Origin of the sequence: Streptomyces sp. NPDC059142 (assembly GCF_042755665.1) — a bacterium.
In the GTDB taxonomy this organism is placed as follows: domain Bacteria; phylum Actinomycetota; class Actinomycetes; order Streptomycetales; family Streptomycetaceae; genus Streptomyces.
This window is the reverse complement of the sequence record NZ_JBHZDA010000024.1, coordinates 1-51,991: the sequence shown is the minus strand read 5'-3', so window position 1 is coordinate 51,991 and position 51,991 is coordinate 1. Positions and strand designations below refer to the sequence as shown.

Annotated in this window: 49 protein-coding genes; 19 read left to right on the top strand and 30 right to left on the bottom strand. The window is 72.0% G+C overall.

Going from position 1 to position 51,991, the window contains the following annotated elements; genetic code table 11:
• Window positions 1-211: 211 nt before the first annotated feature.
• From ACFXPK_RS12270 to ACFXPK_RS12260, 3 genes are all read right to left on the bottom strand, one after another.
• Window positions 212-1,426 carry a hypothetical protein gene (locus tag ACFXPK_RS12270; protein ID WP_385074416.1) on the bottom strand — a complete coding sequence of 405 codons (1,215 nt, stop codon included), beginning with the start codon at window positions 1,424-1,426 and terminating at the stop codon, window positions 212-214.
• On the bottom strand, window positions 1,426-2,139 hold the full coding sequence (locus ACFXPK_RS12265) for an RNA polymerase sigma factor (RefSeq protein WP_385004213.1): 714 nt from the start codon (window positions 2,137-2,139) through the stop codon (window positions 1,426-1,428). Before ACFXPK_RS12265 ends, ACFXPK_RS12270 begins: the two co-directional genes overlap by 1 nt.
• 295 nt (window positions 2,140-2,434) lie before the next feature.
• Window positions 2,435-3,292 carry an alpha/beta fold hydrolase gene (locus tag ACFXPK_RS12260; RefSeq protein WP_385074413.1) on the bottom strand — a complete coding sequence of 286 codons (858 nt, stop codon included), beginning with the start codon at window positions 3,290-3,292 and terminating at the stop codon, window positions 2,435-2,437.
• Window positions 3,293-3,423: 131 nt separating this feature from the next.
• On the opposite strand from ACFXPK_RS12260, the gene ACFXPK_RS12255 reads away from it, so the two are divergent.
• The gene (locus ACFXPK_RS12255) at window positions 3,424-4,056 is read left to right on the top strand and encodes a TetR family transcriptional regulator (protein ID WP_385074411.1); all 633 of its coding nucleotides are present in this window, start codon (window positions 3,424-3,426) and stop codon (window positions 4,054-4,056) included.
• A gap of 91 nt (window positions 4,057-4,147) precedes the next feature.
• Here the strand turns inward: ACFXPK_RS12255 and ACFXPK_RS12250 are convergent, their stop codons facing one another.
• Both ACFXPK_RS12250 and ACFXPK_RS12245 read right to left on the bottom strand, forming a co-directional pair.
• The gene (locus ACFXPK_RS12250; RefSeq protein ID WP_385074409.1) at window positions 4,148-4,810 is read right to left on the bottom strand and encodes a hypothetical protein; all 663 of its coding nucleotides are present in this window, start codon (window positions 4,808-4,810) and stop codon (window positions 4,148-4,150) included.
• A gap of 208 nt (window positions 4,811-5,018) precedes the next feature.
• Window positions 5,019-6,617 carry a glycoside hydrolase family 20 protein gene (locus tag ACFXPK_RS12245; RefSeq protein WP_385074406.1) on the bottom strand — a complete coding sequence of 533 codons (1,599 nt, stop codon included), beginning with the start codon at window positions 6,615-6,617 and terminating at the stop codon, window positions 5,019-5,021.
• A gap of 445 nt (window positions 6,618-7,062) precedes the next feature.
• On the opposite strand from ACFXPK_RS12245, the gene ACFXPK_RS12240 reads away from it, so the two are divergent.
• From ACFXPK_RS12240 to ACFXPK_RS12200, 9 genes are all read left to right on the top strand, one after another.
• A complete protein-coding gene (locus ACFXPK_RS12240) occupies window positions 7,063-7,758 on the top strand; it encodes a 2-oxo-4-hydroxy-4-carboxy-5-ureidoimidazoline decarboxylase (protein ID WP_385005509.1) in 696 nt (231 codons plus the stop codon).
• Between the two features lie 169 nt (window positions 7,759-7,927).
• Complete coding sequence (gene sdhC / locus ACFXPK_RS12235) at window positions 7,928-8,308, top strand: succinate dehydrogenase, cytochrome b556 subunit (protein WP_385005507.1); 381 nt, start codon at window positions 7,928-7,930, stop codon at window positions 8,306-8,308.
• Window positions 8,309-8,316: 8 nt separating this feature from the next.
• On the top strand, window positions 8,317-8,805 hold the full coding sequence (locus ACFXPK_RS12230; RefSeq protein ID WP_385005505.1) for a succinate dehydrogenase hydrophobic membrane anchor subunit: 489 nt from the start codon (window positions 8,317-8,319) through the stop codon (window positions 8,803-8,805).
• A gap of 20 nt (window positions 8,806-8,825) precedes the next feature.
• Window positions 8,826-10,580, top strand: coding sequence for a succinate dehydrogenase flavoprotein subunit (gene sdhA / locus ACFXPK_RS12225; protein ID WP_385005503.1), 1,755 nt, complete (start codon window positions 8,826-8,828; stop codon window positions 10,578-10,580).
• Window positions 10,580-11,368, top strand: a complete 789-nt coding sequence (locus ACFXPK_RS12220) for a succinate dehydrogenase iron-sulfur subunit (protein ID WP_385005501.1) — start codon at window positions 10,580-10,582, stop codon at window positions 11,366-11,368. Before sdhA ends, ACFXPK_RS12220 begins: the two co-directional genes overlap by 1 nt.
• Window positions 11,369-11,500: 132 nt before the next feature.
• Window positions 11,501-12,082 (top strand): hypothetical protein, encoded by a 582-nt coding sequence (locus tag ACFXPK_RS12215; RefSeq protein WP_385005499.1) that lies wholly within the window; start codon window positions 11,501-11,503, stop codon window positions 12,080-12,082.
• 536 nt (window positions 12,083-12,618) lie between these two features.
• Window positions 12,619-13,449 carry a Scr1 family TA system antitoxin-like transcriptional regulator gene (locus ACFXPK_RS12210; RefSeq protein ID WP_385074402.1) on the top strand — a complete coding sequence of 277 codons (831 nt, stop codon included), beginning with the start codon at window positions 12,619-12,621 and terminating at the stop codon, window positions 13,447-13,449.
• Entirely contained in the window at window positions 13,446-13,661 is a 216-nt protein-coding gene (locus tag ACFXPK_RS12205) for a DUF397 domain-containing protein (protein WP_385074400.1), read from the top strand. Before ACFXPK_RS12210 ends, ACFXPK_RS12205 begins: the two co-directional genes overlap by 4 nt.
• A gap of 44 nt (window positions 13,662-13,705) precedes the next feature.
• Window positions 13,706-13,921: a DUF397 domain-containing protein gene (locus tag ACFXPK_RS12200; RefSeq protein WP_385074397.1), complete on the top strand. Its 216-nt coding sequence runs from the start codon at window positions 13,706-13,708 to the stop codon at window positions 13,919-13,921.
• A gap of 6 nt (window positions 13,922-13,927) precedes the next feature.
• Here the strand turns inward: ACFXPK_RS12200 and ACFXPK_RS12195 are convergent, their stop codons facing one another.
• Window positions 13,928-14,749, bottom strand: a complete 822-nt coding sequence (locus tag ACFXPK_RS12195) for an SDR family NAD(P)-dependent oxidoreductase (protein ID WP_385074394.1) — start codon at window positions 14,747-14,749, stop codon at window positions 13,928-13,930.
• A gap of 101 nt (window positions 14,750-14,850) precedes the next feature.
• Between ACFXPK_RS12195 and ACFXPK_RS12190 the strand changes: the two genes are divergently transcribed.
• The gene (locus ACFXPK_RS12190) at window positions 14,851-15,462 is read left to right on the top strand and encodes a TetR/AcrR family transcriptional regulator (protein ID WP_384994712.1); all 612 of its coding nucleotides are present in this window, start codon (window positions 14,851-14,853) and stop codon (window positions 15,460-15,462) included.
• A gap of 9 nt (window positions 15,463-15,471) precedes the next feature.
• Here the strand turns inward: ACFXPK_RS12190 and ACFXPK_RS12185 are convergent, their stop codons facing one another.
• The 4 genes from ACFXPK_RS12185 to ACFXPK_RS12170 are packed head-to-tail and all read right to left on the bottom strand — an operon-like array spanning window position 15,472 to window position 20,309.
• Window positions 15,472-16,614: an XdhC family protein gene (locus ACFXPK_RS12185; protein ID WP_385074391.1), complete on the bottom strand. Its 1,143-nt coding sequence runs from the start codon at window positions 16,612-16,614 to the stop codon at window positions 15,472-15,474.
• Complete coding sequence (locus ACFXPK_RS12180; protein ID WP_385074388.1) at window positions 16,607-18,745, bottom strand: xanthine dehydrogenase family protein molybdopterin-binding subunit; 2,139 nt, start codon at window positions 18,743-18,745, stop codon at window positions 16,607-16,609. The genes ACFXPK_RS12185 and ACFXPK_RS12180 overlap by 8 nt, the downstream gene beginning before the upstream one ends.
• Window positions 18,742-19,734, bottom strand: coding sequence for an FAD binding domain-containing protein (locus tag ACFXPK_RS12175; RefSeq protein ID WP_385074385.1), 993 nt, complete (start codon window positions 19,732-19,734; stop codon window positions 18,742-18,744). Before ACFXPK_RS12175 ends, ACFXPK_RS12180 begins: the two co-directional genes overlap by 4 nt.
• A complete protein-coding gene (locus ACFXPK_RS12170) occupies window positions 19,731-20,309 on the bottom strand; it encodes a (2Fe-2S)-binding protein (RefSeq protein ID WP_385074382.1) in 579 nt (192 codons plus the stop codon). The genes ACFXPK_RS12175 and ACFXPK_RS12170 overlap by 4 nt, the downstream gene beginning before the upstream one ends.
• 265 nt (window positions 20,310-20,574) lie before the next feature.
• Here ACFXPK_RS12170 and ACFXPK_RS12165 point away from each other — a divergent pair, with 265 nt between their 5' ends.
• The gene (locus ACFXPK_RS12165; RefSeq protein WP_385074380.1) at window positions 20,575-21,165 is read left to right on the top strand and encodes a TetR/AcrR family transcriptional regulator; all 591 of its coding nucleotides are present in this window, start codon (window positions 20,575-20,577) and stop codon (window positions 21,163-21,165) included.
• Window positions 21,166-21,334: 169 nt separating this feature from the next.
• Window positions 21,335-22,126: a TetR/AcrR family transcriptional regulator gene (locus ACFXPK_RS12160; RefSeq protein ID WP_385074377.1), complete on the top strand. Its 792-nt coding sequence runs from the start codon at window positions 21,335-21,337 to the stop codon at window positions 22,124-22,126.
• Window positions 22,127-22,142: 16 nt separating this feature from the next.
• On the opposite strand, the gene ACFXPK_RS12155 is transcribed toward ACFXPK_RS12160, so the two are convergent.
• From ACFXPK_RS12155 to ACFXPK_RS12145, 3 genes are all read right to left on the bottom strand, one after another.
• Window positions 22,143-23,699: an ABC transporter substrate-binding protein gene (locus ACFXPK_RS12155; protein WP_384994696.1), complete on the bottom strand. Its 1,557-nt coding sequence runs from the start codon at window positions 23,697-23,699 to the stop codon at window positions 22,143-22,145.
• A gap of 181 nt (window positions 23,700-23,880) precedes the next feature.
• Window positions 23,881-25,377, bottom strand: coding sequence for a metallophosphoesterase (locus tag ACFXPK_RS12150; protein WP_385074374.1), 1,497 nt, complete (start codon window positions 25,375-25,377; stop codon window positions 23,881-23,883).
• Between the two features lie 14 nt (window positions 25,378-25,391).
• Entirely contained in the window at window positions 25,392-25,649 is a 258-nt protein-coding gene (locus tag ACFXPK_RS12145; protein WP_384920104.1) for an SCO4848 family membrane protein, read from the bottom strand.
• Window positions 25,650-25,746: 97 nt separating this feature from the next.
• Between ACFXPK_RS12145 and ACFXPK_RS12140 the strand changes: the two genes are divergently transcribed.
• On the top strand, window positions 25,747-27,063 hold the full coding sequence (locus ACFXPK_RS12140; RefSeq protein WP_385074372.1) for a D-alanyl-D-alanine carboxypeptidase family protein: 1,317 nt from the start codon (window positions 25,747-25,749) through the stop codon (window positions 27,061-27,063).
• Here the strand turns inward: ACFXPK_RS12140 and ACFXPK_RS12135 are convergent.
• The gene (locus ACFXPK_RS12135; RefSeq protein WP_385074369.1) at window positions 27,011-27,982 is read right to left on the bottom strand and encodes a YihY/virulence factor BrkB family protein; all 972 of its coding nucleotides are present in this window, start codon (window positions 27,980-27,982) and stop codon (window positions 27,011-27,013) included. The genes ACFXPK_RS12140 and ACFXPK_RS12135 overlap by 53 nt on opposite strands.
• A 114-nt stretch (window positions 27,983-28,096) precedes the next feature.
• On the opposite strand from ACFXPK_RS12135, the gene ACFXPK_RS12130 reads away from it, so the two are divergent.
• Window positions 28,097-28,906, top strand: coding sequence for an SDR family NAD(P)-dependent oxidoreductase (locus tag ACFXPK_RS12130; RefSeq protein WP_385074435.1), 810 nt, complete (start codon window positions 28,097-28,099; stop codon window positions 28,904-28,906).
• An 18-nt stretch (window positions 28,907-28,924) separates the two neighbouring features.
• On the opposite strand, the gene ACFXPK_RS12125 is transcribed toward ACFXPK_RS12130, so the two are convergent.
• Window positions 28,925-29,515: a 2'-5' RNA ligase family protein gene (locus ACFXPK_RS12125; RefSeq protein WP_384994688.1), complete on the bottom strand. Its 591-nt coding sequence runs from the start codon at window positions 29,513-29,515 to the stop codon at window positions 28,925-28,927.
• A 253-nt stretch (window positions 29,516-29,768) separates the two neighbouring features.
• A complete protein-coding gene (gene trpS, locus ACFXPK_RS12120) occupies window positions 29,769-30,836 on the bottom strand; it encodes a tryptophan--tRNA ligase (protein WP_384994686.1) in 1,068 nt (355 codons plus the stop codon).
• A 232-nt stretch (window positions 30,837-31,068) separates the two neighbouring features.
• Here trpS and rocD point away from each other — a divergent pair, with 232 nt between their 5' ends.
• Window positions 31,069-32,274, top strand: coding sequence for an ornithine--oxo-acid transaminase (gene rocD / locus ACFXPK_RS12115; protein ID WP_384994684.1), 1,206 nt, complete (start codon window positions 31,069-31,071; stop codon window positions 32,272-32,274).
• Between the two features lie 34 nt (window positions 32,275-32,308).
• Here the strand turns inward: rocD and ACFXPK_RS12110 are convergent, their stop codons facing one another.
• From ACFXPK_RS12110 to ACFXPK_RS12100, 3 genes are all read right to left on the bottom strand, one after another.
• Complete coding sequence (locus ACFXPK_RS12110; RefSeq protein WP_385074366.1) at window positions 32,309-33,862, bottom strand: hypothetical protein; 1,554 nt, start codon at window positions 33,860-33,862, stop codon at window positions 32,309-32,311.
• A gap of 117 nt (window positions 33,863-33,979) precedes the next feature.
• Entirely contained in the window at window positions 33,980-35,167 is a 1,188-nt protein-coding gene (locus ACFXPK_RS12105) for a glutathionylspermidine synthase family protein (RefSeq protein ID WP_384994678.1), read from the bottom strand.
• The gene (locus ACFXPK_RS12100) at window positions 35,167-35,451 is read right to left on the bottom strand and encodes a hypothetical protein (RefSeq protein WP_384994676.1); all 285 of its coding nucleotides are present in this window, start codon (window positions 35,449-35,451) and stop codon (window positions 35,167-35,169) included. The genes ACFXPK_RS12105 and ACFXPK_RS12100 overlap by 1 nt, the downstream gene beginning before the upstream one ends.
• Before the next feature lie 149 nt (window positions 35,452-35,600).
• Here ACFXPK_RS12100 and ACFXPK_RS12095 point away from each other — a divergent pair, with 149 nt between their 5' ends.
• Window positions 35,601-36,470 (top strand): hypothetical protein, encoded by an 870-nt coding sequence (locus tag ACFXPK_RS12095; protein ID WP_385074432.1) that lies wholly within the window; start codon window positions 35,601-35,603, stop codon window positions 36,468-36,470.
• 194 nt (window positions 36,471-36,664) lie between these two features.
• Window positions 36,665-37,855 carry a methyltransferase domain-containing protein gene (locus tag ACFXPK_RS12090; RefSeq protein ID WP_385074361.1) on the top strand — a complete coding sequence of 397 codons (1,191 nt, stop codon included), beginning with the start codon at window positions 36,665-36,667 and terminating at the stop codon, window positions 37,853-37,855.
• Window positions 37,856-37,890: 35 nt separating this feature from the next.
• Here the strand turns inward: ACFXPK_RS12090 and ACFXPK_RS12085 are convergent, their stop codons facing one another.
• The 11 genes from ACFXPK_RS12085 to ACFXPK_RS12035 all read right to left on the bottom strand — a co-directional run bounded on the left by ACFXPK_RS12085 (window position 37,891) and on the right by ACFXPK_RS12035 (window position 51,013).
• Window positions 37,891-38,868, bottom strand: a complete 978-nt coding sequence (locus ACFXPK_RS12085) for an ABC transporter substrate-binding protein (protein WP_384994672.1) — start codon at window positions 38,866-38,868, stop codon at window positions 37,891-37,893.
• Window position 38,869: 1 nt separating this feature from the next.
• Window positions 38,870-40,957, bottom strand: a complete 2,088-nt coding sequence (locus tag ACFXPK_RS12080; RefSeq protein ID WP_385074357.1) for an ABC transporter permease — start codon at window positions 40,955-40,957, stop codon at window positions 38,870-38,872.
• Window positions 40,954-42,225, bottom strand: coding sequence for a glycine betaine/L-proline ABC transporter ATP-binding protein (locus ACFXPK_RS12075; protein WP_385074355.1), 1,272 nt, complete (start codon window positions 42,223-42,225; stop codon window positions 40,954-40,956). The genes ACFXPK_RS12080 and ACFXPK_RS12075 overlap by 4 nt, the downstream gene beginning before the upstream one ends.
• Window positions 42,222-43,895, bottom strand: coding sequence for a GMC family oxidoreductase (locus tag ACFXPK_RS12070; protein WP_385074352.1), 1,674 nt, complete (start codon window positions 43,893-43,895; stop codon window positions 42,222-42,224). Before ACFXPK_RS12070 ends, ACFXPK_RS12075 begins: the two co-directional genes overlap by 4 nt.
• A gap of 58 nt (window positions 43,896-43,953) precedes the next feature.
• Window positions 43,954-45,486, bottom strand: coding sequence for an aldehyde dehydrogenase family protein (locus ACFXPK_RS12065; protein WP_384994663.1), 1,533 nt, complete (start codon window positions 45,484-45,486; stop codon window positions 43,954-43,956).
• A 141-nt stretch (window positions 45,487-45,627) separates the two neighbouring features.
• Window positions 45,628-46,146, bottom strand: coding sequence for a hypothetical protein (locus ACFXPK_RS12060; protein WP_384994661.1), 519 nt, complete (start codon window positions 46,144-46,146; stop codon window positions 45,628-45,630).
• Window positions 46,146-46,391: a helix-turn-helix transcriptional regulator gene (locus tag ACFXPK_RS12055; RefSeq protein ID WP_384994659.1), complete on the bottom strand. Its 246-nt coding sequence runs from the start codon at window positions 46,389-46,391 to the stop codon at window positions 46,146-46,148. The genes ACFXPK_RS12060 and ACFXPK_RS12055 overlap by 1 nt, the downstream gene beginning before the upstream one ends.
• A gap of 190 nt (window positions 46,392-46,581) precedes the next feature.
• On the bottom strand, window positions 46,582-47,571 hold the full coding sequence (locus ACFXPK_RS12050; protein WP_385074348.1) for a malate dehydrogenase: 990 nt from the start codon (window positions 47,569-47,571) through the stop codon (window positions 46,582-46,584).
• Between the two features lie 309 nt (window positions 47,572-47,880).
• Window positions 47,881-49,044: a helix-turn-helix domain-containing protein gene (locus tag ACFXPK_RS12045; protein ID WP_385074345.1), complete on the bottom strand. Its 1,164-nt coding sequence runs from the start codon at window positions 49,042-49,044 to the stop codon at window positions 47,881-47,883.
• A 416-nt stretch (window positions 49,045-49,460) separates the two neighbouring features.
• The gene (locus tag ACFXPK_RS12040) at window positions 49,461-50,150 is read right to left on the bottom strand and encodes a DUF3017 domain-containing protein (protein WP_385074343.1); all 690 of its coding nucleotides are present in this window, start codon (window positions 50,148-50,150) and stop codon (window positions 49,461-49,463) included.
• The gene (locus ACFXPK_RS12035) at window positions 50,150-51,013 is read right to left on the bottom strand and encodes a bifunctional methylenetetrahydrofolate dehydrogenase/methenyltetrahydrofolate cyclohydrolase (RefSeq protein ID WP_384994648.1); all 864 of its coding nucleotides are present in this window, start codon (window positions 51,011-51,013) and stop codon (window positions 50,150-50,152) included. The genes ACFXPK_RS12040 and ACFXPK_RS12035 overlap by 1 nt, the downstream gene beginning before the upstream one ends.
• 263 nt (window positions 51,014-51,276) lie before the next feature.
• On the opposite strand from ACFXPK_RS12035, the gene ACFXPK_RS12030 reads away from it, so the two are divergent.
• Complete coding sequence (locus tag ACFXPK_RS12030; protein WP_384994646.1) at window positions 51,277-51,879, top strand: hypothetical protein; 603 nt, start codon at window positions 51,277-51,279, stop codon at window positions 51,877-51,879.
• The last annotated feature ends 112 nt before the right edge of the window (window positions 51,880-51,991 follow it).

Sequence of the window (51,991 nt, the reverse complement as noted above, 5' to 3'; positions counted from 1 at the left end):
CCGCACCCACCCGGACACGCGCCCCCCCCGACCCGCCCCCGCCCCCCCCGCCCCCCCCACCCCCCCCCCCCGCCCCGCCCGATGCGCCGAGCCGAAGGTACGGGGGGAACCCCGGCTCACTGCGCCGCCGATGACCAGTCGGCTCACTCTGTACTGCGCCAGGGCCCCCAAAAGTGTCACACCGGACGTCCCGGGACCGGAGAACAGCAGGTCAGGAGAGGTCTGCCGAGGACTCCCCCGGCGGCGTCGGCGCGACCGGTGAGACCGGCTCCGACGCGGTCGCCGAAGGCTGGGGCGTCCCGGGGTCCTCCGGGGTCCGGGTGGCCCCGGGGGCACCCGGCGCCTCCGGGGCCGGCGCCCCGTACGTGGGGGGCGCCATGGTCGGCCGGTTCGGCGGCGCGGGGGTGAGCTGCGGCTGCTCGTTCCCGCTCTGCCCGCCTTCGTCCTCCCCGCCGCCGTCCTCTCCGTGGCCGTCCTGGCCGCCGTCCTCTCCGTGGCCGTCGCGGTCCTTGCCGCCGCCGTCACGGTCCTTGCCGTAGCCGTTACGGTCCTTGCCACCGCCGTCACGGTCCTTGCCGCCGCTCCGCGATTCCCCGTCGAGCAACCGGTCGCAGTAGCGCTCCGTACCCCCCGGCTCGTCGGCCGCCGCGTCCAGCGCCTTTCTGCGGCCGGGGTCGATCGCACCGCTGCGGAAGTCGCGGCAGGCGTCGACGGTCGCCTGGTACCAGGCGCCGGACGCCGGGTCCGTGTGGGGAACGAACGGCGCGCGGGGGCCGTCCGCCGACCGGCCGGTGGCGTCCTCGTCCCCCTCGGCCTCGCCCCGTGCGTCGTCGCCCGTACCTCCGTCGCCGCCCCGCGCGGCATCCCCCGTCGGGCCGGGCGAGGAGGGGCCGACCGGCGCGCGACCGCCCGCGCCGTCCGCGCTCGGACGGTCCGAGGACGGCGCGGACCGGTCCTGGCCCCGGTCGGTGGAGCCGGACGACAGCGGCCGCGGGGAGGCGCCCGCCGAGACGGAGCTGGCCGGCCCGGGAACGGCCGCGCCGAAGAGCGAGGGCAGGACGGTGGCGCCCGCCACGACCGTGAACCCGCCCAGCGCGCAGCCGGCCACGGCGACCACCAGCCCCCGGCTCAGCGGACGGCCGCGCCACCGGGTCCCGGCGGCCTCGGGCGCCAGGGCGAGCCGTACCGTACCGAGCAGGTCCGTGGCGGCGTCCGGCGCGCCCGCCTGCCGGAAGGCGGCCAGGGCGGCGGCCTCACCGGGCAGTTCCTCATCGTTTGCGTACGTGACGGCGGACATGTCCCGCAGTGCCCCGGTGAGCCGTTCCTGCCGGGCCAGCGCCCGCGCGTCCGGCGCCTCGACAGGCTCACCGCGCAGCAGTCTCTCCGCCGCGTCCTTGTCGAGCCACGCGTCCCGCTCGTCGGCCATCACATGTCCTTCTGCGTCCGCAGGCGCGAATACGTCACACCTGGGGAAGCGGCGGCTCCCGGTCGTGGGCTGCGCTGCGGGGGTACGGCGGCCAGCTCCGCGCGGGGGCCGGAGCCGCCCGGAGCGCCGTCGGGGGTGCCGTCGGGGCCGGTGTCCGCCCCGCTGTCCGCGTCGAGGAGTTCGGCCAGCCGCTTGAGTCCGCGGTGGGCGGCCGTCCGTACCGCGCCCGGGCGCTTGCCCAGGGTCTTGGCGGCGGTCTTCGCGTCGAGCCCGACCACCACCCGCAACACCACGGCCTCGGCCTGGTCCTGCGGAAGCCGGGCGATCAGCTCCATCGTCCGGCCGGTCGCGAGGGCCTCCATGGCCTCGTCCGCCGTGTCCGAGTCGGCCGCCCTGCCGGTCAGCTCGGTCTCGTCGGCGCCGACGGCCGGGCGCCTGCCGCGCATCCGGAGATGGTCGAGGGCGCGGTTACGGGCGATCCGGGCCGCCCAGCCGCGGAACCGGTCGGCGTCGCCGGTGAACCGGCCGAGGTCGCGGGCGATCTGGAGCCATGCCTCGGAGGCCACGTCCTCGGCGTCCGGCTCGCCGACGAGTGTCCGTAGATAGCCCAACAGCCGCGGGTGCACCGCGCGGTACACAGTACGGAAGGCGTTCTCGTCCCCGTCCTGTGCCGCGAGCACCGCGGCGGTCAGCTCCGCGTCGTCCCCCAGCACTCCCACACCTGTCCTGAAATCGCGGCCGGTCACTGCCGCGCCGCCCCACGCGTTCCTGCACGCTACGGCCTTACCCGGTCCGCGTCCACGCCTAGTACAACCCGCAACAACTTGCTGGCGTTATGAGGTGTGACACAGAACGCCTCCGCGGCGCTGATAGGAGTACGGGGTCGTACCGCGGCTCCGGCGGACGGCGACCGGGGCCTCTCCTGTGGGGGGTGGCGGCCCCGGTCGTCCTCACGCTCCTCCGTTCCGGCCCCGGACGACGCCGTCGCCGGGAGCCCGACGACCGTCTTCAACGCGGCCCGCTCCGCCGGTACGTTCCGACGTGGTCCAGGATGAGACGGGTGACCTCGTCCGGCCGGTCGAGCTGGAGGAAGTGTCCGGCTCCCTGGAGGCGTTCGAAGCGCCACGGGCCGTCGACCCATTCGCCCGAGCGCGCCATCTGCTCCAGGCCGCTGTAGATGTCACCCGTCGGCCAGATACCGAGAACGGGTACCCGCACACGCGGGACGGGGGCCATCCGGCCGTGCACCGGGTGGACGTTCGCCTGGTAGAAGTTCAGCATGGCCTGGACGGCGCCGGGGCGTTCCAGGTCGCGGATCCAGGCGGCGCTCTCCGGATGGTTGCCCACCCACCAGCGGAAGGTGGACCATTCCCCGCCCTCGCCCTCGGCCTCACCGCGGAGCCACTCCTCGGCGTCGGGGAAGAGCAGCCGGAGCATGTACCAGGAGAGCTGCTTCTGCTCGTAGCCCGCCGCCTTCCGGGCGCCGGGATGGCCGATGGACAGAGCCACGTAGGAGGTCACCCGGTCCGGCCGACGGGCGGCCATCGCCCAGGTCGAGGCCGCTCCACGGTCGTGCCCGACGAGATGGAAGGTGTCGGCCCCCAGCGCGTCGGCGACGGCCCAGAGCCGCTCCTCGTCCTTCGCCACCGTGTAGTGCTCCACCCCGTCGGGCAGGTCCGAGTCGCCCTGGCCGAGCAGATCCGGTGCGATCACCCGCAGCCCCGCCCGGAGGAGTCCGGGTATCTGGCCGCGGTACACGGCGGACGAGTCCGGAATGCCGGGTACCAGCATGATGGTCTCCGGACCCGTGCCCGCTTCGAAGACGTTGAGGTGATGTCCGTCGACGGTGACGCCTCGGCGCGTCATTCCCGTCAGGCGCTGCGCTTCCGCAACCTGTGACCGACTCATGAGCCCGCCCTCTCTCCCGCTAAGTAACCAGTTGGTCATTAGCGACGCTAACACCGCTCCTCACTAATGACCAGACGTACACTGAGCCGGTGGACGAAGAACCCCGACCCAGCGATGGGCGCACCGGCAAGCGCCGCCGACGTGACCCGCAGGCCAGCCAGGAGGCGATCCTCGACGCGACGCGCGCGGAGTTGAACGAACGCGGGTACGGCCGCATGACCATCAGGGGCGTCGCGGCCCGGGCCGGGGTGACACACGGCCTGGTGATGCGTCATTTCGGCACGAAGGAAAAGCTGTTCCTGGCCGCCATTCCGGGGCCGCAGCGACTCGACGCGGCGCTCACCGGCGACCCCGCCACGCTGGCGGAACGGATCGCCCACGCGTACGTGGAGCGCATGGAGGCCGCGGACTCCGCCGACCCCTTCGTGGCCCTGATCCGGAGCGCCGCGGCCAACGACCCGACCGCCAACCGGCTGTACTCGGCGATGCAGGAGTACAGCACCGCGGCCTACCGCACCGTGCTGGAGGGCCCCGACGTCGACGCGCGCGTCGACCTGCTCGCGGCGGTACTCCTCGGCGTGACGTTCAGCCGGTACGTCGTCCGCGAAGGCGCCCTCGCCTCGATGGAGCCCTCGGTGCTGAGCGCCCACCTCGCCGGCCTGCTCCGGCCCCTCGTACAGCCCCGGCACGCCGGCCCGGCCGACGGCGATCCGCAGCCGTAGAGGACCCGGGGGCCGGAGCGCCGTGACGGACGCCCGCCCCGGGCGGCCCGGGGGTGGCGGCGTACGGCCGGGCAGGGCCGCCGTCGCCGGGTCAGTTCCGCGCCCTCGCCCGGCGCGAGACCACCGCGCGCAGCACCCGCTGGCCCTCGGTCGACAGGTCCATCGCCCGGCGCATCGCGCCCGCGTCGCCCGCCGGGTCGCCCAGGATCTCCAGGACCCGGATCTGGCGTCGCAGCTCACCGGCGACCAGCGGGCCGACGCCGTCGCCGCCCTCCGTGCCGTCCACCGCGTCGGCCACGGCCGCCTGGTCCTCCCTGCACCGCACCAGCCACGTGGCCGCGGCGGCGCTGCCGCTCTCGCCGACCGCGTCGAGCTTCTGGTGGATCTCCAGCGCGACGACGGAGCAGGTGTCGGCCCAGACCCGCAGCGGCTCGGCCTCCCACCGGGGCGGCGCGGAGCCGAGCATCGTCCGTACGAGCGCGAGGGTGACCCCCGCGCCGGAACCTCCCCCGGCCTCGGCGGCGGCCGACTCCGGCTCGGGCCCCGGCTCGGCGGCCATCGCCGCGTCCAGCGCGGCCCTGGCCTCCGCCAGCCGGTCCGGCCACTCCGCCGCGCCCGCGGCGACGCCCGCCCACAGCGGGCGCAGCACGTCGGGCTCCTCGGCCAGGGGTGGCAGGCACCGGTCGAGGCAGGCCAGACCGCTCGCGGCCAGGCCCCGCTCGTCCGCTTGCGCGATCAGTTTCACCAGACTCATGGACGTCTCCCGTCGCGGACGCAGTACTGACCAGTACTGCGCCAAAGATCCGGAAAACGTCACTCCGAGATCGCGCGTAGACCACCCATAGGCCGTGGAACGCCCATGCGTGCATCAACCATCTTTCAACGGCCCCGCCCGGCGGACCGGATGAACCTGTCATACGGATGGCCCGCACCGGTCCGGTGCGGGCCATCCGTATGACGTCTCAGACGCCGAGCTTGCCGGCGAGCGCCGTGAACCCGCTCCAGCTCAGGGTCGGCTTCTCCGGGTTCCACACCTTCTGCGCCACCGCCGCCAGCGGCAGCTTGATGCCCTGGGCGACCTGGGCCTCGGTCTGCGCGTTGGGGAAGTCGCCCCAGACCGCGAACATCCCGCCCTGGATCTGCTTCGAGTACCGCTCCGGCACGGGCTTCGTGCCGCGCAGGACCAGCGGGGTCCAGTCCTCGTAGATCCGCTTCCCGGTCGGGTAGACGAAGTCGTTCGGCTCGCCGAGCACGTAGTAGAGGTACTCGTCGTTGAAGTTGACGACCTTGCGTCCCTCACTCAGGTACGCGACGGGCTCGCGCGCCCCGATCTCCTTGCCCGTCCAGTACTGGACCTCCATGTCCGGGTCCGCCTTCACGATCCCGCCCTTGAAGAGGCCGTCGTTCCAGACCTTGAGCTTCTTGTCGTACGGGCCGAGCGCCTTGCCCCGGTCGTTCGTCCACGCCGTGGTCAGGTCCTGGATCCGCCCGTTCGGGCCGTACTTCCGGACGGCGAGCCGGGCCAGCTCCGGGTACGAGGCCTCCGGGTTCGCGACCACCAGCGCCTGGTACTCGTCCGCGCCGAGGTTCCACCACTGACCGGGGAAGAGCTGGGCGAACTCGCTCTGGAGGTCGTCCACGATCTTCGCGGCGGCCGGCTGGGAGATGTCGATCGCGCCCTGCGTCGGCTTCCCGTTGACGTTGCGGAGCTGGAGGGAGGGGTGCGGGCGCATCACGGCGCCGAGGTGTCCGGGCGAGTCGATCTCGGGGACGACGGTGATGTGCAGCCGGTCTGCGAGCGCCAGGATCCGGCGGACCTGGGCCTTGGTGAGGTGCTGCCGGGAGACGATCTCGGGGTGGGTCGTGGACTCGATCCGGAACCCCTGGTCGTCGGAGAAGTGCAGGCCGAGCTGGTTGAGCTTGAGATCGGCCATCTCGCGCAGCCGGTCCTCGATCCAGCCCGGCGTGTAGTACTTGCGGGCGATGTCGAGGTTGAGCCCGCGCTGCGGGCGGGCGGGGGCGTCCCGTACGACCCCCTCGGGCATCGTGCCGTCGGCGCGTATCGCCTGCTTGAGCGTGCGGGTGCCGTAGAAGACCCCGGCCTGGTCGGGCCCGGTGATCCGGACCTTGTTGTCACGGGCGGTGAGGGTGTACGACTCGGCGGCGCCGCTGCCGCTCGCGAGAGCCAGCTCGACATCGCCGGCCCGGGCGGCCACCGCGCCCCGGTAGGAGATCTTCAGCTCCTGGGAGAGCAGCTTCCCCTCGTCGGCCAGCCCCTCACTGCCCTTGGCTATGACGACGCCGCTGTCCGGGGCGGGTTTCCAGCCGGGGCCTCTGGCGGCCTCGTGCTTCCGTACCGAGGGTATGGACTGCGGCGCCTTCGAGAGCGGATAGGACCGTGTGGGTGAGGGCGTGGCCGCGGCGCTCGTGGTGGAGCGGCCCGTCGCGTTGTCCGGGGAGCCGGCGTCGCCGCTCCCGGAGTCGCAGCCCGCGACGGTGACGGCGGTGGCCAGGGCCACGGCCGCCGCTCCGGCGGCCCGGATACCCGGGGATGACCACATCACTCAAACCTCCTGTGTACGGATGTACGACATACGTGCGACACGATTACGGCGAAGGTCCCACGGCGACGTCCATTCCGCGCGCCGAAACTCTCCCATCCGGGTGAATTGCGCGCAGCCGCCGGACGTCTCGCTCAGGGCATCGATAACGTTTACGACGCATCCGCCCCTGCCGGCTCAACCATTTCGTGTGCGATGTACGTCTGTCTTTGTGCGGGTCACCTGTGCAGACCGTATGGACGGGTCGTGCAGGGCCGTTCCGGCGGTACGCACGCGTCGTCCGCACACGTCGTTCACGTGTGCCGTTCGCACCGACCGTCGGCACGGACCGTTCACACAGACCGTTCGTACCGACTGTCCGCCGTGATCGCTCGCACAGGTCGCCCGCGCCTGTCGTATCACCTGTCCGACCATCCGCTCGTCACATCACGCCATTTCCCCGGGCATGTGCCCCGGGACCTGGCCCGACCGTCGTCGTCCCGCCGCGTCCGAGGAGCCACCGCTGTCCCGCGCATCCGACGCCGGCCACTCGGACGGCCTGCCCCGTCCGGCAGGCCCGCCCCGTCCGACCGGCCTCACCCGCTTCAACGCCGCCCCTCCGGCCGCCGCCGAGGCCGCGCTGCTCACCTGCTGCGGCAGCCACCGCTGGGCCGAGCGGGTCGCCGCCCACCGCCCGTACCCCGATCTGGACTCGCTGCTCGCCGCCTCCGACGAGGCCGGTTACGACCTGCCGCTGCCCGATCTCACCGAGGCGCTGGCCGCCGAGTCCTCCGCCGTACCGCCGCAACCGGCCCCGCCCGCCGCGCGGACCGCGCTGCGCGCCGCGCACGCCGCGTACGAGAGCAGCTTCGGGCACGCCTTCGTGATCAGCCTCGACGACCGGCGGCCCGAGGAGCACCTGGACCACATACTGGCCGGTATCCACACCCGGCTCTCCCACGACCCCGACCTGGAGCGCTCCGTCTCCGCCGACGAGCTGCGGCGACTCGCCCGGGGCCGGATCGTCCGGCTGCTCTCCGGAGGGACCGGCCCGGCCGGGCGCGATACCGGGCCGCCGGATCCCCGTACCCCGGAATCCGGCGGAGTCCCGGGCCGTTCCGGCGGTAACGGGCGGAGCGATAGCCCGTCCGTGGCTGTTTGATTGCCTGTTTGATCACATCTATGGGACCCCACGCGAAGGAACCGACAAGTCGTCGCTACCATTGCCGGGGCCGGTGGACCGTACCCGGCCGGGCGCGACCGACACCACTGTGCTTGATTGAGTAGAAGATGGCGGCCGGCCCCGATCCCCGCTCCCGGAGGGCTTTTCCGTGCCGGCTGGAACGCTGTACCGCGGCCGGGAAGGAATGTGGTCGTGGGTGGCTCATCGAGTCACCGGCGTGCTCATCTTCTTCTTCCTGTTCGTACACGTGCTGGACACCGCTCTCGTCCGCGTCTCACCAGAGGCGTACGACGATGTCGTGGCGACCTACAAGACGCCGCTCGTGGCGCTGCTCGAATACGGCCTGGTGGCCGCGATCCTCTTCCACGCGCTCAACGGCCTGCGTGTCATCGCCGTGGACTTCTGGTCCAAGGGCCCCCGCTACCAGAAGCAGATGCTCTGGTCCGCCGTGGGCATCTGGGTCGTTCTGATGGTCGGCGCCCTCTACCCCGTGCTCGGCCACGCCGTACGCGAAGTCTTCGGGAGCTGAGAGTTCTGATGTCCACCGACACCACGCCCGCTTCCGCTTCCGCGATCAGTCCCGTCGAGGGCGAAAGCCTGTACGACGTGGATCACCCGGCTCCGCTCATCGAGCCGCCGCGCAAACGCACCGGCAAGACCCCCAAGTCGACCCGCGGCAACTTCGAGATGGCCGCGTGGCTCTTCATGCGCCTCTCCGGAGTCGTCCTCGTCGTCCTGGTCATCGGCCACCTGCTCATCCAGCTCGTACTGGACGGCGGCGTGTCCAAGATCGGCTTCGCCTTCGTGGCCGGCCGCTGGGCCTCCCCGTTCTGGCAGGTCTGGGATCTGCTGATGCTCTGGCTCGCCATGCTGCACGGCGCCAACGGCCTCCGCACGATCATCAACGACTACGCGGAGCGCACCAACACGCGCCTGTGGCTCAAGGGCCTGCTGTACACCGCCACGGTGTTCACCATCCTTCTGGGCTCGCTGGTGATCTTCACCTTCGACCCGAACATCCGCTAGAGCCGGGGCAGACGAGACCAATGAAGATCCACAAGTACGACACCGTCATCGTCGGCGCCGGCGGCGCCGGTATGCGCGCGGCCATCGAGTCGACCAAGCGCAGTCGCACGGCGGTGCTGACGAAGCTCTACCCGACCCGCTCCCACACGGGCGCGGCGCAGGGCGGCATGGCCGCCGCGCTCGCCAACGTGGAGGAGGACAACTGGGAGTGGCACACCTTCGACACGATCAAGGGCGGCGACTACCTGGTCGACCAGGACGCCGCCGAGATCCTGGCGAAGGAGGCCATCGACGCGGTCCTCGACCTGGAGAAGATGGGCCTGCCGTTCAACCGCACCCCGGACGGCACCATCGACCAGCGCCGCTTCGGCGGCCACTCCCGTAACCACGGCGAGGCGCCGGTCCGCCGGTCCTGCTACGCCGCGGACCGTACGGGCCACATGATCCTCCAGACGCTGTACCAGAACTGCGTCAAGGAGGGCGTGGAGTTCTTCAACGAGTTCTACGTCCTCGACCAGCTCCTCACCGAGGTCGACGGGGTCAAGAAGTCGGCGGGCGTCGTCGCGTACGAGCTGGCCACCGGCGAGATCCACGTCTTCCAGGCGAAGTCGGTCATCTACGCGTCCGGCGGCACCGGCAAGTTCTTCAAGGTGACCTCGAACGCGCACACCCTGACCGGTGACGGCCAGGCCGCGTGCTACCGCCGCGGGCTGCCGCTGGAGGACATGGAGTTCTTCCAGTTCCACCCGACGGGCATCTGGCGCATGGGCATCCTGCTGACGGAGGGCGCCCGCGGTGAGGGCGGCATCCTCCGCAACAAGGACGGCGAGCGCTTCATGGAGAAGTACGCGCCCGTCATGAAGGACCTCGCCTCGCGTGACGTCGTCTCGCGCTCCATCTACACGGAGATCCGCGAGGGCCGCGGCTGCGGTCCCGAGGGCGACCACGTCTACCTGGACCTCACGCACCTGCCGCCGGAGCAGCTCGACGCCAAGCTGCCCGACATCACGGAGTTCGCGCGGACCTACCTGGGCATCGAGCCGTACACGGACCCGATCCCGATCCAGCCGACCGCGCACTACGCCATGGGCGGCATCCCGACCAACGTCCAGGGCGAGGTCCTGCGCGACAACACCACGGTCGTCCCCGGGCTGTACGCGGCCGGCGAGGTGGCCTGTGTGTCGGTGCACGGCGCCAACCGCCTCGGCACCAACTCGCTGCTCGACATCAACGTCTTCGGCCGCAGGTCGGGCATCGCCGCGGCCGAGTACGCCGCGAAGAACGACTTCGTCGAGCTGCCCGAGGACCCGGCGTCGCTGGTCGAGGCCCAGGTCGAGCGGTTGCGCGCGTCCACGGGCAAGGAGCGGGTCGCCGCGCTGCGCCTGGAGCTCCAGGAGTGCATGGACGCCAACGTGATGGTGTTCCGCACCGAGCAGACGATCAAGACGGCCGTCGAGAAGATCGGCGAGCTGCGCGAGCGCTACCTGAACGTCTCCGTCCAGGACAAGGGCAAGCGGTTCAACACGGACCTGCTGGAGGCCATCGAGCTGGGCAACCTGCTCGACCTGGCCGAGGTGATGGCCGTCTCCGCGCTCGCCCGCAAGGAGTCCCGCGGCGGTCACTACCGCGAGGACTTCCCCAACCGTGACGACGTGAACTTCATGCGCCACACCATGGCGTACCGCGAGGTCGGCGACGACGGCAACGAGTCCATCCGTCTCGACTACAAGCCGGTCGTCCAGACCCGCTACCAGCCGATGGAGCGTAAGTACTGATGGCTACCCCGACCCTGGACAAGCTCAGCGCGCTGGAGGCGGACTCCACCTCCTCGCACCTCCTCGCGGTCACGTTCCGGATCCGCCGGTTCAACCCCGAGGTCTCCGCGGAGGCCGAGTGGCAGGACTTCCAGATCGACATCGATCCGAAGGAGCGTGTCCTCGACGCCCTCCACAAGATCAAGTGGGATGTCGACGGCACCCTGACGTTCCGGCGCTCGTGCGCGCACGGCATCTGCGGCTCCGACGCGATGCGGATCAACGGCCGTAACCGGCTGGCGTGCAAGACGCTGATCAAGGACATCATCTCGACGGACAAGTCCGGCGCGGTCACCAAGCCGGTCACCGTCGAGGCCATCAAGGGGCTGACGGTCCTCAAGGACCTCATCGTCGACATGGACCCGTTCTTCCAGGCGTACCGCGACGTGATGCCCTTCCTGGTCACCAGCGGCAACGAGCCGACGCGGGAGCGCCTCCAGTCCGCCGAGGACCGCGAGCGCTTCGACGACACCACCAAGTGCATCCTGTGCGCCGCGTGCACGTCGTCCTGCCCGGTGTTCTGGAACGACGGGCAGTACTTCGGCCCGGCCGCGATCGTCAACGCGCACCGTTTCATCTTCGACTCGCGTGACGAGGCGGGCGAGCAGCGCCTGGAGATCCTGAACGACAAGGACGGCGTGTGGCGTTGCCGCACCACGTTCAACTGCACGGACGCCTGCCCGCGCGGTATCGAGGTCACGAAGGCGATCCAGGAAGTCAAGCGCGCGCTGATCACGCGCCGCTTCTGACGCCGTCGCGATGTCACCCGGCCCGAAGCCCGTTCCCGTGCGCATGCCGTACGGGAACGGGCTTCCGGTGTGTCAGGATCGGTGCGAGGAAGCCGAGGAGGCCCCATCGGGCCTGGGGAAGCGGGGAATGAGATGAGCGAGCCGAATCCGTACACGGACGGTGAGTACACCTGGGGTCCGGCCCAGCAGTCCGGCTCCGGCGCCCCGGCGGACAAGCCAGGACCGTACACACCGGGGGCGCCGCAGTACGACTTCCCGCCGCCGACGCTCGCCGACGGCCAGTCGTTCACGCCCCCGGGATACGGCTTCCCCCCGCCGGCCCAGGGCTACCCCCCGGTCCCCATGAACGGTCCGGGCCCCGGCGGCGGCGCGCCGCTGCTGGCGATCGGGGACATCACGGTCACGGGCGACTCGATCATCACCCCTTCGGGCACATTGCCGCTGAAGGGCGCGGTCTGGAGCGCGACGGACCTGACCCGCACGGAGGAGAAGATCCCCACGCACGCCATCGTGCTGGCGATCGTCTTCGGCCTGCTCTGCCTGGTCGGCCTCCTCTTCCTCCTGATGAAGGAGAAGCGGACGACGGGCTTCGTCCAGGTCATGGTCGCCGGTGGCGGCAAGCACCACACGACGATGGTCCCGGCGGCGGGCCCGGAGTCCTTCCAGATGGTCATGGGGCAGATCAACTACGCCCGCTCCCTGAGCAACATGTGAGCATCCTCCCCCGGCTGCAGCGCCACGCTGTCGGCGTGGGGGTGCCGCCGGCCCGGCGGTGCCGCGGGGGTGCCGCCGGCCCGGCGGTGCTGACCCGGTGGTGTTTCACGGCGGGCGTGCGGTGCCGTAGAACGCCACCGGCCCGGCACGCCACCGCTACCCATCCCCCCTGGCCGCAGGCGACGGTTCGTAGTCCGGGCACCTCGGGCTGCCGCACTCGCACGGCGGCCACTTCAGCGCCGACCCGGGCGCCAGGTCGGCGCCGTCCACACCGGGAACACCTTTCCGCACCACGAGGACGCCGTCCGTCCCGAACGTGGCGATCAACAGGGAAAGGCGTCGCCGCGCCTCACTTCCCGCTCCGGCCGACCCGTCCGAGTCGTCCTCCCTCGTACCGATGACTTGCTCACACACAGGGATGTACCTTCCGTTACCAGTGCTCGCTTTCTGTACTCAAGCTTCGGCGTGCGCGAGCAGGTCCAACAGACGGGCAAGCTGGACGCTGATGGCTGTCCAGCGGACATTCGGGGGTTCACGTGACTGTCGAAAACGAAACCGAGGAGACGGCCGACCCTGCCATCTCCCCTCTCGCCCACTTCGGCGCCGAGGTACGGCTTGAGCGCGAGCGCCTGGGCATCACGCGCGAAGCCCTCGGTAAGGAGGCGTGCTGCGGTTACTCACTCGTGGCGAAGATCGAATCCGGAAAACGCGTACCGCCGCTGAACTTCGCGGAAGCGTGCGACCGGATGTTCCCGCACGCAGGCGGACGCTTCGTCAGGCTCTGGCCGCTCGCCTTGCGGTGGGCCTTTCCGCCGTGGTTCCGCAGGTATGTCGAACTGGAGTGGACTGCCACCTCGATCTCCATGTTCCATGCCCAACTGGTGCCGGGGCTCGTACAGACCGAGGCATACGCACGAGCCGTACTGCGAACGGGGCGCCCCGGTAACCTTGAGGACCTGGTGACAGCGCGGATGGAGCGACAGCGGATCCTCACACGCGAAGATCCGACCAAGCTGTGGATCATTCTGGACGAGGGCGTTCTCCGGCGCGCCATCGGCGGAAAACGCGTCATGAGTGAGCAACTTGAGCAGTTACGGACGCTGACGGAGACCCCACGTCATGTCATCCAGATCATCCCCAGGACCATCGCGGCATATCCCGGATCGGGCTCTCCGTTCGGCCTGTTGTCCTTCGACGAAGGCTCGGAAGTGGTGCATGTCGACGGCTTTCCCAAAGGCTATGTTCTGGCCGATCCGGACGATGTGACCACGGCTCGCGATACCTATGATCTGCTTAAGGCAATTGCTCTGCCGCCGGACGAGTCGGCCTCCAAGATCGGCTCCATTCTGAAGGAATGCCATTCATGACCGAGCCGATCCGCGTACCGGAACAGGCGTGGCGCAAGTCCAGCTACAGCGGCAGCAACGGCGGCGAATGCATCGAGGTCGCGGACGGCATCCCCCACACCGTCCCCGTCCGCGACTCCAAGACACCCGAAGGCCCCCACCTCACCTTCCCGCACCCCACCTTCGACGCCTTCGTCCACGCCGTACGCCAGGGCGAGATCAAGGCCCCCTGATCTCCCGTCCAGGACGAGTACACAGCCCGGAAGGAAACCTCGTCATGACCAAACCCGCCCCCATCCCTGAAAAGAACTGGCGGAGTTCATCCTTCAGCCAGAGCAACGGCGGCGAGTGCGTCGAAATCGCGGACGGCATCCCCCACACCGTCCCCGTCCGCGACTCCAAGACACCCGAAGGCCCCCACCTCACCTTCCCGCGCCCCACCTTCGACGCCTTCGTCCACGCCGTACGCCAGGGCGGGTTCGGACCCTCCTGACCGGGGTCACCCCGCCGGGGTCCCGACGTCCTGGGCCTCGTGGAAGCCCATGTGGCGGTTGAGGCCCGCGGTCATGCGCGTCACCGTGGTGCGGGGGAGGAAGCGGACCGGCCAGGTGGAGGCGCGGAAGAGGGGGCGGCCGGGGTACGAGGCCGTTCTGCCGCGGGCGAAGTCGTCCAGGGTCTTCGCGGCGACCCGCGTCGGGCTGTCGGTTCGCTTCGCGTCCATGACCGCGGTGGTGTGGTCGAAGAAGCCGGTGTCGGTCGCGCCGGGGTGGGCGGCCATGACGTGTACTCCCGTGCCCCGGAGTTCCGCGGTGAGCGCCTCGCTGAAGGAGAGGACGAACGCCTTCGTGGCGGCGTAACTCGCCTGGTAGGGCATCGGCTGGAACGCGGCCGTCGAGGCGACGTTGATGATCCCGCCCGAGCCGCGTTCGAGCATGCCCGCGCCGATGAGGCGGGTCATCAGCATCAGGCCGTTGACGTTGACGTCGACCGACCGCACCTGCTGCGCGAGGGGGCGGGTGAAGAAGGGGCCGACGGAACCCAGCCCCGCGTTGTTCACGAGCAGGTCCACGGCCACCCCCTGCCGGTGCAGCTCCTCGGCGACGGCCGTGGGGCCCGCCGGGTCCGAGAGGTCCGCGCCGATCACCCGGGTGTCGACGTGGTGTTCCGCGCGGATCTCGGAGGCGAGCCGTTCCAGCGCCGGGGCCGAGCGGGCCACGAGGACCAGATGCGCGCCGCGCCGGGCCAGCTCCTGCGCGTAGGCCCTCCCGAGCCCTTTGGAAGCTCCGGTGACCAGTGCGGTGGTACCTCGATAACGGTGCATGGGCGGGGGCCTTCCATGGGAGAGAGGGCACGGGAGCGCGACGGCGCGGCCGGGACGGGCAGAATGTGTGCAGCGTCAACAATCACTCAGGGAAGTGCACAGTGTCAACATCCGATCGACAGAGCTACCACCACGGCGACCTGCGCGCCGCCCTGCTGCGGTCCGCCCTGGATCTGCTGGACACCGACGGAGCGGACGCCCTGTCCCTGCGCGCCGTGGCCCGGCACGCGGGCGTCTCCCCCAACGCCCCGTACCGCCACTACCAGGACAAGGAGGCCCTGCTCGCGGCGCTGGCCACCCATGGCTTCACCGAACTCCGGGCGCGCTTCGAGGCCGCCACGGACGATCCGGGCGACCCGGCCGCCTCCCGCCCGGCGGACCTGGCGGACGCCCTGGCGCCGCTGGCGCGGGCCACCGTGCACTACGCCCTCGGCCATCCCGGCCTGTTCCACCTGATGTTCGGGCACCCCTGCGTCAGCCACGCCGAGGTGAGCGCCGCCTCCGACGCGGCGCAGACCGCCGTGACCACGCGTATCGCCGCCTTCGCCGCCCCCGAGGACCGCGAATCCCTCAAGATCGGCGTCTGGGCCCTCGTCCACGGGCTCAGCCTGCTGCTGCTCGACGGCCGGCTCGGGGACACCGCGCCCGAGCGGATCGACGCCCTGGTCGACACGGTGACGCGCACCATGATCGGCACCGGCCGGCCGTCGTGAGCGCGGGCCTCAGGCCGCCGCCATGGCCGCCGGTTCCGCCTCGTCCCGGTGGATCGGCGTACCCGATCCGGTGAGCGGCAGGCCCGTGCCGCCCCGCCGGGCCGCGACGATCTCCGCCGCGATGGACAGGGCGGTCTCCTCCGGCGTACGGGCGCCGAGGTCGAGCCCGATCGGCGAGTGCAGCCGGGCCAGCTCCCGCTCCCCCAGGCCCACTTCGCGCAGCCGCCGGTCACGGTCGTCGTGCGTGCGGCGTGAGCCCATCGCGCCGACGTACGCCACCGGCAGCCGCAGGGCCGTCTCCAGCAGGGGCACGTCGAACTTGGCGTCATGGGTGAGCACGCAGAGCACGGTGCGCGCGTCGGTCGGCGTGCCCCGCAGATAGCGGTGCGGCCAGTCGACCACGACCTCGTCCGCCTCGGGGAAGCGCGCCGGGGTGGCGAAGACCGGCCGGGCGTCGCACAGGGTCACCCGGTAGCCCAGGAACTTCCCCGCGCGGACGAGCGCCGCCGCGAAGTCCACCGCACCGAACACGATCATGCGCGGCGGCGGGACGCTCGACTCGACGAACAGGGTGAGGCCGCCGGGGCAGTGGGTCCCGTCCTCCGCGAGGTCGACCGTGCCGGTGCGGCCCGCCTCCAGCAGGGCGCGCGCCTCGGCCGCCGCCGTCCGGTCCAGTCGCGCGGCGCCGGCCAGCGTGCCCTCGTACGAACCGTCGGGGCGTACGAGCAGGGCCCGGCCCAGGCGGTCGGCCGGGCCCCGGACCACCCGGGCCAGGGCGGTCGCCCCGCCCCGGGCGGCGGACGCGAGCGCGGCGGCGGTCACCGCCCTGACGGGGGCCTGCGCGGTGACCGGGGCGACCAGGACCTCGACGGTTCCGCCGCAGGTCAGCCCGACCGCGAACGCGTCCTCGTCGCTGTAGCCGAACTCCTCGGTCACCGTACGGCCGTCCCCCAGCGCCTGGAGGCACAGGTCGTACACCGCCCCCTCCACACAGCCGCCGGAGACCGAACCGATCACCGTGCCGTCGCTGTCGACGGCGAGGGCGGCGCCGGGGCCGCGCGGCGCGCTGCCGCCGACGGCCACGACGGTGGCCACCGCGAAGTCCCGGCCTTCCGCCGTCCAGCGGTCCAGCTCCTCGGCGATGTCAAGCATCCGGCGCTCCACCGCCCGTCCGCAGCACCCGGTCGGGCCGGATGGGCAGGGCCCGTTGGCGTACGCCCGTCGCGTGCCAGACCGCGTTGGCGACGGCGGCCGCCGCGCCCACGATGCCGATCTCGCCGACGCCCTTGATCCCGACCGGGTCGTCCGGGTCGTGGTCGTCCACCCAGTCGGCCTCGACCCGCGCCACGTCCGCGTGCGCGGCGAAGTGGTAGCCGGCGAGGTCGGCGCCGACATGGGAGCCCAGGTTGCCGTCGCGGACGGCCTCCTCGTGCAGGGCCATGGAGATGCCCCAGATCATGCCGCCGACGAGCTGGTTGCGCGCCGTGAGCGGGTTGACGATACGGCCGGCCGCGAAGATGCCGAGCATGCGCCGCACCCGCACCTCGCCCGTCGCCACGTCCACGGCGACCTCGGCGAACTGCGCGCCGAAGGAGTGCCGTTCCCGGGGCGGCAGCGCGCCGACGGCGGCGGAGGTGTCCGAGCGGGCGGTGATGCCCTCGGGCGGTACGGTGCCGCCCAGGGCGAGCTGTTCCCGCAGGTCGCGCGCGGCGATGTTGACCGCCCACGCCCACGAGCGGGTGCCCATGGAGCCGCCCGCGATCATCGCCGGGCCGAAGTCGCTGTCGCCGATGCGCACCCGGACCCGGTCCGGCGCGGTGTCCAGGGCGTCGGCGGCGATCAGGGTGAGCGCGGTACGCGCGCCGGTGCCGATGTCGGCGGCGGCGATCCGCACGGTGAAGGTGCCGTCGGCCTCGGCGGTCACGGCCGCCGTGGAGGGCGCGGCCCCGGCGCCGAAGGAGGCCGCCGCGGTACCGGTGCCGAGCAGCCAGCGCCCGTCCCTGCGCACCCCGGGGCGCGGGTCCCGGTCGGCCCAGCCGAAGCGGCGGGCGCCCTCCTCGAAGCAGGCGACCAGATTGCGGCTGCCGAAGGGCAGTCCGGAGACGGGGCCCTGTTCGGGCTCGTTGCGCAGGCGCAGCTCGATCGGATCGACGCCGCACTTCTCGGCGAGTTCGTCGAGCGCCGCCTCCAGCGCGTACGAGCCCGGCGCCTCGCCCGGCGCGCGCATCCAGGTGGGGGTCGGCACGTCGAGGCGTACGACACGGTTGGCGGTGTGGTGGGCCTCGGCGTCGTACATCACCCGCGCCACCCCGGCGCTCGGCTCGACGAACTCGTGCACCGTGGAGGTGGCGCTCAGCGAGTCGTGCGCCAGGGCGCGCAGCCGGCCGTCCGTGTCGGCGCCCAGCCTGACCCGCTGGATCGTGGGGCTGCGGTAGCCCGCCAGCGTGAACATCTGACGGCGTGTCATGACGAGGCGGACCGGGCGCCGCAGGAGGGTCGCGGCCATCACCGCGCCCACCTGGTGCACGCGGACGCCCTTGCTGCCGAAGCCGCCGCCGATGTGCTCGGAGCGGACCCGGATCGAGGAGGCGTCGAGCGAGAACATCTGGGCCAGTTCGTTCTGGACCCAGGTGGTGCCCTGGTTGGAGTCGACGAGTTCGAGCCGGCCGCCGTCCCACCGGGCGGTCGCCGCGTGCGGCTCCATCGGGTTGTGGTGTTCCTCCGGCGTGGTGTACTCGGCGTCCAGGACGACGGCCGACCCGGCGAGCCGGGCTTCCAGGTCGCCCTTGGCGGTCACCGCCGGCATATGGCCCTCCGCCTCGTAGGCGTCCGGGTGGTTCCCGGTGAAGGCGACGTCGTGCGGCTCCTGTTCGTACCGTACGACCAGCGACTCCGCCGCCTCCCTGGCCTGTTCGGGCGTCTCGGCGACGACCAGCGCCACCGGCCAGCCCGCGTGCGGCACCCGGTCGTGCTGGAAGAGGGCGGCGGTGGGGTCGGGGCGGCCCAGCATGCCGGCGTAGTCGCTCTCCACCCGGGGGGCGTTGCCGTGGTGCAGGACGGTGAGGACGCCGGGCATGCGCAGGACGGGGCCGTCCTCGACGGAGCGGATCCGGCCGCGGGCGACGGTGGAGAGGACCAGCCAGCCGTGGGCGAGCCCCTCGAAGGCGATCTCGCCCGCGTAGCGGGCGGCTCCGGTGACCTTGTCCCGGCCCTCCACCCGGGTGTGCGCGGTGCCGACGGAGCGGAGCGCGGGCGCGGTCGTGGCCGCGGTGGTGGTGGTCATCGGGCGGCCTCCTCGGTGAGTTCGCCGAGCACGGCGACCACCAGGTTGCGCATCAGGGTCACCTTGTACGCGTTGCCGGGCAGCGGCCGGGCGGCGGCCAGTTCGGCGTCCGCGGCGGCGGCGAAGGTCACGGCGTCGGCGGGCGCGCCGGTGAGTACGCGTTCGGCGGCGGTGGCGCGCCAGGGCCGGGACGCGACCGCCCCGAGGGCGAGGCGTGCCTCCCGTACGACGCCGTCCCTGACGTCGAGCGCGGCGGCGACCGAGCCGATGGCGAACGCGTAACTGGCGCGCTCGCGCACCTTGCGGTAGCGCGCGTGCGCGGCCACCGGGCTGGCCGGCAGGGTCACGCCGGTGATCAGCGCGCCGGGCGGCAGGGCGGTCTCCCGGTGCGGGGTGTCGCCCACGGGCAGGTAGAACGCGCCGATCGGGATCTCGCCGGGCCCGTCGGCGCTCTCGTACGAGACGGTCGCGTCGAAGGCGGTCAGCGCCACGCCCAGGTCCGAGGGGTGTACGGCCACGCAGTGGTCGGAGGCGCCGAGGACGGCGTGGTTATGGTGCTCGCCGGTGACGGCGGGACAGCCGCTGCCGGGGTCGCGCTTGTTGCACGGTTTGGTGATGTCGGTGAAGTAGCCGCAGCGGGTGCGCTGGAGCAGATTGCCGCCGACCGTGGCCATGTTGCGGAGCTGCCCCGAGGCCCCGGCGAGCACGGCCTGCGCCAGCGCCGGGTAGCGGCGCCGGACCTCGGGGTGGGCGGCAAGATCGCTGTTGGTGACGGTCGCGCCGACGCGCAGCCCGCCGTCCGGCGTCGACTCGATGTGGTCCAGGGGCAGTTCGCGGATGTCGACGAGGCGGCCGGGCCGCTCCACGCCGGTCTTCATCAGGTCGACGAGGTTGGTGCCGCCGCCGACGAACCGGGCGTCCGGGTCGGCGTCGAGCAGGGCGACCGCGCCGACGACGTCGTGCGCGCGCCGGTAACCGAACTCCCTCATGCGGCGGCCTCCTCGCGGGTCGCGGCGGGCGCGTCGCCCTCGGCGGCGCGGGCGACCGCCCGGACGATCGACACGTACGCACCGCAGCGGCACAGGTTGCCGCTCATCCGCTCGCGGATCTCCTCGGGCGTCAGCGGTGGCGGTCCCGCCTCGGGGCGGACATCGCCGGTGGCGGCGCTCGGCCAGCCCGCGGCGTGCTCCTCGATCACGGCGATGGCCGAACAGATCTGGCCCGGTGTGCAGTAGCCGCACTGGTAGCCGTCCAGATCGAGGAACGCCTGCTGCACGGGGTGCAGCCGGTCGCCGTCGGCGACCCCTTCGATGGTGGTGATCTCACGGCCTTCGGCGGCCACCGCGAGCTGTAAGCAGGAGACGGCCCGGCGGCCGTCGATCAGTACCGTGCAGGCACCGCACTGTCCCTGGTCGCAGCCCTTCTTGGTGCCGGTCAGATCGAGGCGCTCGCGCAGCGCGTCGAGCAGGGTGGTGCGGTGGTCGACGGAGAGCGCGTGCTTCTCTCCGTTGATGTTCAGCGTGACGGCGCTCTGCGTCGGGGTGGGGGGTGGGGGCGGGGCCACGATCAGCCTTCTTTCGCATGTCCGGGGCGCGTCGGCGGTACGGTCCGGCGCGTGTGAACCTGGGAGGGGTGGCGCTGTACGGGGCGGTGCCGGCTTGTCATGATGCGGACACGGGCGAAGCTTCCCGGGGCGGTCGTCACCGGCCAGGATCGGATCCGCCCTTGGGCCGGACCCAAACGGACAACTGTCCATTACTGGAGAACGTAGCGGACAGTTGTCCGCTCAGCAAGGCCGGTTTTCGGACCCGGGCCCAGGAGGAGGACGAGTGCGGCAGAAGAAGGATCCGCCTCTGCGCTCGGATGCGCAGCGCAACCGCGAGCGCATCCTGGAAGTGGCCCTGACCGAACTGACGCGTTGCGCGGAGGTTCCGTTGAGCCTGATCGCCAAGAAGGCGTGCGTCGGGCAGGGCACGTTCTACCGCAACTTCCCCAACCGCGAGTCCCTGGTCCTGGAGATCTACCGTCACGAGATGCAGCAGGTCGCCGACTCCGCGGCCGACCTGCTCCGGTGCCGGGAGCCTGACCTCGCCCTGCGGGAGTGGATGGACCACCTCGCCCGGTTCGCCATGGCCAAGGCCGGTCTCGCGGACGCCCTCCGCCAGGCCACCAGCGCCCCGGGGAGCCCGGGGAAACCGGCCCCCACCCCCGTCACCGACGCGGCCGAGTCCCTGCTCCGGGCCGGCGAGAAGGCCGGCACCATCCGACCGGGCGTGACCGGTGAGGACTTCATGCTGCTCATCGCCGGCCTCTGGATGATCGACCCGGACGGCACCTGGCAGCCGCAGGCCACCCGGCTCCTGGACCTCGTCATGGCCGGCCTGCGGACGGGAGCGGCCTCCCCGGGCTCTGCGTCCTGATCCCACCGGTCCCGGTCCCGACCCCAGGGACCCGGCCCCGCCCCGGAGGACCCGTCCCAGGGGCCCCGTCCCGGAGGACCTGCCCCAGGCGCCCCGCCCCGACCTCGCCGAACGGGCGCCGATCGGCCGTGATCACCGGGAACACCGCCTTCCTCTAGGCTCAGGCACCGTGAAGGACGAGAAGGATCAGAAGGACGCCAAGGCCCCCGCCACCCCCAAGAGCGAGCAGACCCGCACGCTCATCCTGGAGACCGCGCTGCGGCTCTTCCGGGAGCGCGGTTACGACCGGACGACCATGCGGGCCATCGCCCAGGAGGCCGGGGTCTCCGTGGGGAACGCGTACTACTACTTCTCCTCCAAGGAACATCTCGTCCAGGGCTTCTACGACCGGATCGCCACCGAACACCGCGCGGCGGTCCGGCCCGTGCTCGGCCGGGAGACCGCTCTGGAGGCACGCCTCGCCGGGGTGCTGACCGCGTGGCTGGAGATCGCGGAGCCGTACCACGAGTTCGCCGCCCAGTTCTTCAAGAACGCCGCCGACCCGGACAGCCCGCTGAGCCCCTTCTCTCCCGAGTCGGAGCCCACCCGGGAGGCCGCCATCTCCGTGCACCGGGAGGTGCTGGCCGGCTCCACCACCAAGGTCGACCCCGAACTGGCGCCCGGACTGCCCGAGTTGATGTGGCTGGCCCAGATGGGGCTGGTCCTGTACTGGGTCTACGACCGCTCGGAGGGCAGCGAACGCACCCACCGTCTCGCCCTGCGCGGCGCACGGCTGGTCGCACGGAGCGCCGCACTTTCCCGCTTCCGGGTGCTCCGGCCGCTCGTACGGGAGGTCCACGAGCTGTTCACGGACTTCCTGCCGGGCATGGCCCAGGTGGCCGCCGCCCGGCAGCGGAACGGCGGCGGGGGCGGCGGCAGGAACGGCGGCAGCGGCGACCGCGGGCAGGGGAAGGAGAGCTGAGGCGGGCGGCGGGCGGTCAGAGCCGGCCCAGCCGCCACAGCCGCCAGATGCCCGTACCGTCCGAGAGGTACTCCGAGCCCGTCACGTCCTCGCCGCTCAGGACGTAGTCCTTCTTCTGCCAGAGCGGCACGATCGGCACGTCCTCGGCCACCGTGCGCTGCAAGGACTTGAAGTCCTCCGCGGCGCGCCCGCGTTCGGCGTACTGCTGCGTCGAGCGGATCAGTTCGTCGACCCGGTCGTCCCGGTAGCCGTTGTGCAGGATCGAACCGCGGCCGATCAGCGGCTGGATGAAGTTGTCGGGGTCGGGGAAGTCCGGCACCCAGCCGATGGTGTACGCGTCGAACTCGCCCTTGGAGTAGCCCTTCTGGAACTCCGTCCACTCCTTCTCGACGACCTTCACCTTGAAGAGTCCGGTCGCTTCGAGCTGGCGGCGCAGCTCGGCCGCCTCCGGCGCCGCCGCGCCGCCCTGCGCGTGTCCGAGCGTGAGGCTCACCGGTATCTGCACGTCCGCGTCGTCCTCCAGGAGGGCGCGGGCGCGCGCGGTGTCCGGCTCCGGATAGGCGTCGAAGAACGGGGTGCCGTGGGAGGTGATGCCCTGGGGGATCAGCGAGTAGAGCGGTTCGACCGTCGACTCGTACACGCCGGAGACGATCCGGGGCCGGTCGACGACGGTGGCGATCGCCCGGCGCACCGCCGGGTCGGCCATCGGCGATCCGGACCGCGTGTTGAGGACGAGGTTGCGGATGGCGGCGCTGTCCGACTCGGTGACCCGTACACCGTCCGCGCCGCCGTCCAGCCCGGCGATCACCGACGGCGGGAGCTGGCGGTGGGTGACCTCGACCGTACGGGCCCGCCAGGCGTCGGCGAGCGCGTCGGAGGTCTTGAAGTACTCGATGTCGACCGGGCCGCCGGTCTCCTCGATCGCGCCCCGGTAGTCGGGGTTGGGCTCCAGGTGGGCGGAGGAGCCCGGCAGGTACTGGTCGAGGAGGTACGGGCCCGAGCCGCCGACCTTGTCACCGGTGAGCAGCGCGTCCGCCGGGTACTGGGTGCGGTCGACGATCGCACCGGCTCCGGTGGCCACCTTGAGCGGGAACGTCGCGTCGCGCGAGCGGAGCCGGAAGGTGACCGTCAGCCCGTCCGCCACCACCGACTCGAGCGTGGCGAACAGGGGCGCGGGCCCGGCGTCCGCCTTGATGGCCAGGACGCGGTCGAAGGAGTACTTGACGTCCTCCGCGGTCAGCCTCGCGCCGCTGGGGAAGCGGATGTCGTCCCGCAACTCACAGCGGTAGGTGGTGAGTTCCGAACCGACGAAGCCGCACGAGCGGGCCGCGTCCGGTACGGGCGTGCTCGACGCCGGCTTGAACGTCAGCAGCGACTGGTAGATGTTGCTGAACAGCGCCCAGGAGCCCGCGTCGTACGCGCCGGCGGGATCGAGCGACGAGACGACGTCCGTCGTGCCGACGGTGATCGGTTTCTCCTCCGCCCGGTTGGACGGCAGGAGCTGCCAGCCGCCCACCCCCGCGACCACCAGTACCAGACATGTGATGAGTATCCGCGCACGGACCGACCGCATCGTTGTGCCCCTCTGTCACGCCCACCCCTGACCGTGATGGCGCTCACCCAACCACAAAGGTCTCCACCTGTGGAAGAGAAAAGGGGGCTCTCCCGGGCAACAGTCACGTTAAGCCGGGAACACTCGTGAGTAGGGTGCGCGGGAAGGGCCCACGGGGCCCCCGCAGGGGCCCCGTGCGGGGTCATGCCTGGCGCGAGGCCAGCTCCACGACGGTGATGTCGGAGGGCGCCCCGACCCGTACGGGAGGCCCCCAGGCGCCCGCGCCGCGCGACACGTAGAGCTGGGTGTCCTGGTACCGCTCCAGCCCGGCGACGGTGGGGTTGGCGAACCCCGCGAGAAGGTTGCCGGGCCAGAGCTGGCCGCCGTGGGTGTGGCCGGAGAGCTGGAGGTCGACGCCGTGGCGTACGGCGTCGTGGATGACGACGGGCTGGTGCGCGAGGAGCACGGAGGCCCTGGCCGGGTCGCGGTCCCCGAGCGCCTTCACGAAGTCGGGGCCCTCGCCCTCGCTCTCGCCCGCGATGTCGTTGACCCCGGCGAGATCGAATCCGGCGATCTCGACGCGCTCGTTCTCCAGGGGGCGCAGCCCCAGTTCGCGTACGTGGTCGACCCATTCGGCGGCGCCCGAGAAGTACTCGTGGTTCCCGGTCACGAAGAAGGAGCCGTGCGGCGCCTCCAGACCGGAGAGGGGTTCGGCGGCGGAGCCGAGGTTGCGGACGGTGCCGTCGACCAGGTCACCGACGACGGCGATCAGGTCGGGCCGGGTGGAGTTGATCGTACGGACGATGCGCCGGGTGTGGGCGCTGCCGAGGATCGGGCCGAGGTGGATGTCGCTGACGACGGCGATACGGAAGCCGTGGGCGGCGCGCGGCAGCTTGGCCAGCGGGACGGTGACGCGCTTGACAGAGGGGCCGCGCAGGACGCCGTAGGTGCCGTACCCGACGGTGGCGAGCGCGGCGGTGGCGGCGGCGCCGCCGACGGCACGCGAGACGAACAGCCGGCGGGAGGGGCCGGAGGGCGCGGGGGTGGCGGGCTGCGGGGCGGGCACGGCCGGGGTCCCGGACCCGGTGGCGGTCTCCGTCCCGGTGCGGGCGCCGGTGGCGCCCGCCGCGTCGGTCGCGGGCTTCGCCCCGGTGCGGGCGCCGGTGGCGTCGGTCGCGGGCTCGGTGGCGGTCTTCGTCGCCGTCCCGGCCGCGGACCGGGTCTTCGCGTCCCGGTCCGTACGCGCGGGCGCCTGCTCCGTCCGCTCCGTCTTCCCCTTCGCCGTGGCGCCCGCCTCCGGGGCCCCGGTGTCGCGTGGCCCCGTCGGAGTAGTCGGCTCCGCCGTCTTTCCCGCCGGATCCACCGCTCCCGCCGCGTCCCCGCGCGCCAGGTAGCGCCGCAGCAGCGGGCGTACCGCCTCGGCCACCACCAGCGCCAGCACCAGGTAGAGCAGCGTCGCCAGCCACAGGAACCCCGGCCAGGCCAGGATCTGCTGGAGCAGGAAGGGCGCTCCCGAACGGCTCGAACTCAGGGCGCCGACGGAGAGGAGAGGCAGCAGAATGATCGCAACCGTTCCCAGCCTGCGGGCGGGCCCGGGCGCCGACGTCGTGTCGCGCACCAGTCGCCGCCACACGTACCAGTGCGCCGAGACCAGCACCGCGACGACCGCGAGCACCGCCAGAACGACCACGACAACCACGAAGAACGCTCCCCCTAAGCCTGTTGTTCGGGCTGTTCGCGCCGGAGTGCGCGGACGCCACGGAACCCGATCACGCCGATCGCCGTCCCCAGAAGAAAGGACACGACGGCGAGCGTCAGGTGCACCCAGAAATACCCCGTGGGGGCACCGGCGTCGTCGAAGGCGAGTCCGCTGCCGTCCTGCCAGAGATTTTTCACGAAAGTGATCCAGATGAACCAGCTCCAGACCCCGAACACGAGCAGGAACCAGGACACGGGGCGGCTGAGCTTCATGGATTCAGTATCGCCGCCGTCCTCCGGGCGGCGGCAGCGGGGTCCAGGAGATCCGCCGGTGTCCGCGTCCATGGCCGATGCAGGTACGTTCTCGGTCGTGCCCGCTCTGAAAAAGACCGCCGTGACGGTCCTCGCCGCCGCTCTGCTGCCCGTGATAGCCGCCCTGCCCGCCGTCGCGGCCACCGCGGCGCCCGGGACACCCGAGGCGCCCACGGCCTCCGCCGACAGCGCCGCCGACGCGCCCGACAAGAAGCAGCCCAAGCCGCCCGCCTCGATGTCGACGGTCGGCGGGACGCTGCTCGGGAAGGCGGGGACACAGGTGCACCTGGGCGCGGGCGTGCCCGTGCTGCCGAAGAAGCTGAGCGGCCGGTCCTGGATCGTCGCGGACGCCGAGTCCGGTGACATCCTGGCGTCGCACAACGCGCACTGGCGGCTGCCGCCCGCCTCCACGCTCAAGATGCTCTTCGCGGACACCCTGCTGCCGAAGCTGCCCGCGACGGAGCAGTACAAGGTCACCAACGCCGACCTCGCGGGGGTGGGCGCCGGCAGCAGTCTGGTCGGGGTGAAGGAAAACCTCACCTACTCGGTCCACGATCTGTGGCTCGGCGTCTTCCTGCGCTCGGGCAACGACGCCGTCCATGTGCTCTCCGCCATGAACGGCGGGGTGGAGAAGACCGTCGGGGAGATGCAGGCGCAGGCCGACGAGTTGCAGGCGCTGGACACGCATGTGGTCACGCCCGACGGCTACGACGAGAAGGGCCAGGTCTCCAGCGCGTACGACCTCACGCTGATCGCCCGCTCCGGCCTCCAGAAGAAGGAGTTCCGGGAGTACAGCTCGACGCAGTCGGCCAAGTTCCCCGGCGAGTTCTCCAAGCCCAAGGAGGGCGAGAAGAAGGAGGGCTTCAAGCCCGTACGGGAGAACTTCGAGATCCAGAACACCAACCGGCTGCTGACCGGCGCCAACGGGGTGGCCCAGTACCGGGGCATCGCCGGGGTGAAGAACGGCAGCACCACGCACGCGGGGAACACCTTCACCGGTGTCGCCGAGCGCGACGGCAAGAAGCTGCTGGTCACGGTCATGAACCCGTCGTCCACGGAGGCCCACGCGGTCTACCAGGAGACGGCGCGGCTGCTGGACTGGGGGTTCGCGGCGAGCGGCAAGGTGAAGCCGGTGGGCGTGCTGGTGCCGCCGAAGTCCGCCCGTACGAGCCCGTCCCCCGAGCCCACCCAGGTCGGGGCGGACACGGGCGGCGGCCACGCCTCCACCGTGGCGGCGGCGAACAGCGGTACGGGCGGTGCCGGGGTGGCGCTCGGCATCACGGGCGGGGCGCTGGTCCTGCTGGCCGGTACGGGGTACCTGGTCAACCGGCGCTGGCCGCTGCCCGACCTGGTCCGGCGGCGTCCGCGCGGGTAGCACCGCCGTACGCCGCGTCCGTGTCGTCCCCACCGCCGTCCCCGTCCCCGTCGTCGTGGTCCTCCTCCGGCTTGCTCCGCGTCGCCGTCCAGGCGGCGCAGAACAGCAGCAGCTTCGCCGTGAAGTTGATCCAGAGCAGCAGCGCCACCGGCACCCCGAACGCGCCGTACATGCTCTTCGTCGCCACGCCCCTCATGTAGCCGCCGAGCAGCAGCTTCAGCAGTTCGAAGCCGACGGCTCCGATCAGCGCGGCGACGACGAGGCGGCGGCGCGGCGGGTGGACGCGGGGCAGCAGCGTCAGGACGTACAGGAGCAGCAGGAAGTCGGCGACCACCGCGACCAGGAGGGCGGCGGCCTGGAGCAGTACGCCGCCCGCCCCGCCCTCGGGGATTCCCAGCTTGTCCGCGCTCCAGCCCACCGCCGTCGAGCCGAGCCCCGAGGCCGCCAGTGAGGCGAGACCGACCGCGCCGAGCCCCAGCAGCACCACGCCGTCCTTCCCCTTGAGCAGGAAGGGGTTGCCGTCCTGCGGGTCCTCCAGCTCCCAGACGGCCCGCAGGCACTCCCGCATCGAGCCGATCCAGCCGATGCCGGTGAAGAGCAGCAGCGCCCCGGCCACCAGCCCGACCGTGCCCGCGTTGGCGACGAGGGCGTTGAGGTCGAGCTGCTGCGAGATGCCGGGGACCTGCTTGGCGATGCTGTCCTGGATCCGGTCGAGCTGCCCCTGGCTGAGCAGGACGGCGCCGATGGCCGCGCCCACGGTGATCAGCGGGAAGAGCGCGAGGAAGCTGATGAACGTGATGGCCGCGGCGAGTCGCGCCCAGTGGACCCGGTCGAGCCTCTCGTACGAGCGCCAGGCGTGGGTCCGCATCAGCCGCGCCACGACCGGACCGATGACAGGGAGGTTTTTCAGCCAGTCCATGAGGAGGTGTCTACCCCCATTCATACGAGTATCCCTGCGGGCATCGCGACAAGAGCGCGCAAGAGTGAGATATGGGGTGATCCTGGCGATACGGTCGCGTGCATGCGCTCACCGATGAAGGACGCCCCCGGCACCTCGCCCGCCTCCGGTATCCCGCGGTCCCTGCTCGTTCTCGGCGGCACGTCGGAGATCGGGCTGGCCACCGCGCGCCGGCTGATCGTCCGCGGCACCCGTACGGTCTGGCTGGCGGGCCGCTCCTCCCCCGCGCTGGAGGCAGCGGCGGCGGGGCTGCGGGCGGCGGGCCCCGCGGACGTCCGTACCGCCGTGTTCGACGCCCTGGACCCCGGCCTGCACGCGGAGGCGCTGGGGAAGGTCTTCGCGGAGGGCCCGGTCGATCTGGTGCTGCTCGCCTTCGGCGTCGCCGGCGACCAGGCACGGGACGAGGCGGATCCCCCGGCGGCGGCGCGGGTGGCGCAGACGAACTACACGGGCGGGGTCTCCGCCGGGCTGGTCTGCGCGGCGGCGCTCCAGGCACAGGGGCACGGCGCGCTGGTGGTGCTCTCGTCGGTGGCCGCGGAGCGGGCCCGGCGCGCCGACTTCATCTTCGGGTCGAGCAAGGCGGGCCTCGACGCGTTCACGCAGGGGCTGGGGGACGCGATGCAGGGCACGGGGGTGCGGGTCATGGTCGTCCGGCCCGGTTTCGTACGCCCCTGGACACCGGTGCGGCGCGGGCAGCTCCCGCCGGCCGGGGCGCAGGCGCCGACGGCTCTGACGCTGGCGACGACGCCCGCGGAGGTGGCGGTGGCCGTCGAGGCGGGGCTGCGGCGGGGCGCGGAGACGGTGTGGGTGCCGGGGGCGCTGCGGGTGCTGGCGACGGCGCTGCGGGTGCTGCCGCGCACGCTCTTCCGCAGGCTGCCCATCTGAGGCTCCCGAGGGGCGGGGTCAGGGGCTCAGGGAGGCCGGGCGGTCGGCGGGGGTGGACTGGGAGGGCACCGGCGAGGTCTCCGTACCGCCGCCGAACACGTACTCCTGCACCTTGCGCCAGACGCCGTCCGCGCCCTGTTCGTACAGTGCGAAGGAGGTGCAGCTCCACTCCGCCCCGTACTCCGACAGCTCCTCGTAGGCCCGGTCCATCGCGTCCTCCGCGATGCCGTGCGCGACGGTCACATGCGGGTGGTACGGGAACTGGAGCTCGCGCACGAGCGGCCCCGAGGAGTCCCTGACCCGCTTCTGGAGCCAGGCGCAGGCCGACGCGCCCTCGACGACCTGGATGAAGACGACCGGGGAGAGCGGGCGGAACGTACCGGTGCCGGAGAGCCGCATGGGGAAGGGCCGGCCCGCCGACGCGACGGCGGCGAGATGGGCCTCGATCGCGGGCAGCGCCGACGCGTCCACCTCGGTGGGCGGCAGCAGCGTGACATGGGTGGGGATGGCGTGCGCGGCGGAGTCACCGAAGCTCGCACGCCGCTCCTGGATCAGAGTGCCGTAGGGCTCCGGGACCGCGATCGAAACGCCGAGCGTTACGGTCCCCACGTCGTTCTCCTCAGTCTCTGTGTCGGTCTGTCGTCGTCCGTCGGTCTGTCCGTCGGCCTGTCGGTCCCGCGGGCCGACCGGTCGTCCTGCTCAGGTGCACCGCCCGCCAGTGTGACGCTCGCACTGCCGTGCTGGCCACTGCTCGCCGGGGCGGGGGCCGGCGTCAGTACATGGCGTAACCGCCTGACGTACCCGCGTCACGCGAATTCGTCCGTACGGTCGGTCCGCCGGCGCCCCCGTTCCGGCACCTGGCTCAGTGTTTGGCGGGCAGGAAGCCGACCCTCTCGTACGTCTGGGCCAGCGTCTCCGCGGCGACCGCGCGGGCCTTCTCCGCACCCGCGGCCAGGATGGCGTCCAACGTCTCGGGGTCGTCCAGATATTCCTGTGTCCGGGCCCGGAAGGGTGTGACGAATTCGACCATCACCTCGGCCAGGTCCGTCTTGAGCGCGCCGTACCCCTTGCCCTCGTAGCGCCGCTCCAGCTCCGCGACGGGCGTGCCGGTGAGGGTGGAGAGGATCGTGAGCAGATTGCTGACGCCGGGCTTGGCCGCCGCGTCGAAGCGGATCTCCGTGCCGGTGTCCGTGACGGCGCTCTTGATCTTCTTCGCCGTGGCCTTCGGCTCGTCCAGCAGGTTGATCAGGCCCTTCGGCGTGGACGCCGACTTGCTCATCTTGATCGCGGGGTCCTGGAGGTCGTAGATCTTGGCGACCTCCTTGACGATGTGCGGCGCCGGGACCGTGAACGTCGGGCCGAAGCGGGAGTTGAAGCGCTCCGCGAGGTCGCGGGTCAGCTCGATGTGCTGGCGCTGGTCCTCACCGACCGGGACGGCGTCGGCCTGGTAGAGCAGGATGTCCGCGACCTGGAGGATCGGGTACGTGAAGAGGCCGACCGTGGCGCGGTCCGTGCCCTCCTTGGCCGACTTGTCCTTGAACTGCGTCATCCGGGACGCCTCGCCGAAGCCCGTGATGCAGTTCATGATCCAGGCGAGCTGGGCGTGCTCGGGGACATGGCTCTGGACGAAGAGCGTGCACCGCTGCGGATCGAGCCCGGCGGCCAGGAGCTGGGCGACGGCCAGCCTCGTGTTGGCGCGCAGCGCGGCGGGGTCCTGCGGAACGGTGATCGCGTGCAGGTCCACGACCATGTAGAACGCGTCGTGGGACTCCTGGAGCGCCACGTACTGACGCACCGCGCCGAGGTAGTTCCCGAGGTGGAACGAGCCTGCGGTGGGCTGGATTCCGGAGAGCGCACTCAAACGAGGGGACGGCACGGAGTTCCCCGTTCGAGGGTGGTGAGGGGCGACGGGTGGGCGATCAGAGGCCATGTCCAGCATTGTCTCAGGTGGGACCGACAGCTCGAAACGGATCGCCCGGGGGGCCGGGACGGAGGGCGGCGGGTAGGCCGGTGGGCGGAGGCCGGAACGGGGAACCTGTTCAATCCGGCGCCGCTCCGGGCAAGCTTTCATCGTCCGGACCGCGCGCGACGAAAGAAAGTGGGGCTGTGCCCCGCCGGAGCCGCAGAGCGTGCCAGCTTGCCCTGACCGATCGGAGAGTCCCGTGTCGACAACGGAGAGCGCCATCGCCTCGGCGGAGGCCCACAGTGCGCACAACTACCATCCGCTGCCCGTCGTCGTCGCCTCGGCGGACGGCGCGTGGATGACGGATGTCGAGGGGCGGCGCTTCCTCGACATGCTCGCCGGGTACTCGGCACTCAATTTCGGCCATGGCAACCGCCGTCTCATCGAGGCCGCCAAGGCGCAGTTGGAGCGGGTGACGCTGACGTCCCGGGCGTTCCACCACGACCGGTTCGCGGAGTTCTGCACGGAGCTGGCCGACCTGTGCGGCATGGAGATGGTCCTGCCGATGAACACCGGCGCCGAGGCGGTGGAGACGGCGGTGAAGACCGCCAGGAAGTGGGGGTACCGCGTCAAGGGCGTGCCGGACGGCATGGCGAAGATCGTCGTGGCGGGCAACAACTTCCACGGCCGTACGACGACGATCATCAGCTTCTCCACGGACGCGGAGGCCCGCGCGGACTTCGGTCCGTACACCCCGGGGTTCGAGATCGTGCCGTACGGCGATCTCACGGCCATGGAGGAGGCCCTGACCGACAACACGGTGGCCGTGCTGCTGGAGCCGATCCAGGGCGAGGCCGGGGTGCTGGTCCCGCCGCCCGGCTATCTCGCGGGGGTGCGCGAGCTGACCCGGGAGCGGAACGTGCTCTTCGTCGCGGACGAGATCCAGTCGGGGCTGGGCAGGACGGGCGCGACCTTCGCCTGCGAGCACGAGAACGTGGTGCCGGACATGTACGTGCTCGGCAAGGCGCTGGGCGGCGGGGTGGTCCCGGTGTCGGCGGTGGTCTCCTCGGCGGCGGTGCTGGGTGTGCACCGGCCCGGCGAGCACGGGTCGACGTTCGGCGGGAACCCGCTGGCCTGCGCGGTCGCGCTGGAGGTCATCGCGATGCTGCGGACCGGCGAGTTCCAGCAGCGCGCGACGGAGCTGGGCGACCATCTCCACCGTGAGCTGGGGCTGCTGACGGCCGGCGGCGCGGTGACGGCGGTACGCGGCCGGGGGCTGTGGGCCGGGGTGGACATCGACCCGGCGCGCGGGACCGGCCGGGAGATCTCGGAGCGGCTGATGGAACGGGGCGTCCTGGTGAAGGACACGCACGGCTCCACCATCCGGATCGCCCCGCCGCTGGTGATCGGCAAGGAGGACCTGGACTGGGGCCTCGACCAGGTGCGGGCGGTGCTGGCGGAGTAGGGCGTACGGGGACGGGCGCGCCGCCCGGAGCGGATCAGCGGGCGGCGGCCCTGGACGGAGGCGACGGCTGAGCCTGGGCCTGAATGTGGACCTGCGAAGGCGGCCGGGGCCGGGGCTGGGGCTCGGCCCCGGCCTGGGAGGGCGGCCGGGGCTGGGCGTGGGCCTGCGACGGAGGCGACGGCTGAGCGCGAGCCTGGACCTGGACCTGGACCTGGACCTGCGAAGGCGGCCGGGGCTGGGCCGGGATGCGCGGCGGGGGCGGGGGCTCCGTCGTCCGGGCCCTGGCCTCCTGTTCCGCGCGCCAGCGGCGGTTGTTCCGCTCCCGCCGGGTCTTCGCGCCCTTCAGGCTGATCTCGCCCGCCGCGACCTTCCGCCGCATCAGCGCGGCGAAGAGCGACGGCTCCACGGCGGGCGCGGCGGGCCCGCGCTCCTCCTGCGTGTACGGCTCGAACACGCCGCTCGCCAGACAGCGCATCACATGGGCCTTGAGCGCGCCCCGCCGCTGCGAGTTGTTCGCCCACTCCGGATCGAGTGCGCGGCTGCCCACCGGTGTGCCGAAGGGTTCCATCTGGCGGCGGATCCAGGCGTACTCGCGGGGGTGACGGCGTGCCAGTTCCGCCCGTACCTCCACCTCCACCGCGTACCAGGGGGCGCGCAGGCGCTCCTGGCGGGCCCGGCAGTCCTCGGTGAGGCGGCGGACGATCCGCGCCAGCTCGGTCAGCCGGTAGTGCAGCGCCACGTAGAAGCGGCGGCTGTTGAGCAGCGTGTAGACCTCCTGGCCAGTGAGCCCCGTGACGTCCCCCAGGTCGCCGAGGACGGTCGTGGAGTCGGCGCGCGCCCGGTCCACCAGCTCCGCCAGCAGGTCGTGGACGGCCGCCTCCCAGCGGCGCAGCAGCAGGGGGTGGCGTAACGCCGTGCTGCGCTCCTCCTGCTCCTTGGCGTCGTTGGCGACCACGAGCCGGAAGGCGTGGTCGGGCGCGGCCATCAGACGGGCCACGTCCGCCGTGACCAGCGGGTCGATCAGCTTGCTGCGGCAGGCGATCTCGATGCCGTGCAGGGCGTTGCGCGCGGGCTCCTGGTACGGCGCGCTCCCGGGGATGCCGCGCTCGGCGCACAGCTCGCGGCGTACGGCGTCTGCCTCGTCGCCGTACGCCCCGCGCAGCCAGGACCGGGCGGTGAAGACGGCGTCGCACATGTTCCGCCACTCGCGGCCGGCGCGCTGGTTCTCCTCCTGGTAGGCGCGGCGCACCCGGCGCGCCTCCATCAGGCGGACCTGGACCTGCTCCAGCCGCCGCTGGTTGGCGCGCAGCCGGTCGTCGCCCCGGTAGCGGAGCCGTTCGCAGGCGATCTGGAGCTCACCGGCGGCGAAGGTCAGCGCGTCCAGCCAGTCGTGGTGCATCTCCGGCGAGCGCAGCCACGCGGAGGTGGTGTCCCGGGTCTTTCTCAGGAACGCGTCCGCGAGGGCCGCGCGGACGAAGACCTCGAAACTCGCGGCGCTCGCGTCGGCGACTTCCTGCGTGGGGCGGGAGGCGCAGTCCCCGACGGAGAGCAGCTCCGCGCGGGGACCGGGGACCAGTGACTTGCGCATGCGGGGACGGTACGGCTGCCGGTCCCCGGGCGCGTCGGGATCGCTGAAAAGAGAACCCGATCCGGTGAACAGGGGCTGTCCAGGCTGCCGTTGGAGGGCAACAGGGCGGCCCCGGGATCACGTGGAGGGGATGAGATGCGGCAGGAAGCGCGCGTACTCGTCCGTGATCAGCCCCGCCGACTCGCGGATGCCGAGCCCGGCCGCCTCGTCCCCGACCACCCACGCGCCGAGGACGACGTGGTTGCCGTCGAAGGCGGGCAGCGGGGCCAGTTCCTGGTAGCAGCACGCCTCGTCCCGGACCACCGGCGGCCCGCCCGGTTCGTGGACCGTGACCCCGGCGCCCTCGCGGCCCAGCAGCGGCTTGGCGACATAGCCGCGGGTGGCGGCGAGTTCGCGGGGGCCGTCGAGATGGGCGGGGAGGAGATGGGGGTGGCCGGGGTTCAGCTCCCAGAGGATCGCGAGGAGCGCCTTGTTGGACAGGAGCATCTTCCAGGCGGGTTCGATCCAGCAGGTGGTGCCCGTACCGCCGCCGTTGTCGAGGGTGTCCAGGACGTGCGGTCCGAACCGGTCGGTGGCCAGCCACTCCCAGGGGTAGAGCTTGAAGCAGGTACGGATGTAGCGGAGCCGGTCGTCGACGAAGCGGCCGGAGAGCCGGTCCCAGCCGATCTCCTCGACGGAGAGCGCCTCGGTGTCCAGACCGGCCTGGACGGCGGTCTCGCGCAGGTAGGCGACGGTCATCAGGTCCTCGCCCAGTTCGTCGCCGTCGGAGTGCGCGAAGTGGACAGGCCCCGGCGGCAGCAGGGCGGCCTGCCGCCGCCAGGCGTCGACGAGGCGTTCGTGGAGGGAGTTCCACTGGTCGGCGCCGGGGAAACGATCCTCCATCCAGAACCACTGGGCGCTCGCGGCCTCGACCAGCGAGGTGGGCGTGTCGGCGTTGTACTCCAGCATCCTGGCCGGACCCGTGCCGTCGTAGACCAGGTCGAACCGGCCGTACAGGGAGGGCAGTTCGGCGCGGCGCCGCCACGACTCGGAGATCAGGCCGGCCAGCCGGGGGTCGGTGATGCCCAGGTCGGCGAAGCGGTCGTGCGCGACGATGTGCGCGGCGGCGTCCAGGCAGAGGGCGTGCAGCTCCTCGACGGTCTCTTCGAGGGCCTCCACCTCGGGCAGGGTGAAGGTGTAGTAGGCGCTCTCGTCCCAGTACGGGCGCAGCGAGCCGTCGGGGTGGCGGGTGAGCGGGTAGACGACGCCCTGCTCCTCGACGGTCCGCTGCCAGTCGGGGCGCGGGGCGATGGTGTGACGTTTCATCAGCCGCCGCCGGAGCCGGACTTGGAGCAGCCGAGGCCGCCGCGGTCGACGGCCGACTTGTCGAAGCTGCCGCCGTCGACCCTGCCCTTGCTGCTGGAGCCTCCGTAGTAGTACGAGCCGCTGCCGCCGCTCCTGCACTGGGAGCTGGGCAGGGTCTCCTTGGTCGTACGGTCGGCGCACCGCTTGTCGGGCTCCGAGCCGCAGGACGTGAGCGCGAGCGCCAGTACCCCCATGGATCCGAGCACGACCGTGCTCGACCTCAGCTTCCGTTGCCGTGCGGTCATGTGCCGCACCTCCCCCGTGATGTTCGATTCCGGCCAAGTGGCCGCCCGAACACCCTAGATGGCCGGTTCGCCGGACTGTAAGGACGGTGCGCCGTTTCCCGCTGTTGAGTCCGTCTCAAGGGCTCTAGAGTCGCTTTGTGCTTCTTGGGATGATCTGCGCGCTGGGCTCGGCGGTCTGTTACGGCACCGCCTCCGTACTCCAGGCCGTCGCCACGCGCGCCGCGGAGCCCGGGACGGGGTCGGGGGTCGATCCCGCGCTGCTGCTGCGGGCGCTGCGGCAGTGGCGGTACGCGGCCGGTCTGGGCCTGGACGCGCTGGGGTTCGTCCTCCAGATCGTCGCGCTGCGCTCGCTGCCGATCTACGCGGTGGGCGCGGCGCTCGCCGCGAGTCTGGCGGTGACGGCGGTGGTCGCGGCGCGGGTCCTGCGCGTACGCCTCAGCTCCGCGGAGTGGGCCGCGGTGGCGGTGGTCTGCGGCGGCCTCGCGATGCTGGGCCTGTCCTCGGGTCCGGAAGGCGGCGGTACGGGCCCGGCGGCGCTGCCCTGGTCGCTGCTGGCCGTCGCGGTGGCGATCCCCCTGACGGGCGCCGCCGCGGGCCGCCTCCCGGACCGGGCCAGGGCCCTCGCGCTCGGACTGGGCTCGGGGCTCGGCTTCGGTGTGGTGGAGGTGGCGGTCCGGCTGATCGACCCGGCCGCCCCTCTCGACCCCGCGAACCCGGCCCTGTACGCCCTGCTCCTGGGCGGCGCCGCCGCGTTCCTGCTGCTCACCTCGGCCCTCCAGCGCGGCTCGGTGACCACGGCCACGGCCGGCCTGGTCCTCGGCGAGACGATCGGCCCGGCCCTGGTCGGCATCGCCTGGCTCGGCGACCGCACCCGGGGCGGCCTCGAATGGCTGGCGATCACCGGCTTCGCCGTCGCGGTGGCGGGCGCCCTGACCCTGGCCCGCTTCGGCGAACCGCCGCCGCCCGCGGAGGGCGGCGGCGAGGACGGAGGGGCTTGGCGAATGGACGCCAGAGAGTGACCAGCCGTTGCCCAGAGTGATCGCTGTGCGCGACGATATCCGCGTACCTCCCCATGACCCGGGCGAACGGAGACCTCTGTGGGCAGTCACAACAAGCCGGCCCCTGACCCCTCTCAGGGCAAACCTCCGCCGGGGAACTCCGACAGCAAGGTGCCCGACCCTCCACCCCCCAACGGCAAGCGCAGGAAGTAACCGTGGAGATCCTGGAGCCTGTGGACCTCGACGGATACCGGCGGCGGCTCGCGGACGGCATGGCGTCCCGTGGCTGCTGGCCGGAGGACTCGCCCTGGGTCCGTGAAGCCGTCGACGCGGTGCCCCGGGACCTGTTCGCGCCGGAGCGGGTCTGGGTGTGGGGGGGCGAGGAGTACGCGCCGGTGGACCGGGCCGCCGATCCCCGGGCGTGGGCGGACGCCGTGTACGCGGGGGTGTACGACTCCACGGTCATCCAGGTCACCGACGGCCTGCCCACCTCCAGCCTGTCCTGCGTCTCGGTCGTGGCCGACATGCTCGACTCGCTGATGCCCGAACCCGGCCACCGGGTGCTCGAACTCGGCACGGGAGCGGGATGGAACGCCGCGCTGCTGGGTGTGCGCGCGGGTGCCGGGCGGGTCGCCAGTGTGGAGTTCGACGCGGAGCTGGCGTACGCCGCGCGGGAGCGGATCGGGCGCGCGGGCGCGGAGGTGTCGGTACGCGTGGGCGACGGGACGCACGGGCTCCTGGAAGGGGCGCCGTACGACCGGGTCATCGCGACGTACGCGGTGGAGGAGGTGCCCTGGGCGTGGGTGGAGCAGACCCGCCCGGGCGGCCGCATCGTCACCCCGTGGGGCCGGCTCGGCCATGTCGCGCTCACGGTGGACGACGACGGCCGGTCCGCCTCCGGCTGGATGCAGGGCCTGGGGATGTTCATGCCCAGCCGGTACGCGGCCGGTCAGGGACGGGCGTTCCACGAGATCCGCGACACGGTCCCGCCCGGGACCGAATCCCCCTTTCCCAGGGAGCCGCGAGCGCTCACGGACGGGAACCTGCTCTTCGCCCTGCGGGTGCTGCTCCCCGACGTACGGATCACCACGGAGTCCGACGGGACCGGTGCGACCGCCCGGCTGCACGACGGCGGTTCCTCCTGGGCGACCCTCGCCGGTGCGGCCGACGGCCCGGCCGTGGCCCGGCAGGGCGGGCCACGGCGGCTGGCCGATGACGTCGTCAGGGCGTGGCGGAGGTGGGAGGACGCGGGAGCGCCGTCCCTCTACGACTTCGGCATGACGCGCACGCCGGACGCGCAGTACATCTGGAGCGGAGACCGGGACACGGGGCCCCGCTGGGCGCCGGTTCGGCCCCCGCGGAGCGCGGGCCGGGCGGGACTCGATGGTTCCGGCGCCCGGGTGTGAGCGGTACGGAGAGGCTCCCCGTACCGCTCGCTCCGTCACTTCTTCGGGAGCCACTTCTTCCACGTCGGCCCGTTCGCGTCGACCCACTTCTCCGCCGCCTTCTCCGGGGAGAGCTTCTGCTCAGCGATCATCAGGGCGACCTCGTTCTGTGCCTCGGTCGTCCAGTGGAAGTTCTTCAGCAGCGTCGCCGCGCCGCCGCCCTTCTTCGCGAAGTCCGCGTTCAGGTACTTCTGGAGCGGGGTGTGCGGATAGGCGCAGGCGACCTTCTCCGGGTCGGCGTCGCAGCCCTCCTTGTACTCCGGGAGCTCGACCTCCGTCATCGGCACCCGCTGGAACAGCCACTGCGGCGTGTACCAGTAGGTGAGGAACGGCTTCTTCTCCTTGGCGAACTGCTTCATCTGCGTGATCTGCGCCGCCTCGGAGCCCGCGAAGACGACCTGGTAGTCCAGCTTCAGATTGGACACCAGCGCCTTGTCGTTGGTGACGTACGACGGCGAGCCGTCCATCAACTGGCCCTTGCCGCCGCTCTCCGGGGTGCGGAACTGGTCCGCGTACTTGTTGAGGTTGCGCCAGTCGGTCACGTCCGGGTGCTGCTTCGCGAAGTACGTGGGGACGAACCAGCCGATGTGACCGGTGACCCCGAGCCCGCCGCCCGGGGTGATCGTCTTCTTGTCCTTGACGTAGCGCTGCTCCTGCTCGGGGTGGCCCCAGTCCTCCAGGATCGCGTCGACCCGGCCCTGGCTGAGGGCGTCCCACGCGGGGACCTCGTCGACCTGGACGGTGTCCACGCGGTAGCCCAGCTCGTGTTCGAGCAGATACGTCGCCACCGCCACGTTGGCCTGCGCGCCGACCCACGACTGCACGGAGAGGGTGACCGTCTTCGAGCCCTGCGCGTTGGCGTACGGCGACGCCTGCTTGGTCATGTCGGCCGCGCCGCAGCCGGTGACGGCCAGCAGGGCGGTCGCCGAGGCGAGAGCCCCGGCCGTACGGATACGCGTACGGGTGTGCGCCATGTCAGGCCCCCTTCCTTTCTCCGCCACGGCGTTCCGTGGGCTGGGTCACCCGGTCCAGCATCAGACCGAGGCAGACGATGGCCGCGCCCGCGACCAGGCCGGTCGCCAGGTCGCCCTGGGCCAGGCCGAACACCACGTCGTAACCGAGCGCCCCGCCACCGACCAGACCGCCGATGATGACGACGGCGAGGACGAGGACCACGCCCTGGTTGAGCGCGAGGCGCAGCGCCGGTCCGGCGAGGGGCAGTTGGACCTGGCGCAGTTGCTGGGAGGCGGTCGCGCCGAGGGAGCGCGCGGACTCCAGCGCGGCCGGGTCGACCTGGCGCAGCCCCTGGGTGGTGATGCGGACGACGGCGGGCAGCGCGTAGACGACGGCCGCGGCGACCGCCGGTGCCCGGCCCACGCCGAAGAGCGCGACCACGGGGATCAGATAGACGAACTGCGGCAGGGTCTGGAAGACGTCCAGGACGGGCCGCAACAGCGCTTCGAAGCGGGCGCTGCGGGCCGCCGCGATCCCGGTGGCGAAGCCGATGACCAGCGTGACGGCGACGGCGGCCAGCACCTGGGAGAGCGTGTCCAGCGACGGCTTCCAGACGCCGAGCACACCGATCGCGGCCAGGGCGAGGACGGCGGTGAGCGCGGTCCGCCACGTGCCGATGAGCAGCGCGAGCCCGGCGACGACCAGCAGCAGCGCCCACCAGGGCAGCGCCTGGAGTCCGCCGCGCAGCGGGTCGAGCACCCAGGTGGTGAAGCGGCCGGCCCAGTCGGCGGTCCCGCCGACGACGGGGATCCCGGAGTAGAGGTGCGCGGTCATCCAGTCGACGGCGCTGTTGACGGGCTCGGCGATGTTGAGGATCCAGCTCTCGGGCCAGTCGAGCCGGCCCACGAGCCGCCCGGCGAGCGCGACGAGTGCGGCGGCCGCGACCACGACGACCCCGCCGCGCCACCCCGTACGGAACCGGTCCGCCGCAGAGGACGCGGGCGGCCGGTCGAGGCCGGAGCCCGCCGCCGCGGTGGTCCGGTCGAGGACGACGGCGAGCAGCACGATCGGCAGCCCCGCGGCGAGCGCCGCGCCGACGTCGACCGAGGCGAGCGCCTGGTAGACCCGGTCGCCGAGCCCCCCGGCGCCGATCACGGACGCGATGACGGCCATCGACAGCGCCATCATGATCGTCTGGTTGAGACCGAGGAGGAGCTGTTTACGGGCGAGCGGCAGGCGCGCGGTCAGCAGCCGCTGCCTGGCCGTCGTACCGAGGGAGGTGACGGCCTCCATCACACCGCGGTCCGCCTCGCGCAGGCCGAGCGCGGTGAGCCGGGCCATCGGCGGGGCCGCGTACACGACGGTCGCCAGGACCGCCGCGGGCACCCCGATGCCGAAGATCAGCACGACGGGCAGCAGATAGGCGAAGGCGGGCAGCACCTGCATGGTGTCGAGTACGGGGCGCAGCGCCCGGTGCAGCCGGTCGGAGAGTCCGGCGGCGAGGCCGAGGAGCGCGCCGACCACGACGGACGCGGCGACGGCGACGATCATCAGCGAGAGCGTCTGCATCGTCGGCACCCACATGCCGAGCACCCCGCACAGGGCGAAGGAGGCGGCGGCGGTGAGGGCGAGGCGCACCCCCGCGACGCGCCAGGCGATCAGGCCGGCCGCCGCGGTGACCCCGGCCCAGCCCATGGCGAGCAGCAGCAGGTAGACGCCGCGTACGGAGAGGACGACGGCGTTGCTGAGGTAGCCGAAGAAGTAGAGGAAGATCGGGTGGCTGTCGCGGTTGTCGATGATCCAGTCGCTGGCGCTGCCGAGCGGCGCGGAGAGGTCGACGGTCAGCGCCGCGGGCCAGGCGGTGCCGGGCCAGCGGGTGAGGGCGACCGGGACGAGGACGGCGGCGAACACCGCGAGGAGCAGGAGCTTGCCGAGCCCGGGCCGGCGCCGCAGCGCGGCCGAGAGGCCGGTGGCCGTTCGCGAGGTGGTCCCCGGGGTTCCCGGGCCGCCGGGGGCTCCGGGGGTTCCTGGTGTTCCGGAGCTCCCGGAGGTTCCGTGGGGTCCGGAGGCGGGGCCGGTGCGGGGGGTGGTGCCCGTGGCGGCGGTCATCGCAGGGCCGCCTCTCCGTTCTCCGGTCGCGCCGCCACGTCCGTACCGGAAGCCCCGGTGACCTCGGACGTTCCGGCGGTCCCGGTTGTCCCGGCGGCCCCGGCGGCCTCGGACGTTCCGGAGGTCCCGGAGGCGACGGCCGTACCGTCGATCCCCGCGACCACTCCGAGCAGGCACGCGTGGTCGACGACGCCGAGGAGCCGGCCCCCGTCGACCACCCGCGCCGTGGCGTCGCCGGAGCGTGCCACGGCCTCGATCGCCTCCGAGACAGTCGCGGTCGGCGCGAGCGCCGGACCCGTGCCGGGGCTCGTGTCCGTGACCGTGTCCGTGTCCCCGGCGGCGGGTGCCCGCATCGCCGCCCGTACGGTGATGACCTGCTCGCGCGGTACGTCGCGGACGAAGTCCCGTACGTACGCGTCGGCCGGGTGTCCGACGATCTCCTCGGGCGTGCCGAGCTGCACGATCCGGCCGTCGCGCATCAGCGCGATACGGTCGCCGAGGCGCAGCGCCTCGTTGAGGTCGTGGGTGATGAAGACCATCGTGCGGCCCTCCTCGCGGTGCAGCCGGATGACCTCCTCCTGCATCTCCCGGCGGATCAGCGGGTCGAGCGCGCTGAACGGCTCGTCGAAGAGGAGCACCTCAGGGTCGACGGCGAGCGCGCGGGCCAGTCCGACGCGCTGCTGCTGACCGCCGGAGAGCTGTCCCGGCCTGCGGTCCTCCAGACCGTCGAGGCCGACCTTGGAGACGACCTCGGCGGCCTTCTCGCGGCGCTCGGCGCGGCCCATGCCCTGGATCTCCAGGCCGTAGGCGACGTTGTCGAGCACGGAGCGGTGCGGCAGCAGGCCGAAGTGCTGGAAGACCATGGCGGCGCGGTGCCGGCGCAGGGCGCGCAGCCGGGAGGTGTCCATCGACAGGACGTCCTCGCCGTCGATGGCGATCTCGCCGGACGTCGGCTCGATGAGCCGGGTCAGACAGCGGACGAGCGTGGACTTGCCGGAGCCCGACAGGCCCATGACGACGAAGACCTCGCCCTTGCGGACGTCGAAGGAGACATCGCGTACCGCGGCGGTACAGCCGGTGCGTTCACGCAGTTCGGGAGGGGTGAGCGCGGCGAGTTCCGGGTCGGCGGGTATCCGGTCGGCCTGCGGCCCGAAGACCTTCCACAGGTCGCGTACGGCGAAGACGGGCGGCCGGTCCGTACGGTTCCCGCCCTCCGTGGTGCTCCCGGCCCGGTCGATGGTGGTCCCGGCACGGTCGATGTCGCTCATCGGTTCAGCCCCTTCTCCTCGTCGGCTGCCCCCATGAGCAGTTCGGCGCACTTCTCCCCGACCATGAGGACCCCGATCATCGGATTCACCGCGGGCATCGTCGGGAAGACCGACGCGTCGGCGATACGGATGGATTCGAGTCCCCGGATCCGCAGATCGGGTGCGACGACGGCCTGTTCATCGGTGGCGGCACCCATCCGGCAGGTGCCGGCGGGGTGGTACACGGTGTGGGCGCACTTACGGGCGTACTCGCTCAGTTCCTCGTCGGAGGTGATCTCCGGGCCCGGCGCGACCTCGCGCTTCAGCCAGGTCGACAGCGGTTCGGCGGCGGCGACCCGGCGGGCGATTCTGATGCCGTCGACGAGCGTGCGGCCGTCGTAGTCGTCCTCGTCGGTGAAGTAGCGGAAGTCCAGGGCGGGTTTGACCTGCGGGTCCGCGCTCGTGAGGTAGAGCCGGCCGCGGCTGCGCGGCTTGGGGATGTTCGGCGTCATCGACACGCCGTGCTCGGGGCGTTCGTACCCGAGGCGCTCCGGATTGTCGGTGAAGGGGATCTGGTAGAAGTGGAACATCAGGTCAGGGCCCTCGGCGGCCGGGTCGCGCCGGACGAAGAGCCCCGCGTCGGAGTCCATCGCCGAGTTCTCCGGGATCGGCCCCTCGGTCTCCCAGACGATGACCGACTCGGGGTGGTCGAGCAGGTTCTCGCCGACGCCCGGCAGATCGTGGACGACGGGGATGCCGAGCTTCTCCAGGTCGGCGCGCGGGCCGATGCCGGAGTGCAGCAGCAGCCGGGGCGTGTCGACGGCGCCCGCGCAGACGACGACCTCGGCGCGGGCCTCGATCAGCTTCTCCTCGCCGTCGGCCGTCCGTACCCGTACGCCGGTGGCGCGGGTGCCCGACAGCTCCAGCCGGTACGCCCAGGTCTCCAGCAGCAGATGGAGGTTGGGCCGGTCCAGGAAGGGGTGGAGGTAGGCGACGGACGCGGAGGAACGCTTGTTGTCCTCCGGGTGGTAGGCGAGGTCGAAGAAGCCGACGCCCTCGTGGAAGGGCTGCCGGTTGAAGCCTTCGACGCGCGGGACGTCCAGCGCCGCCCGGGCCGCGTCGACGAAGTCGCGGGCGATGGCGTTGCGGTCCCGCTCGTCGACCGGTACGACGTTGTTGCGCAGCCGGGGGAAGTACGGGTCCATCGAGCCCGCGTCCCAGCCCTCGGCGCCGGCCGCCGCCCACTCGTCCCAGTCGGAGGGCAGCGGCTTGAACGCGATGAGCGTGTTGTGCGAGGAGCAGCCGCCCAGCACGCGGGCGCGGCTGTGCCGGATGTGCGAGTTGCCGCGCGGCTGCTCGGTCGTCGGGTAGTCGTAGTCCAGCTCGCCGCCCAGCAGGCCCATCCAGCGCCGCAGGGTCAGCACGTCCTCGCGGTCGACGTCGGAGGGGCCGCCCTCGATGACGGCGACGGTGACTCCGGGGTTCTCGGTGAGCCGGGAGGCGATCACCGAGCCCGCCGTACCGCCGCCGACGACGACGTAGTCGTACGTGTCCGCCGTCTCCGCCGTCTCTGCCGTGTCCGCCGTGTCCGCCGTGTCCGCCGTGTCCGCCGTGACTGCCGTGACTGCCGTGTCCGCCGTGACTGCCGTGTCCGGCGGCTGCGCCGAGCCCGTCCTGTCCGTCATGGCCATGCGTGGTCTGCTCCTCTGCTGGAGGGTCGTACGAGGTTCGTGCGGCCGGGGCGTGGTGTCAGCCCTTGAACCAGCGGACCGGGGCCGGTGCGAGGTTCTGGTAGACGTGCTTGGCCTCGCGGTACTCGGCGAGCCCCGCCGGTCCCAGCTCGCGTCCGACGCCGGACTTCCCGAAGCCGCCCCACTCGGCCTGCGGCAGATACGGGTGGAAGTCGTTGATCCAGACGGTGCCGTGCCGCAGCCGGCCGGCCACGCGCCGCGCGCGCCCCGCGTCCGCGCTCCACACGCCGCCCGCGAGCCCGTACTCGGTGTCGTTGGCGAGGGCGACCGCCTCGTCCTCCGTACGGAAGGTCTCGACCGTCAGGACGGGGCCGAAGACCTCCTCCCGTACGACCCGCATCTCGCGGTGGCACTGGTCGAGGACGGTCGGCTCGTAGAAGTAGCCGCCGTCGGGACGTACCCCGGACGGCCCGGGGCGCTTGCCGCCGGAGCGCAGGACGGCGCCCTCGGCGAGCGCGGAGGCCACGTACTCCTCGGTCTTGGCGAGCTGCTGCGCGGAGACGAGCGGGCCGCACTCCACACCGTCCTCGGTGCCCCGGCCGAGCCGGATCCGCTCGGCGCGGCGGGCCAGCTCCGCGACGAACCGCTCGCGCAGCGACTCCTCGACGATCAGACGGGAACCGGCGGAGCAGACCTGGCCGCTGTGGATGAAGGCGGCGTTCAGCGCCTGGTCGACGGCGGTGTCGAAGCCCTCGTCGGTGGCGCACGCGTCCGCGAAGACGACGTTCGGGTTCTTGCCGCCGAGTTCGAGGGCGACCTTCTTCACGCCGGGGGCCGCCGCCTGCATCACCTTCGTACCGCTGCTGAGGCCGCCGGTGAACGAGACGAGGTCCACGTCGGGGTGGGCGGAGAGCCGGGCGCCGACCGGGTCACCGGCGCCGGTCACCAGGTTGGCGACGCCGGGCGGCAGCCCCGCCTCGGCGAGCAGGTCGATGAGGTCGACCGTGGAGAGCGGGGTGATCTCGCTCGGCTTGATCACGAAGGTGTTGCCCGCGGCGAGCGCCGGGGCGATCTTCCAGCTCGCCTGGAGCAGCGGATAGTTCCAGGGGGTGATCAGCGCGCAGACCCCGACGGGCTCGTGGACGACCACGCTGTGCACGGTGTCGGAACCGGCGTCGACGACCCGGCCGCCGCTCTCGTTCATCACCAGGTCCGCGAAGTAGCGGAAGGCGTCGGCGACACAGTCGACGTCGACGCGCCCCTCTTCGAGGGTCTTGCCCGAGTCCCTGCTCTCCAGCAGCGCTATCTTCTCGCGATTGCGTATCAGCAGGTCGGCGGTCCTGCGCAGCAGCCCGGCGCGCTCGGCGACCGGGGTACGCGGCCAGGGGCCGTGGTCGAAGGCGGCACGCGCGGCGGCGACCGCGGCGTCGGTGTCCTGGGTCCCGCCTTCGGACACGACGGCGAGCACCGTGGCGTCGGCCGGGTCGAGGATGTCCCGGGTGGCGCCGGACGCGGCTTCCCGCCACTTTCCGTCCACATGAATCGTCTGTTGTGCCGACACGTCGCGTATTGCCTTCCATTCCCGGAACATTCCTCACCAGCGACAACTGGCGATTCAGGCATCTGCCCAGGGGGGTGGAAAGCATGCGTACGGCGTGACCGAAAGTGCTCTGTGTCTCCTTTCGTCCACGCCGTACGCCGACGGTCCTCACGCCGTACGTCGATGCCGTGGTCAGTCGTCGGCGGGCTCGTCGCGCACCGCGAGGCCCGCCAGCCACAGTGGTGTCAGCCAGTGCACGATCACGGCCACGACCAGGGCGTACGACAGCGGCACCGTCACGCCCCTGCCCCCGAGCGCGTGCAGGACGACGAAGACGAAGGCGCCCCCCAGCAGCACACGGAGGGTGATCCCGTGGGCGCGCGCCCTGACCAGGTCACGCTCGGCGCGCTGCCGCTCGTCCAGCATCCGGCCGCGCAGCTCCAGCAGCCCGCGCGTGGCGCTGTTGAGCACCCCGGTCGCCAGGCACCAGGGCAGGAGCAGCCCGATCATCACGAAGAGCGGCCAGGTCCGGTCCATCGCCTGTGCCGCGCCCCAGGAGCCGACCATGAGCGCGGTCAGCGCGACGTGGGCGCCGACGAGCAGCTTTCTGCGGGCGGCCGTCGCGTGGAACGCCCCGGCCTCGCCCCGGTTCATCAGTGCGTACATGCGCCGGTCGTACGCCGTCGGCGCCGATGTCTCTCGTGCGGTCATCACTGCTTCCTCCCGTAGACCTCGTGCGTGAGCGGGCTGAAGGGTTCGAGGGAGAACAGCGCCTCCACGGGGAGGCCGAAGTACTCCGCGATCCTCAGGGCCAGGTCGAGGCTGGGGTTGTACTGCCCGCGCTCGATGTAGCCGACGGTCTGGTAGTGGGCTCCCACCGCCTCGGCCAACTGCTGACGGGACACTTTCCGTTCAGCTCTCACCACGGCCAACCTGTTGTGCACCTGCTCGCTCATGTATAAGAAGTACTACATTTTTGAGGACGTTGACAACAGGGCGGATCCAGATGGTCTGTGGCCGGAGGCCGGTGGACGAGGCAGGCAAGCAGGCAGGCAACGCGAAGGCCCCGTACGGCCGGTGGTGGTCCGGCGGTACGGGGCCTCATGAAGCGGGGTGGTGCGGGTGACGCGGGTGGTGCGGGTCCGGTCAGAGCAGACCGAGCTCGCGCACGGCGTCGCGCTCCTCCGCCAGCTCCTTGACGGAGGCGTCGATCCGGGTGCGCGAGAAGTCGTTGATGTCCAGGCCCTGGACGATCTCGTACACGCCGTTCTTGGTGGTGACGGGGAAGGAGGAGATCAGACCCTCCGGCACCCCGTACGAACCGTCCGACGGGATGCCCATCGAGGTCCAGTCGCCCTCGGCGGTGCCGTTGACCCAGGTGTGGACGTGGTCGATGGCCGCGTTGGCGGCGGAGGCGGCCGAGGACGCGCCACGGGCCTCGATGATCGCCGCGCCGCGCTTGGCGACGGTCGGGATGAAGGTGTCGGCCAGCCACGCCTCGTCGTTGACGGCCTCGGCGGCGTTCTTCCCCGCGATCTCCGCGTGGAAGATGTCCGGGTACTGCGTGGCCGAGTGGTTGCCCCAGATCGTCAGCCGCTTGATGTCGGAGACGGCGGCGCCGGTCTTGGCGGCGAGCTGGGAGATGGCGCGGTTGTGGTCGAGGCGCGTCATGGCGGTGAAGCGCTCACGCGGTACGTCCGGGGCGGCGGCCTGCGCGATCAGCGCGTTGGTGTTGGCCGGGTTGCCCACGACGAGGACCTTGATGTCGTCGGCGGCGTGGTCGTTGATCGCCTTGCCCTGCGGCTTGAAGATGCCGCCGTTGGCGGAGAGCAGGTCACCGCGCTCCATGCCCTTGGTACGGGGGCGGGCGCCGACCAGCAGGGCGACGTTCGCGCCGTCGAAGGCGACGTTCGGGTCATCGGTGATCTCGATGCCGCTGAGCAGCGGGAAGGCGCAGTCGTCCAGCTCCATCGCGGTGCCCTCGGCGGCCTTGAGGCCCTGAGGGATTTCGAGGAGACGCAGCTTGACCGGCACGTCCGAGCCGAGGAGCTGGCCGGAGGCGATGCGGAAGAGCAGCGCGTAACCGATCTGGCCGGCCGCGCCGGTGACGGTGACATTCACGGGAGTGCGGGTCATGGCGGTCTCCGTAAGACAGTCTGGCGGTGAGGGTCCCTGCCCCTGATACGGGACATCTCCGCAGTGCCGCTCCGTACGCGGGCCGGTGTTCGACCGCCCGGCATCCGAATCTTGACGTGAAGAGATATCCGGCGGCCAGGCTATCCGACCGGGGACGGCGTGCACCCATGCCCCCTTTGTGGCGCGGCTCACGACCGTACGGATGTCCCGGAACCGTACGGACGGCCCGGTGGACGGTCCGGTGGACGGTCCGGTGAACGGCCCGGTGGCCGTGCGGTTCACGTGCGGTGGCCCGCGTCGGGTCCGCCGTCATGCCCGGGGCGTGGTGCAGCCCTTCTCGCCGGTCGCAAGTGTCGCGCAGGCGGTGACGCTCGCCGCGTCGGGCGCCGTGAGCATCGCCGTGTACCCGTTGGTGCCGGTGTTCACCGAACCGCTCTGTCCCGCGGCCGGGTCCTGGCTCTCGCCTTGGTCCTGGCCTTGACCCTGGTCCTGACTCCGGTCCTGGTCCTGGCCGTCCGCGGGGGTGATCCGTATCTCGTCGCCGAGGGCCGCCTGCGTGATCCGCGCCCAGGCGGCCCCGCAGGTCTCGCTGTAGCGGACCTCGACCAGCGCCGTACCGACCGTGGCGCTGGCGACGGTCTCGGCGAACTCGCCGCCGCAGCCCATGACTTCCGGGTCCTTGCCCCCGCACTCCTCACCGGAGCACTTCACCCCTTCGGGCAGCGCCGGTTCGCTGGTGGACGGGGAGGGCGACGGCGACTGGGCGACCGCCTTGCCGTCGCCGTCGCCGCCGAGGCTGGTGAGCGCGAAGGCGGCGCCGACCACCACCAGCGCGCCGACGACACCGGACACGAAGACCACCGCCTTGCGCCGGCCGCCCTTGCCGCCGCCCTTACCGCCCTTGCCGGCGGCGCCGGTTGCCGGGCCGGCCGGGCCGGAGGACGGCGTTCCGTGCGCGGCGTGCGCGCCGGGGGCTCCGTGCCGTCCGTACGTTCCGTGCGTTCCCTGCGGCGGTACGGTGCCCCGTCCACGGCCCGGCGGCGTGGCGCCACCCTTGGCGCTCGCGTCGCCCTTGCCGCCCGAACCACCCTTGCCGGCCGCGGCACCCTCGGCGCCGACGATCGGATTCTTCCCGGATTCGGCAAGTGCGTTCCGCGCCTGGGAGATCCGGATCGCTTCCATGGTCATGTCGTGGCGCATCTCGGAACGGCTCCAGGCCCGCTCCGCCAGCTCCCACATCGTCGTCAGATGGATCTGCTGCGTGCCGGTGACCTCGGCGAGCGCGATGACCGCGCGCTTGGGCGGGAGCAGCCGCCCGCTCAGATAACGCTCCCACGACGTCTTGCTGTAGCCGGTTCTGTCGGCCACGGCGGCGATGCTCAGACCGCTGCGGTCGACGAGCCTGCGCAACTGGCTGGTGAACTCGACGACCTCCGGGTCGAGCCCTTCCGGTAGCGCCTTCCAACGAGGCATTCCGCCTCCCCCTTGTCCCCCCGCACGTGCCTGATGAGCCCCGCGCTGTGTCTTGCTCCCCCGCGCTGCCTTGCTCCCCCGCGCCCGCGGCCACCCGGCTCGTCCCCCGGCTTCCCCCTGCCGTGGACCGCCGTGGAAGGCGCGCCCGGCCAGGATGCCAGGCCCTGGGCGCGCCACGCACGGGAGCATTCGGGGCCGCACGCACGTGTCACCGCGCGCCCCGGTCCGAACACCGCCCCAGTCTCCCATCCGTCGCACCGTCATCACACCATGGCGGAATGGTGACTTCCGCGCCACGGGCATCACAGAAAACCTCTACCGTCGCGCTGTCGGCCCGAGCACTCCGCGTATGACAACGGCCCGTCCCCTCGGGGAGGGGACGGGCCGCACCGCTACTGCTTCTACTACCGCTACCGCTACCGCACGGTGAAGTGGAGGGTGTCCTCCAGGAAGGGGATCTCCAGCCAGGGCTTCGGCTGTGTCATCAGCGAGAGCAGCACGATCACCACGCCGAGCAGCCCGTACGTGAGCATGTCGGTGAAGCGTGAGCGCACGGCGAGCATGCCGACGGACGGCAGGACGCGCCGCAGGACCGCACCGCCGATGAGGGCGATACCGATCAGGATCGTGCCGATACGGAACGCCTCGGCGAAGGGGTGGAGGCCGACGATCAGCAGCCCGAGGCCGGTCGTCCCGAGCACGCTGAGCAGCGGCCACTGGCGGGCGGGCGCCGGGGCGTCCCGGGGTGCCGCACGGCCGCCGCCCTCGGGGGGCGCGGTGTCCCGGGTGAGCGCGAACCGCCTGCCGGGATCGGCCTCGTCCGTCTCGTCGGTCCCGGCGGCCTCGCCGGTCCCGTCCGCCGCGTCCGGCACCTCGGCCGGGTCGGAGCCCTCCGTGGCCCCCGGGCCGTGCGGGCCGGGCGGGGCTGCGGGGCCGTCCACGGTGTCGGGGCCGTGCCCGTCCGCCGCCTCGGCCCGTTCCGTACCGCCCGTACCGGAGCGCGCGCCGTTGCCCGTATCCGCGACAGGTCCCGGCTCCGAACCCGTGTCCGAACCCGTCTCCGAACCGGTGTCCGGACCCGTGTCCCGGCTTGTGCCAGCACCCATCATTCGGCGTCCTTGAGCGTACGTTCCGCCGCCTCGACCACATTGACGAGAAGCTGCGCGCGGGTCATCGGCCCCACACCCCCCGGGTTCGGCGAGATCCAGGCCGCCACCTCGGCGACGCCCGGGTGGACATCACCGACGATCTTGCCGTTCTCGTCCCGGCTGACGCCGACGTCGAGGACGACCGCGCCCTCCTTGACGTCCTCGGGGTTGATGATGTGCGGGACGCCCGCAGCGGCCACGATGATGTCGGCCTGCTTGAGCAGCGCCGGCAGGTCGCGCGTGCCGGTGTGGCACTGGGTGACCGTCGCGTTCTCGGACTTACGGGTCAGCAGCAGGGGGATCGACCGGCCCACGGTGATCCCACGCCCCACGACCACGATGTGCGCGCCGTTGATCTCGACGCCGTGGTGGCGCAGGAGCTGGATGATGCCGTACGGGGTGCAGGGCAGCGGCCCCGTCTCGTTGAGCACCAGCCGGCCCAGGCTCATCGGGTGCAGCCCGTCGGCGTCCTTGGCCGGGTCCATCAGCTCCAGCACCCGGTTGGTGTCGATGCCCTTGGGCAGCGGAAGCTGCACGATGTACCCGGTGCACTCGGGGTTGGCGTTCAGCTCGGCGACGACCGCCTCGATCTCCTCCTGCGTGGCGGTGTCGGGCAGCTCACGCTGGATGGAGGCGATACCGACCTGGGCGCAGTCGCGGTGCTTGCCGTTGACGTACCAGCGGCTGCCCGGGTCGTCCCCGACCAGCAGGGTTCCGAGACCGGGTGTGACACCCCGCTCCTTGAGGGCCGCCACGCGGACGGTGAGATCGGACTTGATCGCGGCTGCGGTGGCCTTGCCATCGAGAATCTGGGCGCTCATACCCCCATCCTCGCGGAAGACCCCTCCCGGGTTCCAATCCGTGCCCTTCCGCATCCCGGCCCGCTGACCGCACGCGCGTGCGCACGGGACGTTGCACTTGCACAACACCTGTTGAAGGCGACTGGACAAAACCGTGTGTTGATAACACGATTACGTCGCAGTGCGGCCGGCGTCGGGGGGCAGACCGCTCAGACCGCTCAGACCTGAGATTTTCCTCCGCGCGGGCCATTCCGTCCCCGCATCACCAACGGAGGAACCCCGTCATGAGCTTCGGCGACCCGAACAATCCCTACGGCCAGCAGGGCCAGCAGCCTGGCTACGGCCAGCCCCAGGGTCCGCCGCCGGGCCAGCAGGGGTACGGCTACCCGCAGGGCCAGCCCCAGCAGCCCGGCTACGGCTACCCCAACCCGCCGCAGGCTCCGATGGGGTACGGCTACCCCGGCGGCCAGATGGAGATGCCCGGTCTGATGAAGACCGCGCGGGTCATCCTCTTCATCTTCGCCGGTTTCCAGATCCTCTTCGGGCTGATCGTCGCCATCGCCCTCGGTGTGGTCAGCAGCTCCGCGGGCAGCAGCGAGGCCGCCGGCCTCGTCGGCGGTGTCGGTATCGCCCTCGGCCTGTTCCTCATAGGCCTCGGCGCCCTCTCGATCTTCCTGGGCGTGAAGTTCGCCACCGGCGGCACCGGGATCCGTGTGACGACGATCGTCTACGCCTCGCTCTCGCTCCTCGGCGGTCTCAGCAACCTGGCCGCCGGCAACAGTTCCGCGGCGTTCGGCGGGGTCGTCTCGCTCGCGTGCAGCGGGATCATCCTGGCCGCGATGGTGAACGGCCAGGCATCGGCGTGGTTCAGCCGTCCGCGCTACTGACGCGCCGTCAGTGCACCGTTTAGGCACACCGCAGAGCCAGGAACAGCCGATTTGGCCCGGGGAGACGCGGGGGGGGGGAGGGGCGGGTGGGGGGGTGTGGGGCCCCACCGAG

What these genes read in the sequence shown, in the direction of transcription:
- ACFXPK_RS12270 (WP_385074416.1), bottom strand. Translation starts at nt 1,426, where the DNA reads ATGGCCGACGAGCGGGACGCGTGGCTCGACAAGGACGCGGCGGAGAGA.
- ACFXPK_RS12260 (WP_385074413.1), bottom strand. Translation starts at nt 3,292, where the DNA reads ATGACGCGCCGAGGCGTCACCGTCGACGGACATCACCTCAACGTCTTC.
- ACFXPK_RS12250 (WP_385074409.1), bottom strand. Translation starts at nt 4,810, where the DNA reads ATGAGTCTGGTGAAACTGATCGCGCAAGCGGACGAGCGGGGCCTGGCC.
- ACFXPK_RS12245 (WP_385074406.1), bottom strand. Translation starts at nt 6,617, where the DNA reads ATGTGGTCATCCCCGGGTATCCGGGCCGCCGGAGCGGCGGCCGTGGCC.
- ACFXPK_RS12240 (WP_385005509.1), top strand. Translation starts at nt 7,063, where the DNA reads ATGTGCCCCGGGACCTGGCCCGACCGTCGTCGTCCCGCCGCGTCCGAG.
- ACFXPK_RS12230 (WP_385005505.1), top strand. Translation starts at nt 8,317, where the DNA reads ATGTCCACCGACACCACGCCCGCTTCCGCTTCCGCGATCAGTCCCGTC.
- sdhA (WP_385005503.1), top strand. Translation starts at nt 8,826, where the DNA reads ATGAAGATCCACAAGTACGACACCGTCATCGTCGGCGCCGGCGGCGCC.
- ACFXPK_RS12220 (WP_385005501.1), top strand. Translation starts at nt 10,580, where the DNA reads ATGGCTACCCCGACCCTGGACAAGCTCAGCGCGCTGGAGGCGGACTCC.
- ACFXPK_RS12215 (WP_385005499.1), top strand. Translation starts at nt 11,501, where the DNA reads ATGAGCGAGCCGAATCCGTACACGGACGGTGAGTACACCTGGGGTCCG.
- ACFXPK_RS12205 (WP_385074400.1), top strand. Translation starts at nt 13,446, where the DNA reads ATGACCGAGCCGATCCGCGTACCGGAACAGGCGTGGCGCAAGTCCAGC.
- ACFXPK_RS12200 (WP_385074397.1), top strand. Translation starts at nt 13,706, where the DNA reads ATGACCAAACCCGCCCCCATCCCTGAAAAGAACTGGCGGAGTTCATCC.
- ACFXPK_RS12195 (WP_385074394.1), bottom strand. Translation starts at nt 14,749, where the DNA reads ATGCACCGTTATCGAGGTACCACCGCACTGGTCACCGGAGCTTCCAAA.
- ACFXPK_RS12185 (WP_385074391.1), bottom strand. Translation starts at nt 16,614, where the DNA reads ATGCTTGACATCGCCGAGGAGCTGGACCGCTGGACGGCGGAAGGCCGG.
- ACFXPK_RS12180 (WP_385074388.1), bottom strand. Translation starts at nt 18,745, where the DNA reads ATGACCACCACCACCGCGGCCACGACCGCGCCCGCGCTCCGCTCCGTC.
- ACFXPK_RS12175 (WP_385074385.1), bottom strand. Translation starts at nt 19,734, where the DNA reads ATGAGGGAGTTCGGTTACCGGCGCGCGCACGACGTCGTCGGCGCGGTC.
- ACFXPK_RS12155 (WP_384994696.1), bottom strand. Translation starts at nt 23,699, where the DNA reads ATGCGGTCGGTCCGTGCGCGGATACTCATCACATGTCTGGTACTGGTG.
- ACFXPK_RS12145 (WP_384920104.1), bottom strand. Translation starts at nt 25,649, where the DNA reads ATGAAGCTCAGCCGCCCCGTGTCCTGGTTCCTGCTCGTGTTCGGGGTC.
- ACFXPK_RS12135 (WP_385074369.1), bottom strand. Translation starts at nt 27,982, where the DNA reads ATGGACTGGCTGAAAAACCTCCCTGTCATCGGTCCGGTCGTGGCGCGG.
- ACFXPK_RS12130 (WP_385074435.1), top strand. Translation starts at nt 28,097, where the DNA reads ATGAAGGACGCCCCCGGCACCTCGCCCGCCTCCGGTATCCCGCGGTCC.
- trpS (WP_384994686.1), bottom strand. Translation starts at nt 30,836, where the DNA reads ATGGCCTCTGATCGCCCACCCGTCGCCCCTCACCACCCTCGAACGGGG.
- ACFXPK_RS12110 (WP_385074366.1), bottom strand. Translation starts at nt 33,862, where the DNA reads ATGCGCAAGTCACTGGTCCCCGGTCCCCGCGCGGAGCTGCTCTCCGTC.
- ACFXPK_RS12105 (WP_384994678.1), bottom strand. Translation starts at nt 35,167, where the DNA reads ATGAAACGTCACACCATCGCCCCGCGCCCCGACTGGCAGCGGACCGTC.
- ACFXPK_RS12100 (WP_384994676.1), bottom strand. Translation starts at nt 35,451, where the DNA reads ATGACCGCACGGCAACGGAAGCTGAGGTCGAGCACGGTCGTGCTCGGA.
- ACFXPK_RS12095 (WP_385074432.1), top strand. Translation starts at nt 35,601, where the DNA reads ATGATCTGCGCGCTGGGCTCGGCGGTCTGTTACGGCACCGCCTCCGTA.
- ACFXPK_RS12085 (WP_384994672.1), bottom strand. Translation starts at nt 38,868, where the DNA reads ATGGCGCACACCCGTACGCGTATCCGTACGGCCGGGGCTCTCGCCTCG.
- ACFXPK_RS12080 (WP_385074357.1), bottom strand. Translation starts at nt 40,957, where the DNA reads ATGACCGCCGCCACGGGCACCACCCCCCGCACCGGCCCCGCCTCCGGA.
- ACFXPK_RS12075 (WP_385074355.1), bottom strand. Translation starts at nt 42,225, where the DNA reads ATGAGCGACATCGACCGTGCCGGGACCACCATCGACCGGGCCGGGAGC.
- ACFXPK_RS12070 (WP_385074352.1), bottom strand. Translation starts at nt 43,895, where the DNA reads ATGGCCATGACGGACAGGACGGGCTCGGCGCAGCCGCCGGACACGGCA.
- ACFXPK_RS12065 (WP_384994663.1), bottom strand. Translation starts at nt 45,486, where the DNA reads ATGTTCCGGGAATGGAAGGCAATACGCGACGTGTCGGCACAACAGACG.
- ACFXPK_RS12060 (WP_384994661.1), bottom strand. Translation starts at nt 46,146, where the DNA reads ATGACCGCACGAGAGACATCGGCGCCGACGGCGTACGACCGGCGCATG.
- ACFXPK_RS12055 (WP_384994659.1), bottom strand. Translation starts at nt 46,391, where the DNA reads ATGAGCGAGCAGGTGCACAACAGGTTGGCCGTGGTGAGAGCTGAACGG.
- ACFXPK_RS12050 (WP_385074348.1), bottom strand. Translation starts at nt 47,571, where the DNA reads ATGACCCGCACTCCCGTGAATGTCACCGTCACCGGCGCGGCCGGCCAG.
- ACFXPK_RS12045 (WP_385074345.1), bottom strand. Translation starts at nt 49,044, where the DNA reads ATGCCTCGTTGGAAGGCGCTACCGGAAGGGCTCGACCCGGAGGTCGTC.
- ACFXPK_RS12040 (WP_385074343.1), bottom strand. Translation starts at nt 50,150, where the DNA reads ATGGGTGCTGGCACAAGCCGGGACACGGGTCCGGACACCGGTTCGGAG.
- ACFXPK_RS12035 (WP_384994648.1), bottom strand. Translation starts at nt 51,013, where the DNA reads ATGAGCGCCCAGATTCTCGATGGCAAGGCCACCGCAGCCGCGATCAAG.
- ACFXPK_RS12030 (WP_384994646.1), top strand. Translation starts at nt 51,277, where the DNA reads ATGAGCTTCGGCGACCCGAACAATCCCTACGGCCAGCAGGGCCAGCAG.